Annotated in this window: 38 protein-coding genes (1 of these 38 cut by a window edge); 16 read left to right on the top strand and 22 right to left on the bottom strand. The window is 71.7% G+C overall.

Features of this window, described 5'->3' with window-relative positions; genetic code table 11:
- The first annotated feature begins 223 nt into the window (after window positions 1-223).
- Both AB0Q90_RS17895 and AB0Q90_RS17890 read left to right on the top strand, forming a co-directional pair.
- Window positions 224-2449, top strand: coding sequence for an acetate--CoA ligase family protein (locus AB0Q90_RS17895; RefSeq protein ID WP_363161179.1), 2226 nt, complete (start codon window positions 224-226; stop codon window positions 2447-2449).
- A 34-nt stretch (window positions 2450-2483) separates the two neighbouring features.
- On the top strand, window positions 2484-3305 hold the full coding sequence (locus AB0Q90_RS17890) for an enoyl-CoA hydratase-related protein (protein ID WP_363161180.1): 822 nt from the start codon (window positions 2484-2486) through the stop codon (window positions 3303-3305).
- Here AB0Q90_RS17890 and AB0Q90_RS17885 read toward each other — a convergent pair.
- Window positions 3290-4252, bottom strand: a complete 963-nt coding sequence (locus tag AB0Q90_RS17885; RefSeq protein WP_363161181.1) for a hypothetical protein — start codon at window positions 4250-4252, stop codon at window positions 3290-3292. The genes AB0Q90_RS17890 and AB0Q90_RS17885 overlap by 16 nt on opposite strands.
- Window positions 4253-4333: 81 nt before the next feature.
- On the opposite strand from AB0Q90_RS17885, the gene AB0Q90_RS17880 reads away from it, so the two are divergent.
- Window positions 4334-4918, top strand: coding sequence for a flavin reductase family protein (locus AB0Q90_RS17880; RefSeq protein WP_363161182.1), 585 nt, complete (start codon window positions 4334-4336; stop codon window positions 4916-4918).
- Here AB0Q90_RS17880 and AB0Q90_RS17875 read toward each other — a convergent pair.
- On the bottom strand, window positions 4915-6219 hold the full coding sequence (locus tag AB0Q90_RS17875; RefSeq protein ID WP_363161183.1) for an MFS transporter: 1305 nt from the start codon (window positions 6217-6219) through the stop codon (window positions 4915-4917). The genes AB0Q90_RS17880 and AB0Q90_RS17875 overlap by 4 nt on opposite strands.
- A 71-nt stretch (window positions 6220-6290) precedes the next feature.
- Here AB0Q90_RS17875 and AB0Q90_RS17870 point away from each other — a divergent pair, with 71 nt between their 5' ends.
- The gene (locus tag AB0Q90_RS17870) at window positions 6291-7298 is read left to right on the top strand and encodes a helix-turn-helix domain-containing protein (RefSeq protein WP_363161184.1); all 1008 of its coding nucleotides are present in this window, start codon (window positions 6291-6293) and stop codon (window positions 7296-7298) included.
- Here AB0Q90_RS17870 and AB0Q90_RS17865 read toward each other — a convergent pair.
- The 4 genes from AB0Q90_RS17865 to AB0Q90_RS17850 all read right to left on the bottom strand — a co-directional run bounded on the left by AB0Q90_RS17865 (window position 7286) and on the right by AB0Q90_RS17850 (window position 10899).
- Complete coding sequence (locus tag AB0Q90_RS17865) at window positions 7286-7696, bottom strand: DUF6336 family protein (protein WP_363161185.1); 411 nt, start codon at window positions 7694-7696, stop codon at window positions 7286-7288. The genes AB0Q90_RS17870 and AB0Q90_RS17865 overlap by 13 nt on opposite strands.
- Before the next feature lie 23 nt (window positions 7697-7719).
- Window positions 7720-8769: a Zn-dependent alcohol dehydrogenase gene (locus AB0Q90_RS17860; RefSeq protein ID WP_363161186.1), complete on the bottom strand. Its 1050-nt coding sequence runs from the start codon at window positions 8767-8769 to the stop codon at window positions 7720-7722.
- Window positions 8769-9923, bottom strand: coding sequence for an acyl-CoA dehydrogenase family protein (locus AB0Q90_RS17855; protein WP_363161187.1), 1155 nt, complete (start codon window positions 9921-9923; stop codon window positions 8769-8771). Before AB0Q90_RS17855 ends, AB0Q90_RS17860 begins: the two co-directional genes overlap by 1 nt.
- A gap of 106 nt (window positions 9924-10029) precedes the next feature.
- Window positions 10030-10899: an SDR family oxidoreductase gene (locus AB0Q90_RS17850; protein ID WP_363161188.1), complete on the bottom strand. Its 870-nt coding sequence runs from the start codon at window positions 10897-10899 to the stop codon at window positions 10030-10032.
- Window positions 10900-10984: 85 nt separating this feature from the next.
- Between AB0Q90_RS17850 and AB0Q90_RS17845 the strand changes: the two genes are divergently transcribed.
- Window positions 10985-11911 (top strand): cyclase family protein, encoded by a 927-nt coding sequence (locus AB0Q90_RS17845; RefSeq protein ID WP_363161189.1) that lies wholly within the window; start codon window positions 10985-10987, stop codon window positions 11909-11911.
- 322 nt (window positions 11912-12233) lie between these two features.
- Here the strand turns inward: AB0Q90_RS17845 and AB0Q90_RS17840 are convergent, their stop codons facing one another.
- The 3 genes from AB0Q90_RS17840 to AB0Q90_RS17830 all read right to left on the bottom strand — a co-directional run bounded on the left by AB0Q90_RS17840 (window position 12234) and on the right by AB0Q90_RS17830 (window position 15216).
- Window positions 12234-12716, bottom strand: coding sequence for an ATP-binding protein (locus AB0Q90_RS17840; protein WP_363161425.1), 483 nt, complete (start codon window positions 12714-12716; stop codon window positions 12234-12236).
- Window positions 12717-13232: 516 nt separating this feature from the next.
- The gene (locus AB0Q90_RS17835) at window positions 13233-14096 is read right to left on the bottom strand and encodes an acyl-CoA dehydrogenase family protein (RefSeq protein ID WP_363161190.1); all 864 of its coding nucleotides are present in this window, start codon (window positions 14094-14096) and stop codon (window positions 13233-13235) included.
- A 1-nt stretch (window position 14097) separates the two neighbouring features.
- Window positions 14098-15216, bottom strand: coding sequence for an acyl-CoA dehydrogenase family protein (locus AB0Q90_RS17830; RefSeq protein WP_363161191.1), 1119 nt, complete (start codon window positions 15214-15216; stop codon window positions 14098-14100).
- Window positions 15217-15344: 128 nt separating this feature from the next.
- Here AB0Q90_RS17830 and AB0Q90_RS17825 point away from each other — a divergent pair, with 128 nt between their 5' ends.
- Window positions 15345-16847, top strand: coding sequence for an AMP-binding protein (locus AB0Q90_RS17825; RefSeq protein ID WP_363161192.1), 1503 nt, complete (start codon window positions 15345-15347; stop codon window positions 16845-16847).
- A gap of 11 nt (window positions 16848-16858) precedes the next feature.
- Here AB0Q90_RS17825 and AB0Q90_RS17820 read toward each other — a convergent pair whose 3' ends face one another.
- Both AB0Q90_RS17820 and AB0Q90_RS17815 read right to left on the bottom strand, forming a co-directional pair.
- Window positions 16859-17371 (bottom strand): EF-hand domain-containing protein, encoded by a 513-nt coding sequence (locus AB0Q90_RS17820; protein WP_363161193.1) that lies wholly within the window; start codon window positions 17369-17371, stop codon window positions 16859-16861.
- A gap of 144 nt (window positions 17372-17515) precedes the next feature.
- Window positions 17516-17893 (bottom strand): STAS domain-containing protein, encoded by a 378-nt coding sequence (locus AB0Q90_RS17815; protein WP_363161426.1) that lies wholly within the window; start codon window positions 17891-17893, stop codon window positions 17516-17518.
- A gap of 329 nt (window positions 17894-18222) precedes the next feature.
- On the opposite strand from AB0Q90_RS17815, the gene AB0Q90_RS17810 reads away from it, so the two are divergent.
- On the top strand, window positions 18223-18804 hold the full coding sequence (locus AB0Q90_RS17810; RefSeq protein WP_363161194.1) for a sigma-70 family RNA polymerase sigma factor: 582 nt from the start codon (window positions 18223-18225) through the stop codon (window positions 18802-18804).
- Window positions 18801-20207, top strand: a complete 1407-nt coding sequence (locus tag AB0Q90_RS17805; protein ID WP_363161195.1) for a zf-HC2 domain-containing protein — start codon at window positions 18801-18803, stop codon at window positions 20205-20207. Before AB0Q90_RS17810 ends, AB0Q90_RS17805 begins: the two co-directional genes overlap by 4 nt.
- Window positions 20208-20239: 32 nt before the next feature.
- Here AB0Q90_RS17805 and purU read toward each other — a convergent pair whose 3' ends face one another.
- Both purU and AB0Q90_RS17795 read right to left on the bottom strand, forming a co-directional pair.
- Window positions 20240-21121 carry a formyltetrahydrofolate deformylase gene (purU, locus tag AB0Q90_RS17800; protein WP_363161196.1) on the bottom strand — a complete coding sequence of 294 codons (882 nt, stop codon included), beginning with the start codon at window positions 21119-21121 and terminating at the stop codon, window positions 20240-20242.
- A gap of 46 nt (window positions 21122-21167) precedes the next feature.
- The gene (locus AB0Q90_RS17795; protein ID WP_363161197.1) at window positions 21168-21668 is read right to left on the bottom strand and encodes a hypothetical protein; all 501 of its coding nucleotides are present in this window, start codon (window positions 21666-21668) and stop codon (window positions 21168-21170) included.
- Between the two features lie 117 nt (window positions 21669-21785).
- On the opposite strand from AB0Q90_RS17795, the gene AB0Q90_RS17790 reads away from it, so the two are divergent.
- Window positions 21786-23090, top strand: a complete 1305-nt coding sequence (locus tag AB0Q90_RS17790) for an ABC transporter substrate-binding protein (RefSeq protein WP_363161198.1) — start codon at window positions 21786-21788, stop codon at window positions 23088-23090.
- A gap of 27 nt (window positions 23091-23117) precedes the next feature.
- Here the strand turns inward: AB0Q90_RS17790 and AB0Q90_RS17785 are convergent, their stop codons facing one another.
- Both AB0Q90_RS17785 and AB0Q90_RS17780 read right to left on the bottom strand, forming a co-directional pair.
- Window positions 23118-24806, bottom strand: coding sequence for a hypothetical protein (locus AB0Q90_RS17785; protein WP_363161199.1), 1689 nt, complete (start codon window positions 24804-24806; stop codon window positions 23118-23120).
- Window positions 24807-25007: 201 nt separating this feature from the next.
- Window positions 25008-26393 (bottom strand): transcriptional regulator, encoded by a 1386-nt coding sequence (locus AB0Q90_RS17780; RefSeq protein WP_363161200.1) that lies wholly within the window; start codon window positions 26391-26393, stop codon window positions 25008-25010.
- A 315-nt stretch (window positions 26394-26708) separates the two neighbouring features.
- On the opposite strand from AB0Q90_RS17780, the gene AB0Q90_RS17775 reads away from it, so the two are divergent.
- The 3 genes from AB0Q90_RS17775 to AB0Q90_RS17765 are packed head-to-tail and all read left to right on the top strand — an operon-like array spanning window position 26709 to window position 29783.
- Window positions 26709-27371: a bifunctional DNA primase/polymerase gene (locus AB0Q90_RS17775; RefSeq protein ID WP_363161201.1), complete on the top strand. Its 663-nt coding sequence runs from the start codon at window positions 26709-26711 to the stop codon at window positions 27369-27371.
- A 49-nt stretch (window positions 27372-27420) separates the two neighbouring features.
- Window positions 27421-28191, top strand: a complete 771-nt coding sequence (locus AB0Q90_RS17770) for an ABC transporter ATP-binding protein (RefSeq protein ID WP_363161202.1) — start codon at window positions 27421-27423, stop codon at window positions 28189-28191.
- Window positions 28188-29783 carry a transporter gene (locus tag AB0Q90_RS17765; protein ID WP_363161203.1) on the top strand — a complete coding sequence of 532 codons (1596 nt, stop codon included), beginning with the start codon at window positions 28188-28190 and terminating at the stop codon, window positions 29781-29783. Before AB0Q90_RS17770 ends, AB0Q90_RS17765 begins: the two co-directional genes overlap by 4 nt.
- Before the next feature lie 103 nt (window positions 29784-29886).
- On the opposite strand, the gene AB0Q90_RS17760 is transcribed toward AB0Q90_RS17765, so the two are convergent.
- Both AB0Q90_RS17760 and AB0Q90_RS17755 read right to left on the bottom strand, forming a co-directional pair.
- Window positions 29887-30804, bottom strand: a complete 918-nt coding sequence (locus AB0Q90_RS17760) for an alpha/beta hydrolase (RefSeq protein ID WP_363161204.1) — start codon at window positions 30802-30804, stop codon at window positions 29887-29889.
- 574 nt (window positions 30805-31378) lie between these two features.
- Window positions 31379-32071: a metal-dependent transcriptional regulator gene (locus tag AB0Q90_RS17755; protein ID WP_363161205.1), complete on the bottom strand. Its 693-nt coding sequence runs from the start codon at window positions 32069-32071 to the stop codon at window positions 31379-31381.
- Window positions 32072-32346: 275 nt separating this feature from the next.
- Here AB0Q90_RS17755 and AB0Q90_RS17750 point away from each other — a divergent pair, with 275 nt between their 5' ends.
- The gene (locus AB0Q90_RS17750) at window positions 32347-33102 is read left to right on the top strand and encodes an SIS domain-containing protein (protein WP_363161207.1); all 756 of its coding nucleotides are present in this window, start codon (window positions 32347-32349) and stop codon (window positions 33100-33102) included.
- 17 nt (window positions 33103-33119) lie between these two features.
- Here AB0Q90_RS17750 and AB0Q90_RS17745 read toward each other — a convergent pair whose 3' ends face one another.
- From AB0Q90_RS17745 to AB0Q90_RS17735, 3 genes are all read right to left on the bottom strand, one after another.
- Window positions 33120-34520 carry a PAS domain-containing protein gene (locus AB0Q90_RS17745; protein WP_363161208.1) on the bottom strand — a complete coding sequence of 467 codons (1401 nt, stop codon included), beginning with the start codon at window positions 34518-34520 and terminating at the stop codon, window positions 33120-33122.
- Between the two features lie 126 nt (window positions 34521-34646).
- Window positions 34647-35093: a GNAT family N-acetyltransferase gene (locus AB0Q90_RS17740; RefSeq protein ID WP_363161209.1), complete on the bottom strand. Its 447-nt coding sequence runs from the start codon at window positions 35091-35093 to the stop codon at window positions 34647-34649.
- Window position 35094: 1 nt separating this feature from the next.
- A complete protein-coding gene (locus AB0Q90_RS17735; RefSeq protein WP_363161210.1) occupies window positions 35095-35484 on the bottom strand; it encodes a RidA family protein in 390 nt (129 codons plus the stop codon).
- Window positions 35485-35556: 72 nt separating this feature from the next.
- Between AB0Q90_RS17735 and AB0Q90_RS17730 the strand changes: the two genes are divergently transcribed.
- The gene (locus tag AB0Q90_RS17730; protein WP_363161211.1) at window positions 35557-36546 is read left to right on the top strand and encodes a LysR family transcriptional regulator; all 990 of its coding nucleotides are present in this window, start codon (window positions 35557-35559) and stop codon (window positions 36544-36546) included.
- 410 nt (window positions 36547-36956) lie between these two features.
- The gene (locus AB0Q90_RS17725) at window positions 36957-37985 is read left to right on the top strand and encodes a 2-oxoglutarate and iron-dependent oxygenase domain-containing protein (protein WP_363161212.1); all 1029 of its coding nucleotides are present in this window, start codon (window positions 36957-36959) and stop codon (window positions 37983-37985) included.
- A 16-nt stretch (window positions 37986-38001) separates the two neighbouring features.
- Here the strand turns inward: AB0Q90_RS17725 and AB0Q90_RS17720 are convergent, their stop codons facing one another.
- On the bottom strand, window positions 38002-39102 hold the full coding sequence (locus AB0Q90_RS17720) for a citrate synthase 2 (protein WP_363161214.1): 1101 nt from the start codon (window positions 39100-39102) through the stop codon (window positions 38002-38004).
- 320 nt (window positions 39103-39422) lie between these two features.
- Here AB0Q90_RS17720 and pdxH point away from each other — a divergent pair, with 320 nt between their 5' ends.
- Window positions 39423-40091 carry a pyridoxamine 5'-phosphate oxidase gene (gene pdxH, locus AB0Q90_RS17715; RefSeq protein WP_363161215.1) on the top strand — a complete coding sequence of 223 codons (669 nt, stop codon included), beginning with the start codon at window positions 39423-39425 and terminating at the stop codon, window positions 40089-40091.
- Here pdxH and AB0Q90_RS17710 read toward each other — a convergent pair.
- Window positions 40081-40502, bottom strand: the 3' portion of a protein-coding gene (locus AB0Q90_RS17710) for a TetR/AcrR family transcriptional regulator (protein WP_363161216.1). The gene runs 190 nt beyond the window's last position; only the last 422 of its 612 coding nucleotides appear in the window; the start codon falls outside the window, past its right edge — the gene reads right to left on this strand; it ends in the stop codon at window positions 40081-40083. The two genes, pdxH and AB0Q90_RS17710, sit on opposite strands and share 11 nt — an antisense overlap.

The raw sequence follows: 40502 nt of genomic DNA, 5'->3' as shown, positions 1-40502 counted from the left end.
CCCGGTCGCCGGTCGCCGGTCGCCGGTCGCCGGTCGCCGGTCGCCGGTCGCCGGTCGCCGGTCGCCGGTCGCCGGTCGCCGGTCGCCGGTCGCCGGTCGCCGGAGCTTAGCCGCCTGCCGTCTGTCGCCCAACTTTGCCTGCACAGCCGTTCCTGACGGCGCGTCAGTTCAGTAATCTGACAGTGCGTCAGTTAATCGCTGTCACACAGGAGCGGGCGGACCGATGCTTGGATCAACCCACGGCACCCTCACCACCGACTCCCGCCGGGCCCGGGTCCTCGCCTGCGGTGAGCAGCCCGGGCCCGCCGTCCACGGCCGGCCGGCCGAGGTCGACGATCTCGACGTCAGCGGCCGGCCGCTCTACGCCGGCGTGCCCGACCTGGACCGCTTCTTCCGCCCCGAGTCCGTCGCCGTGATCGGCGCCTCGGACACCGAGGGGCGGCCGAACACCGGCGTCACCCGGCAACTGCTCGCGTGGTCCGAGCGGGTCGGGGCCCGGCTGCACCCGGTGCACCCCAGCCGCCCGGCCGTCTTCGGCATCCCCTGCTCCCCCTCCGTCGCCGACCTGCCCGAGCAGGTCGATCTCGCCGTGCTGCTGGTCGCCGACCCCCTTCCGGTGATCGAGGAACTGGCCGAGGCCAAGGTGAAGTTCGCCGTCGTCTTCGCCTCTGGGTTCGCCGAGACCGGCGAGGCGGGTGCCGCGGCACAGGCCCGGCTCGCCGCCGCCGTCGGTGATTCCGGGATGCGGTTGCTGGGGCCCAACACCAATCTCAACGCCTTCGAGGAGTTCCGCACCGACCTCGACGGCCCGGCCATCGCCCTCATCACCCAGTCCGGCCACCAGGGGCGGCCCGTCTTCGCCCTCCAGGAACTCGGCATCCGCCTCTCCCACTGGGCGCCCACCGGCAACGAGGCCGACCTGGAGACCGCCGACTTCCTCTCCTACTTCGCCGAGCGGCCCGAGGTAGGCGCCATCGCCGCATACGTCGAGGGCCTGAAGGACGGCCGCTCCTTCCTGCTCGCCGCCGACCGGGCGGCCCGGCGCAAGGTGCCGGTCGTCGCGGTGAAGGTGGGCCGCACCGAGACCGGCGCCCGCACGGCCGCCTCCCACACCGGCAAGCTGACCGGCGCGGACGCGGTGGTGGACGCGGCGATGCGGCAGTACGGGGTGATCCGCGTCGACGGCCTGGACGAACTCCAGGACACCGCCACCCTGTTGGCCCGGGCCCGGCCGCCGCGCGCCGACGGGGTCGTCGTCTATTCGATCTCGGGCGGCACCGGCGCCCACTTCGCGGACCTGGCGACCGAGGCGGGGCTGCGACTGCCCGCCCTTTCGGCCGCCAAGCAGGCCGAACTGCACCAGTGGATACCCGAGTACCTCGGCGTGGCCAACCCGGTCGACAACGGCGGCCACCCGGTCGGCGACGAGCGCGGCCGGAAGATCATCGACGCGATCCTCGCCGACCCGGAGGTGGGCGTCCTCGTCTGCCCGGTCACCGGCCCCTTCCCGCCGCTGAGCGACCGGCTCGTGCAGGACCTGGTCGACGCGGCCGAACGGACCGACAAGCTCGTCTGTGTGGTGTGGGGGTCGCCGGTCGGCACCGAGCGGGCCTACCGCGAGGTCCTGCTCGGCTCCTCGCGCGTGGCCACCTTCCGGACCGTCGCGAACTGCATCACCGCCGTCCGCGCCTACCTCGACCACCACCGCTTCGTCACCGGCTACCGCTCCCCCTTCGACCGGGCCCCGCGCCTGCCCTCCCCCTCCTTCCGCAAGGCGCAGGCCCTGATGCGGCCGGGGCAGCAGCTGAGCGAGCACGCGGCGAAGCAGCTGCTGCGGGCGTACGGAATCCGCGTACCGCGCGAGCAGTTGGTGAGCAGTGCCGCGGCGGCCGTACGGGCGGCCGGTCTGGTGGGCTACCCGGTGGTGATGAAGGCGTCCGGGGCGCGGATCGCCCACAAGACCGAGCTGGGGCTGGTGAAGGTCGGCCTCACCTCGGCCAGCCAGGTCCGCGACGCCTACCGGGACCTGACCGACATCGCCCGCTACGAGGACGTGTCCCTGGACGGGGTGCTGGTGTGCCAGATGGTCGAGCGGGGCGTCGAGATGGTCGTGGGCGTGACGCACGACGAGCTCTTCGGGCCGACGGTGACGGTCGGGCTCGGCGGCGTCCTGGTCGAGGTGCTGCACGACACGGCCGTGCGCGTGCCGCCGTTCGGTGAGGAGCAGGCCCGGGACATGCTCGCCGAACTGCGCGGGCGGGCCCTCCTCGACGGGGTCCGGGGGCGGCCTGCGGCGGACACGGACGCGCTCGTCGAGGTCGTGCTGCGGGTGCAGCGCATGGCGCTGGAACTCGGCGACGAGCTGGCGGAGTTCGACATCAACCCGCTGATGGTGCTGGAGCAGGGGCAGGGCGCGGTGGCGCTGGACGCGCTGGCGGTGTGCCGCTGACATGAGCCGGCCGATCGAGAACGCTGAGACGAACATGCCCGATTCCCCCCGTGTGCCCGGAAATTCCGTTGAGTCATTGGTACAGCACGCCACTGACAACCAGGTCCGCCGCATCACGCTCAACCGCCCCGAAGCCCTCAATGCCCTCACCCCTGACCTGCGCGAACGCCTCGTCGAACTGCTTGCCGAGGCCTCCGCGGACCCCGCGGTGAGGGCCGTCGTCCTCACCGGCACCGGCCGCGGTTTCTGTGCGGGTGCGGATCTGCGAGGAGCCGCCACGACCGGCGAACGGATCCCCGGCGATGTCGCCCGCACGCTCCGCCTGGGCGCCCAGCGGCTCGTCTCCGCCGTCCTCGACTGCGAGAAGCCGGTGATCGCTGCCGTGAACGGCACGGCGGCGGGCCTCGGCGCGCATCTGGCGTTCGCCTGCGACCTCGTCCTCGCGGCCGAATCGGCCCGGTTCATCGAGGTGTTCGTACGACGGGGTCTCGTGCCCGACGGCGGCGGGGCGTATCTCCTCCCCCGGCTCGTCGGCCCTCAGCGGGCCAAGGAGCTGATGTTCTTCGGCGACGCCCTCACGGCGGCGGACGCGGAACGGCTCGGGCTGGTCAACCGGGTCGTGCCGGACGAGGAGTTGGCGAAGACGTCCCGGGCCTGGGCCGAGCGCCTCGCCGCCGGTCCGACCCGCGCCCTCGCCCTGACCAAACAGCTCGTCAACGCCTCCCTCGACACCGACCGCGCGACCGCGTTCGCCGCGGAGGCCGCCGCACAGGAGATCAATATGACGACGGCGGACGCGCAGGAGGGTGTGGCGAGCTTCGTGGAGCGCAGGAGTCCCGGTTACCGGGGCCGGTGAGGCGTGAGGATGTGCAGGTCCGCCGCGTCCGGGTCGCCAATCAGGACGAACAGCTCGGGCTCGCGCTCGCTCCCGCCGATCGTCCAGTACGTCTCCTGCCCGCATCCGCCGTCGAGGCGCAGGGCGACGGCGTCGCGGTCCCAGCCGTCGGGCTGCTTTCTCACCAGGGACCAGGTGCCGGTGCCGTCGCACCGGTCGTAGTCCCAGCCTCCGGCCCGGGCGGGCAGCTCGGTCAGTTCGGCTCGCCCGTCGGCAAGCAGCCGCAGCTCGGAGTCGTCGTGGCCGCGCCAGACGCCGGCCAGCTGCCCGGCGGAGAGCACGGGAGGCTCGTACTCCTTGAGCAGCCCGGCGACCGAGGCCAGCACACCGCCCGCCAGGACCAGGAGGAACAGCGCCACGGAGGCCAGTCCCGAGCCCAGCCAGATGCCCCAGAACCGCCACTGGGAACGCTCGCGGACGTAGGCCGCGCCGAGGACGGGAAGGACCCCCAGGGCCGCGAACAGCGGAGCGGTGACGGTGAGCGGCCAGTCCCACAGCGCCGCGATCAGCGCCGCCCAGCCGACGCCGAGCAGCACGCTGCATGCCAGGTGCCAGGCCCAGAAGGGCCCCCGCGCGCGGGCGGAGGCAAGGTGTGCCACAAGCCCGGCCGTCCCGGTGTGGACGACCGCGTGGACAAGGCCGATCACGGGCAGCACCAGCGGTGCGAAGAGGAGGATGCAGACGATGCCGAGCGTGTTGAAGCCGATGCCGTAGTCGTCGCCGGACTGCTCACCGATCCACCAGATCAGCCAGGCCACCGGAAGCTGGCCGGTGAAGACGGCGGCCGCCGCGTTCAGTCCGCGCGCAGGCCGGTTCGGACCGGCCTCGGTTCTGCGGGCCCACGGTCTGTGGTCCCACGGTCTGTGGTCCCACTGTCTGTGGTCCCACTGTCTGTTCTCCCACCCCATCCGCGCAGGCTACGCGGCCCCTTCGGGGCCCTCGCACACCCCTTCCAATCTGACGGTCCGTCAGCTTCAATGGTCGGTGTGATGGGACACGCAGGGATGGCGGCAGCCGCCGTCCGCTACCTCAGACTGGTCGACGCACCCCCCGTAGAGGCGCCGCCGCACCACCGGCTGCGCTGTGTCGGCGAGGACGAGCGGGCGCCGGTCGGACAGGCCGAGTTCCGGCGTGTGCTCGGGAACTTCGCGACGGGCGTCACCGTTGTCACCGCCGAAGGCGGTGACGGGCCCGCCGGTTTCGCCTGCCAGTCCTTCTCCTCCCTCTCCCTCGACCCGCCGCTGGTCGCGTTCATGGTCGGCCGTACGTCGACGACCTGGCCGCGCATCGCCCGCGCGGGCGCCTTCTGCGTCAACGTCCTGGCGGCCCACCAGGGCGAGCTGTGCCGCGGGTTCGCGGTCAGCGGCGGGGACAAGTTCGCCGGGGTCGAGTACGACGCGGCGCCCGTCTCCGGCGCGCCGCGCCTCACGGGCGCCCTGGCCTGGATCGACTGCACGATCCACGCGGTCCACACCGGCGGCGACCACCTCATCGTGGTGGGCCGGGTGGACGCGCTCGGGACCGGCGACGAGGACGGACAGCCCCTGCTGTTCCACAAGGGCCGATTCCTCTAGGCCACCGCGGGAACCACGTCCTCCTGCCTGCGCCGGATCACCAGCGCCATCAGCGCCGCCGCCGCGCACAGCGCACCGGACGCGTACCAGACCATGTCGTAGCTGCCGAAGACGTCCCGTGCGACACCGCCGAGGAAGGCCACCAGCGCGGCGCCGACCTGGTGGGAGGCGAGCACCCAGCCGAAGACGATCGCGCTGTCCTCGCCGTAGTGCTCCCGGCACAGGGCGACGGTGGGCGGGACGGTGGCGACCCAGTCGAGGCCGTAGAAGACGATGAAGAAGAGCATCGGCGGGTGGATGCTCGGCGCGAGCAGCATCGGCAGGAAGAGCAGCGAGATGCCGCGCAGGGCGTAGTACACGGCCAGCAGCCGGCGCGACTCGTAGCGGTCGGTGAACCAGCCGGAGGCGATCGTGCCGACGACGTCGAACACGCCGATGACCGCGAGCAGCGAGGCCGCCATCTGGACCGGCATGTGCTCGTCGTGGGCGGCGGGCACGAAGTGGGTCTGGATCAGGCCGTTGGTGGAGGCCCCGCAGATCGCGAAGGTGCCCGCCAGCAGCCAGAACGGGCCGGTGCGGGCGGCCTTGAACAGGACCGTGACCGCGCGGCGGGCGGCGCCGGTGGCCGGCGGCGGCTTCGGCACGAACTCCGTCGCGCCGTACGGCTTCAGGCCCACGTCGGCCGGGTGGTCGCGCAGCAGCAGCCAGACGAAGGGGACGACGGCGAGGGCCGCGAGGGCCACCGTCACGGCCGCCGGACGCCAGTCGTGCTCCTCGACCATCCAGGACAGCACGGGCAGGAAGATCAGCTGGCCGGAGGCCGAGGCGGCGGTGAGGATGCCGGTGACCAGACCGCGCCGCTCGGTGAACCAGCGGTTGGTGACCGTCGCGGCGAAGGCCAGCGCCATCGAGCCGCTGCCGAGGCCGACCAGCAGGCCCCAGTACAGCATCAGCTGCCAGGCCGCCGTCATCCACACGGTCAGCCCGGAGCCGATCGCGATCACGGTCAGCGCGACGGCGACGACCCGGCGGATGCCGAAACGGTCCATCAGCGCGGCGGCGAACGGGGCGGTGAGCCCGTAGAGCGCGAGGTTGACGGAGACCGCGGCGCCGATCGTGCCGCGTGACCAGCCGAAGTCCTCGTGGAGAGGGTCGATGAGGAGGCCGGGCAGAGAGCGGAAGGCCGCGGCACCGATGATCGTCACGAAGGTGACGGCGGCGACGAACCACGCCCGGTGGATGCGTGATGCTCTGCGGGTGCCCTCGGCAGCGGCTGGTGCGGTCTCGGTTGTCTGGGTCACGACATAGAGCTTCCAGGCCGGGGAGCCTCTGATCGAGTGTCCCAAAAGACAGCGTTCGCTAGGATCGGGCCATGAGCAGTGAGCCGGAGTTCCGCCCCCACCGCGTCGTCGTCCTCGCGCTGGACGGCCTGCTCCCCTTCGAACTGGGCATCCCGCACCGCATCTTCGGCCGCCCCAAGGACGCGCTGAACCGGCATCTGTACGAGGTCGTCACCTGCTCGGTCCGGCCGCCCGGCCCGGTCGAGACGGACGCCGACTTCTCGATCATGGTCGAGCACGGCCCGGAGGCCCTGGCCACCGCGGACACGGTCGTCGTCCCGGCTTCGTACGAGCTGGGACCGGTCTACGAGCAGGGCCTGCTCACCGAGGAGCTTGCCGCCGCGCTCGACCGCATCCGCCCCGGCACCCGTCTCGCCTCCATCTGCACCGGCGTCTACGTGCTGGCCGCCGCCGGCCGGCTCGACGGCCGCCCGGCGACCACGCACTGGGCCGACGCCGAACGCCTCCAGCGGCTCTTCCCGAAGGTCGAGGTCGACGCGGACGTGCTGTTCATCGACGACGGCGACGTACTGACCTCCGCGGGCGTCGCGGCCGGTGTCGACCTGTGCCTGCACATGGTCCGCCGCGACCACGGCACCGCGGTCGCCAACGAAGTGGCCCGCCGTACGGTCGTACCCCCGCACCGCGACGGCGGGCAGGCGCAGTACATCCAGCGCCCGGTGCCCGACCCGCAGCAGGCCTCGACGACCGGCGCCCGCGCCTGGGCCCTGGGCCGTCTGCACGAGCCCCTTCAGCTGCGGGACATGGCCGCGCAGGAGGCCATGTCGGTACGTACCTTCACGCGCCGCTTCCGCGAGGAGGTCGGCGTCAGCCCCGGCCAGTGGCTCACCCAGCAGCGCGTCGAACGCGCCCGGCACCTGCTGGAGTCCACCGACCTCTCGGTGGACCAGGTCGCGGAGAACGCGGGCTTCGGCACCGCCCAGTCGATGCGGCAGCACCTTCAGGCGGCGCTCGGGGTGACGCCCACGGCGTACCGGCGCACGTTCCGCTCCGGCACCGCGGCGGCTCAGTCGCCGTAGAGCCAGCTGTCGTAGGCCGCCTGGTCGACCAGGCCGGCCAGGACGACACCGGCGAGGCCCATGACGATGCAGAGCAGGCCGACGCGCACGAAGGCGGGCGCCATGACCAGCGGCGCTTCGTACTGACCGGTGATGGTGCGCCAGTCGCGGAACCGCCGGATGTCCTTGCGGCACAGCGCCCAGAAGAACAGGCCGACGACGAGGAAGAAGCCGCCGGAGACCAGCGAGAGGCCGCCCAGCACCCCGAAGAACTCCTCCCGGTCGTGGTGGTCGCCGACGAGGAACAGACAGGCGGTGAGCAGCAGGGCGGCCGCCAGCCCGAAGAGCGTGCCGCGCAGCAGGACGTCCCTCAGCCGCAGGCGTGGCGTGATCACTCCGTCTTCGTCCAGGCTTGTCATGGCCGCACCCTAACCTCGGGCCCTCAGAAGGTGAGCACCGCCCGCGCCACCCTCCCCGCCTCCGCGTCCGCCGCCGCCTTCTCGAAGTCCTCGATGGGGTACGTCCGGGTCACCAGCTCGTCCAGCAGCAGCCGCCCCTGCCGGTAGAGGTCGGCGTACAGGGCGATGTCGTGCTGGGGGCGGGAGGAGCCGTAGCGGCAGCCGAGGATGGACTTGTCGAGGAACATGGCGGAGACACGGAAGGACGCCTCGGCGGTGGCCGCGGGTACGCCGAGGAGGATCGCCTGGCCGTGGCGGTCGAGCAGATCGACGGCCTGGCGGACCAGCTCGACGCGGCCGACGCATTCGAAGGCGTGGTCCACGCCCGTGGGCAGGATGTCCTTCACGCCGTCCGTCGAGGTCAGGAAGTCGGTCGCGCCGAAGCGGCGGGCCATCGCCTCCTTCGCCGGGTTGGCGTCGACGGCCACGATCCGCAGGGCGTCCGCGATGCGCGCGCCCTGGATGACGTTGAGGCCGATGCCGCCGGTGCCGATCACCAGCACGCTGTCGCCGCGCTCCACGCGCGCGCGGTTGAGCACCGCCCCCACTCCGGTCAGCACCCCGCAGCCGATGAGCGCGGCGGACGGCAGCGGGACGTCCTTCGGGACGCGTACCGCCTGCACGGCCCTGACCACCGTCCGTTCCGCGAAGACGGAGGTCGACGCGAACTGGTACACCGGCTCCCGGCCCCGGACGAACGGCCGCCCCGGCCGCCCGATCGCCCTGCGGCACATCGTCGGGCGCCCCCGGTCGCAGTCCGCGCAGGCCCCGCAGTTGGCCAGCGTGGACAGGGCGACATGGTCGCCGGGCCCGACATGGGAGACGCCCGCGCCCACCGCCTCCACGACACCGGCGCCCTCGTGGCCCAGCACCACCGGAACGGGGAAAGGTATGGTCCCGTCCACCACTGAAAGATCGCTGTGACACAGCCCGGCCGCCGAGACGGCCACCTGCACCTCCCCGGGTCCCGGTCCCCGCACCTCCAGATCGTCCACGACCCGGACCTGCTTCCCGTCGAACAGCACGCCTCGCATCACACAGCCCCCTTGGGCTCCCTGGGCAGACCGAGCACCCGCTCGGCGATGATCGTGCGCTGGATCTGGTCCGAGCCGCCGTAGATCGTGTCGGCCCGGGAGAACAGGAACAGCTGCTGCGCGGCATCGAGTTCGTACGGCGTCGCAGGCGTCCAGTCCGCCGGCCCGGCCGTCGCCGCCACCCCCCGCACCTGCATCGCCAGCTCTCCGAGCCGCTGATGCCACCCGGCCCACAGCAGCTTGGCGACGCCGGCCGCACCCGGCTCGGCGCCGGAACGCCCCAGCGTGCGCAGGGCGTTCCAGCGCATCGTCCGCAACTCCGCCCACTGGCGGACGAGCCGGTCGCGCAGCACGGGATCGTCCGCCGCACCCGTCTCCACGGCGGTGCGCAGAACTCGTCCCAACTCCGCGGCGAAACCGATCTGCTGGGCCAGCGTGGCGACGCCCCGCTCGAACCCGAGCAGACTCATCGCCACCCCCCAGCCGCCGCCTTCCTCCCCCACGACGTGCTCCACGCGCGCGTGTGCGCCGTCGAAGAACACCTCGTTGAAGTCGCTCGTCCCCGTCATCTGCCGGATGGGCCGCACCTCGATGTGCCCCGGCTGGTCCATGGGCACGAGCAGAAAACTCAGCCCGTGATGCCGCCGCGACCCCGCGTCGGTGCGGGCCAGCACAAAGCACCAGTCCGCCTCGTGCGCGAGCGAGGTCCAGATCTTCTGCCCGGTGACCCGATAGACGCCGGGCGTGTCCCGCACGGCCACCGTCCTGACCCCGGCGAGGTCGGACCCTGCCCCGGGCTCGCTGTACCCCTGGCACCACAGCTCCTCACCGGCGGCGATGGGCGGCAGGAAGCGCGACTTCTGCTCGTCGGTGCCGTGCGCCACGAGCGTGGGCGCGAGCAGGTTCTCCCCGATGTGCCCGGAGCGCGGGGGCGCCGTCGAGCGGGCGTACTCCTCGGCCCAGACGACCTGTTGGGTGAGGGGGACGACCCGGTTGCCGTACCCGTCCTCTCCCCACCCGAGCCCGATCCACCCGGCGGCCCCGAGGGCGCGTTCCCAGGCGCGGCGGTCCTGACGGGAGTCGGCGTGCGCGGAGAGCCAGGCCCGGGCTTCCCGACGGAACGCTTCGTCTTCGGCGGTGAATCCAAAATCCACAGGGGCCTCCTCACAACGCCGGGCAATCGGACCTACCCAGGGGCGCGGGGAACTGCGCGATCAACCCCCACAGACCCGCACCCGCCAAACAACAACCCACCCCGAGCTATTGGGCGTCCGGCCCAAGCAAGGGCATGGGGTCCACCCCAACAGACCCCGGCAGCACCTCGGCAATCCGCTCCGGAGTCCACGCACCGCCGGAGGCATACGCGGCCCGCAACTCCCTCGGCTGCGCCCACACCGCGATCTTCGGCCCCGCGACGGTGTACACCTGCCCGGTGACCCCCCGGGCCCGGTCCGACAGCAGATACACCACCATCGCCGCCACATCCTCCGGCTCCCCGATCTCCGCGAGCTCCACCGGAACCTTCGCCGACATCCGCGTACGGGCCACCGGCGCCACCGCGTTCGCGCTCACCCCGTACTTGTTCAGGCCCAGCGCGGCGCTCCGCACGAGCGAGATGATCCCGCCCTTCGCCGCGCTGTAGTTGGCCTGCGAGTACGACCCCTGGTGGTTCCCGCTGGTGAACCCGATCAGCGTCCCGGAACGCTGCTGACGCATCACCGCGGACGCGGCCCGGAAAACGGTGAACGTCCCCTTCAGATGGGTGGCGACGACCGGATCCCACTCGTCCTCGGTCATGTTGAACAGCATCCGCTCACGCAGGATCCCGGCGACGCACACGACCCCGTCGATCCGCCCGTACGAGGACAGGGCCACGTCCACGACCCGCTGCCCGCCCGCCATCGTGGAGATGTCGTCGGCCACGGCGACGGCCTCGCCCCCGCCCGCCTCGATCTCCTTGACCACGGCCTCGGCGACCTCGCTCGTCGGCGAGGCGCCGTCCACGGACACGCCGTAGTCGTTGACGACGACCCGCGCCCCCTCGGCCGCCGCGGCGAGCGCCACCGCCCGCCCGATGCCCCGTCCCGCGCCGGTCACGGCGACGACCTTGCCTGCCAAGAAGTTCCCCACGCCCGGCCCCTTCCCGCGGTTTCTGACGGACCGTTAGATTTTATGACCCGTCAGATACGCGGAGACAAGCCCCGGGGAGGGACTCATGTCACTGCCGGACGTGTTCCACGAGATCGCCAAGCGCGTGAACAACTGGGGCCGTTGGGGGGCCGACGACGAGATCGGCACCCTGAACCTGATCACCGACGAGGTCGTGCGCGAGGCCGCCGCCTGTGTCCGCACCGGCCGCCGCGTCCCGCTCGCGCTGCCGCTCCAGCAGGACGGCGTGCAGACGGGGATGATCCCGGGGCGGGTCAACCCCCTGCATGTGATGGTGCAGATCAACCAGGAGCTGTTCGGCCCGGGAACCGTCGCGTGCAGCGACGACGCCGTGACGATGGGGCTCCAGGCAGCCACCCACTGGGACGCGCTCACCCATGTCTCGCACTCCGGCCGGCTCTACAACGGCCGTCCCGCTGACTCCGTCACCGCCCACTTGGGCGCCGCGTTCGCGGGCATCGACAAGGCGCGGCACATCGTCTCGCGCGGAGTGCTGCTGGACGTGGCACGCGCGCGTGGCGTGGAGCGGCTCGACGGCGCGCACGCCGTGACGCCCGACGACCTGGAGGCCGCCGAGGAATTCGCGGGCACGCGCGTGCGTGCGGGCGACATCGTGCTCGTACGCACCGGTCAGATGCAGGTCTGTCTCGCCGGGGACAAGCACGGTTACGGCTATCCGTCGCCGGGGTTGTCGATCCGTACGCCGGAGTGGTTCCACGCGCGCGATGTGGCGGCGGTCGCGAACGACACCCTCACGTTTGAGATATTTCCGCCCGAGATCGAGGATTTGTGGCTGCCCGTGCATGCGCTCGATCTGGTGGAGATGGGGATGCTGCAGGGGCAGAACTGGAATCTCGAAGAGTTGTCCACAGCCTGTGGAGAAGAAGGGCGGTACGCATTCCTGCTGTCCGCGATGCCCGAGCCCTTTGTCGGCGCGACGGGAACTCCGGTGGCACCCGTGGCCGTTCTGTGAGGGCAAGCGGCTGGCGGCGCGCAACCGCCCGCCCCGTGCACGGCAGCGCGCACCGCCATCCCACTCCGGCGCACCCGCCCCAGCTCTTCGGGCCCTGAAGAAGCCCACGCCGAATCACGACCCACACTCGTCGAGGGCTCCCGTCACCGAAGCCCTCGTCGTCCCCTCACGGCGAATCGCTGACCACAAGCGTGATCAAACGGACACGAAACGTCAACACCTCGTCGGGGATTCATCACTTAAGTCCTGTTTGCGACCGGCGCACGGTGAAGCATGTCCAGGCGCACCGCACCGCGTCCGGCGCAGGAAAGTGCCCGCGGCCTCAGACCGCCTCGAAGGCCAGCCCCTCGTACGCCGCCACGCCGCCGCCGTAGAGCTCGGCCGGCTCCCGGCGCTGGGCGCAGCGGTCCAGTTCGCACCAGATGCGCTTGCCGGTGCCGTCGGGGCTCCAGCCCCAGCGGTCGGCCAGGCCGTCGACGAGGGCGAGACCCCGGCCGCCGGTCTCCTCGCCGTCGGCGCAGCGCGGCACCGGGGCGCGGCAGCTGGCGTCGGCCACCTCCAGGCGCACGGTGGCCGGTTCGGGCCCGTCCGGCGTCAGCCCGTCCGGCGCCAGCGGCAGGAACAGGCGCAGCACGGCCGGGCAGCCGGTGTGCACGACCGCGTTGGTGACCAGTTCGGAAACGAGCAGTGCGAGCGTCTCGGCGAGCGACTCGTCGGCCCCCACCCCGGTCCCGGCGAGCCGCGAGCGGGCCCACCTCCGGGCGCGCCCCACCTCAGCGGGGTCGGGCCGGATCTCCAGCTGCACTTGAAGCACCTGCACCGCTCACACCATCCGAACCGGCGGACACATAGCCCCGCGTCGCGCGAGGGCCACGATCGTAGCCATTTTTTGCATGACCAGAACAATGGCCGGAGCCAGGATCACGGAACGTGAATCCCTTATGAGAAAGCATGGTTGACGTACAGTCACCCGAACAAGCGCTTCGGGCATATTCCAGCGCGAAGGAGTACCCGTGCGGCATACTGTGCGACGCTCGTGACGGGAAGTCGAACAGGCGGGGAGCTCAGCCTCTCCCACCCCGCGAGAAACGGCGCGCACCGCCGGATCCGGAGCCGCCTCAAGGGCAACTCCGGCATGGCTCGTGCTCGGAACCACTCGCATCCCACACAAGGTACCGGAGCGGTACGCCGACTCCAGACCGTGACGAGTCACACCTAGGACACAACCCGATATCAACGCTCCGTAGTTCCGGTATGCCACAATCCGCGACATCCGCTCCGGACGCTGTGAAGACCCGCAGCCCAGCGACCTTTCCGGCCCTCACGTCACCAGATCCGCCGCGAGCAACTCCTCACTCTCCGCAGTGCCGCCGCCACGCAGGGCGCGCATCCAGGCCCGCTTCAGATGGAGATGCACCGCGCACTCCCAGGTGAAGCCCATGCCGCCGTGCACCTGGAGGCAGTCACGGGCGCCGCGCACGGCGGCCTCGTCGGCGAGGAGCCGGGCCGCGGCGATGTCGGCCGGGTCGGCGGTGACCGAGGCGGCGTAGACGGCGACGCGGGCCGTCTCGGCCCGCACCAGCATCTCGGCGCACAGATGCTTGACGGCCTGGAAGGCACCGACCGGCTGCCCGAACTGTTCGCGGGTCCGGGCGTGTTGCACGGCCAGCTCGCACACGCGCGTGGCCGTGCCGAGCTGCTCCGCGGCGGTGAGGAGGACGGCGACCGGGTCCGCGCGCGCGGGCTCCGGCACCCGGTGCAGCGGCGTCAGCGGGTCCACCGACCGCAGGGGGACCGCCCCGGTGGCGTCCCCGCGGACCACGTCCGCCTCGGCCAGCCACTCCACCAGCGCGCCGTCCACGGCCGCCACGACCACCTCCCCCGTGGCCGCGCCCGGCACGGCGCCCGCCGCCAGGTGCGTGGCCACCAGCGGGCCGGGCAGCAGCGCCCGGCCCGCCTCCTCGAACGCCAACACCGCCTCCGGCAGCCCGAGTCCGACCCCGCCGTCCGCCTCCGGCAGCCGCAGCGCGAAGAATCCGGCCCGGCCCAGCTCGCGCCAGAGCGCCCGGTCGAGGCCCGGCGCCTCGACGGCCGCCCGCAGCGCCCCGTCGTCGAAGCGCCGCGCGAGCAGCTCCCGCGTCCCGTCCCGCAACGCCCGCTGGTCCTCGGTCAGTTGAAAGCGCATGTCACCGCCCCTTCGGCAGTCCGAGGACCCGTTCGGCCACGATGTCGCGCTGGATCTGCGAGGTGCCGGCCGCGATGGTGTACGACAGCGACGACAGCCGGTCGAGGACCCAGGGCCGGTCGAGGTCGAGGGCGTCGGCGCCCAGGACGTCGGCCGCGGCGTCGTAGAGCTCCTGGCGGGCGTGCGAGTACCTCAGTTTGAAAACCGAACCGGAGGCCCCGGGTGCCCCGGCGCTCACGTTCCACTGGGTCAGCCGCCACAGGGCGCGGAACTCGGCGTTGAGCCGGCCGAGCCTGCGGCGCAGTGCCGGGTCGTCCCAGCGGCCGTTCTCACGGGCCCCGGCGGCGAGTTCGCGCAGGACGCGCCGGCAGGCCACCACCTCGCCGACGAAGGCCGTGCCGCGCTCGAAGGACAGCGTCACCAGGGTGACGCGCCAGCCGTCGTTCTCGTCCCCGACCCGGTTCGCCACCGGCACCCGCACCTCGTCGAGGAACACCTCGGCGAACTCGGCGGATCCGGCGAGGGTCCGCAGCGGCCGTACGGTGATGCCCGGCGCGTCCATGGGCAGGGCGAGCCAGGTGATGCCGCGGTGCTTGGGCGCGGTGGGGTCGGTGCGCACCAACAGCTCGCACCAGTCGGCGACTTCGGCGTGCGAGGTCCAGATCTTGGACCCGCTGACCACATAGTCGCCGCCGTCCCTACGCGCGCGCGTGCGCAGCGCCGCGAGGTCGGACCCGGCGCCGGGTTCGCTGAAGCCCTGGCACCAGACCTCCTCCCCGCGCAGGATCGGCGGCAGCCAGCGCTCCCGCTGTTCCGGCGTCCCCTCGGCGGCGATGGTGGGCCCGGCGTGCAGCAGCCCGACGAAGCCCGCGCCCACATAGGGGGCGCCCGCCTTCTCGGTCTCCTCCAGGTAGATCAGCCGGGTGGTCGGGGAGGCGTCCCAGTGGACGTCGGCGTATCCGGCGTCGTGGAGCATGCGCTGCCAGCCGAGGTCGTAGGCGCGCCTGGCGGGCCAGTCCTCGGGGGGCGGCGGGGGCGGCAGCGAAGGGAGCGTCTTGTCGAGCCACTCCCTCAACCGCGCCCGGAACTCCTCCTCTTCGGGCGTGTACGTGAGGTCCATCCGGCCACCTGTCTGACGATCCGTCAGTTTCTCTCGGCAGGCTAGCCCCGCACCCCTGGACCGACAAGGCGCGGAGTCCTACGCTCTGGCCACCATCTGACGATTCGTCAGCAAAGGGGTCCGTCACCGTGAACGACACCGCACACGCCCTGAGCTCCGCCGGCACCCTCTGGGAGCTGCTCGACCGCCGCGCCGGCCTCACCCCGGACCGGCCGGTCCTCCTCCAGGACGACCGCCGCCTGAGTTTCGGCGAGCTACGCGCGCGTGCCGAACGGGTCGCCGCGGGGCTGTACGGCATGGGCGTGCGCCCCGGCACGGTCGTCGCCTGGCAGCTGCCCACCCGCATCGAAACGGCCGTGCTGTCCTTCGCCCTGGCCCGCCTGGGCGCCGTACAGACACCGGTCATCCCCTTCTACCGGGACCGCGAGGTCGGCTTCGCGCTGCGCGAGTCCAAGGCCGAGTACTTCGCCGTACCCGGCGAGTGGCGCGGCTTCGACCACACGGAGATGGGCCACCGGCTCGGCGCGAAGGGGCTCTTCGAGGCCTACGACCGGCTCCCCGACGGCGATCCGGGTGTGCTGCCCGCCCCGCCCGTCGACGGCACCGCCGTCCGCTGGATCTACTGGACCTCCGGCACGACCTCCGACCCCAAGGGCGTGCTGCACACCGACCGCTCCCTCGTCGCGGGCGGCTCCTGCCTCGCCCACGCCCTGCGCCCCACGGCCGCCGACGTCGGCTCGATCGCCTTCCCGTACGCCCATATCGGCGGCCTGGACTACATGGTGATGCTGCTGCTGTACGGATTCCCGGCGGTGATGTTCGAGCAGTTCGCGCTGCCGGAGGCGCTGGCGGGCTACCGCGCGCGCGGGGTGACGGTGGCGGGCGGCTCGACGGCGTTCTACTCGATGTTCCTGGCCGAGCAGCGCAAGGAACCCGGCAGCAAGCTGATCCCGACGCTACGGCTGCTCGCGGGCGGCGGCGCACCGAAGCCGCCGGAGGTCTACCACGCCGTCGTCCGTGAGATGGGCGTGCAGCTGACTCACGGCTACGGCATGACCGAGGTGCCGATGATCACGATGGGCGATCCGGACGACGACCCCGAGTCGCTCGCCACCACCGAGGGGCGGCCGCCGCGGGGGATGGAGATCCGGATCGTGGACGGGGAGGTGCGGCTGCGCGGGGAGGCCGTGTGCCGGGGCTATCTGGACCCGGCGCAGACGGCGGAGGCCTTCGACGAGGAGGGCTTCCTGCGCACCGGCGACCTGGGGCATCTCACCGGCAGCGGGCATCTGGTGCTCACCGGACGCCTCAAGGACGTGATCATCCGCAAGGGCGAGAACGTCTCGGCCAAGGAGATCGAGGACCTGCTGGCCGCCCATCCGGCCGTCGGGGACGTCGCCGTGATCGGCCTGCCGGACGCGGAGCGCGGGGAACGGGTCTGCGCGGTCGTCGAACAGCCCGCCGGGGCCGGGGAGCTGACCCTGGAGGCGGTGACGGCGTATCTGCGCGCGGAAGGGCTGTCGGTGCACAAGCTGCCGGAGCAGCTGGAGGTGGTGGACGCCCTTCCGCGCAACGACACGCTGCGGAAGGTTCTGAAGTACAAGCTGCGCGAGCGCTACTCGGAACGGTGAAGCGGGAAGCGCTATTCGGCAACGGTGAAGTAGCGGGCGAAGGCGGTCACGATCTCCGTCTCGCCGATCCGTCCGTCGCCGTCCTGGTCGAGTGCGGCGGCGGCCCCCTGCGCGACGTCCTCGCGCACCCCGAGGGCCGTCAGCACGCGCGCGGTGTCCGCGACACAGGCCGCTCCGTCACCGTCCGGGTCGGCGACGGCGAGGGCCGCGTGCAGGAAGGGGCGGGCGATCTCCGCGAACCGGTCCGGGTTGTCGCGCAGCCGCTTGACGGCGCCGCCCACGAACTCGTCCCGGGTGATGCGCTGGTCGCCGTCCCGGTCCGCGATGCCGGCCATGCCCTGCCAGAACGCCTCGGCGCCGATGTACAGGGCCTGGCCCTTGTCCGACCGGGCCGCCGTACCGAACTCCGTCAGAACCGCCTTGGCCGCCGCGTTGAAGTCCTCGCGGTCGATGTAGCCGTTGCCGTCCTGGTCGAAGGTGGCGAACCGGGCGGCGATCCTGCGCTCGTACTCGCTGCTGACCATGTCGTTTCGTGCCGCCTTACGTCACGTCGGGGTGCGTCTGGCACGGAGCGTACGACGCCGGCGGCCGGCTGGGAGCGGGAAAGCAGCGCTTGTGCCAAGACCGGGGGAATTTTGGGACAACGACGTGGCAGAGCCGCGGCGGTGCTAAGCGGACAGCGGGCGGGGTTCGGTGACCGCCGAGTCGAGGTCGGGATGGACGTCGAAGAGGCGGCGGACGCCCAGGGCGGCCAGCACCCGGTTGACGTGGGAGCCGTCGGCCGCTCCCCGGGCGGGCAGTATCAGGCGCAGGCTGCCCTGGCAGGAGCGGATGAGGCGGCGGGCGGCGATGAGCACGCCGACGCCGCTGGAGTCGCAGAACAGGACCTCGGAGAGGTCGAGGACGAGGCTGCGGCGACCCTCGGCCACCGCGTCGTGCACCCGCTGACGCAGCGCCGGCGACGTCACCAGGTCCAGCTCGCCCGACACATGGAGCACGGCCCACCCGCCCTGCTCGTGTTCGATCACATTGAACGCCACCACCATGCCCTTCATCCGCCGGAACGCAAACGGAAGCCATTCCTTCGCTTCCTTGCAGCGCGGCTGCCCAGCGGCCGTTCCCTGAAACACCGAAGGGAAAACAACAACCGATCAAAAAGGGCTTGTTTCCGTCATCTTCGATCCTGTTCGATCTGGTTTTGGTTGAGTCTGATCAAGGAGAGTGGGGGTAGGCGACCGGAGTTCCCTTATCACCAGGCACATCTCGGGGGGCGCACATTGCAACAAAGGGGCGTGCGCTGTCAGAGGTGCCGACTACATTCGAGAAGACGGTGGGAGCAGGCTTGACTCGGGCACAGGCACGGTGAGGGGGCCGCATGGCGAAGAAGGACGCACCGCCCCGCTGGGACCGCAAGATGCAGCAGCGGCTCGCACGCGGTGAGGCGGCGGCCCTCGGCGAGCTCTACGACCGCTTCGCCTCCCTGGTCCACGGCCTGGCCCACACCGTCCTGGGCGACGAGCGCGCCGCCGACAACATCACCCGGGACGTCTTCGCGCACGTCTGGGAACACCCCGACACCTACGACCCCAAGCAGGGCCCGCTGCGCTCCTGGGTCGCCACGCTGACCCACCGGCTCGCCGTGCAGCGGCTGCGCGCCACCGAGACCGCCGCGCTGGCCCAGGGCGGCCACGGCACCACCGAGGAACTGGAGCGCAAGGTGCGCCACGCCTCGGTCGCCGCCCGCGCCGACTACATCGTCCAGTCCATGCCCGTACCGCTGCGCGCCGCCCTGGAGCTCGCCTACTTCCAGCGCCGCGACTACCGCCAGACCGCCACAGACCTCGGCGTCACCGAGGACGAGGCCCGCCGCCGCCTCCGCCTCGGCCTGCAGCTGCTGTCCACCGCCCACGACGCGGGCACCCCCGGGAGCCCGCCCGGATACGGGGGTGCGGCGTGAACGAGGCGGGCCGGTTCGAGGCGTACGACGAGCACGAAGGAGAGGGGAACGAGGCTCACGAGGAGCCCAAGGAGCACAACGCGCCTGGTACGGACGACCCGGGCGACGGTGCCGGCACGACCGGATCGGGCGTGACCGGGTCCGGCGGTCCCGGCGGCCCGGACGACGGCGACGGCCCGCGCCCCGACCCCGGCCCGGACCAGCCGCCCCGCATACCGCTTCCCCGCGCCTCCGTCGAGGACACCGGCCGACCCCTGCCCACGCTCCCCGACCCGCCCCGGCCCGCCCCTCTCGTGCTGGAGCACCCCGTCCTGAAGGCGCTGCTCGGCGCCTGGGCACTGGCCGCCTGCTCACCCGAGGAGACCGCCGCCGTCGAGGAGCACCTCGGCGAGTGCGGCTCGTGCGCCGACGAGGCACTGCGGCTGCGCGGGGCCGTGGGCCTGCTGCACCAGGCCGAGACCCTCGACCTCGACCCGGGCCTGCGCACCCGCGTCCTGGAGGGCTGCCTGGAGCGGCGCCCGCCGCGCATCCCGGTCCCCGGCTGGGCGGCGCCCTACGACGCCGAGACCGCGCGCCTCGACGCGCTGCTCCAGGACTTCGGGGACGCCGAGTGGCATGCGCCGGTGCGGCTGCGCTGGTTCGAGACCGACGCGGCGACCAGCCGCCGTACGACGGTCGCCGGAGTCATCGCGCACCTGCTGGCCGTCGACGGACTCGTCGCGATCGCGCTCGGCCTCGACGACCCGCTCGGCGAGGTACCGGCCGAGCACCCCACACCGTCCTCCCGGACCGAGGCGTACTGGCGCGCCTCCCACTTCCCGCCCACCCGCTCGGTGCGGGCGCCCTGGCGGGAGCAGAGCCACGACCTGGTGCGGACGGTGTCCTTCACCGGCGGCGGCGCGGGCCGACTGGCCGTCCCCTACGGCGACTTCGGGCTGCCGCTGCACGACGCGATGCTGGACCGGGCGTTCGAGTGCTGGGTGCATGCCGAGGACATCGCCGACGCCGTGGACTATCCCTACCCGGCGCCCTCCGGACGCCATCTGCACGACATGATCGACCTCGCGGCCCGCATGCTGCCCACCGCGCTGGCCCGGCGCCGGCAGATCGGGCTGGCCTCCCCGGCTCGCGGCCGCCACCTGGGGCTCGCCGGCGAGCCCGGCCGCAGCCTGCGCCTGGAGATCGAGGGCCTGGGCGGCGGCGAGTGGCTGATCCCGCTGGACTCCCCCGGAGCGATGGGCTCCGCCGAGTACGAGGTGGCGCACGTGGCGCTGGACGGGGTGGAGTTCTGCCACCTGGCCGCGGGCCATATTCCTCCGGAGGATGCGGCGGCAGGTCAGGTGGGCGACCGTGAGGCGATCAGGGACGTGCTGTTCTCGGTGGCGTCGTTGAGCCGGATGTAGGGGCAGGGCAGGGGCAGTGCCCCCGCCAACGCCTAGGCGAAGACGACCGTCCGACGCCCGTTCAGCAGGATCCGACGCTCCGCATGCCACTTCACGGCCCGCGCCAGCGCCTGGCACTCCACGTCGCGTCCGATCGCGACCAGCTGGTCCGGCGTCACGTCGTGGGCGACCCGCTCGACCTCCTGCTCGATGATCGGGCCCTCGTCCAGGTCGGCGGTGACGTAGTGCGCCGTGGCGCCGATCAGCTTCACACCGCGCGCGTGCGCCTGGTGGTACGGCTTCGCGCCCTTGAAGCTCGGCAGGAACGAGTGGTGGATGTTGATGATCCGCCCACTGAGCTGCTTGCACAGGTCGTCCGACAGCACCTGCATGTAGCGCGCGAGCACCACCAGCTCGACGTTCTCCTCGCGCACCAGCTCCAGCAGCCGCGCCTCGGCCTGCGCCTTGGTGTCCTTCGTCACCGGGATGTGGTGGAAGGGAATGTTGTACGAGCCCACCAGCTCGGCGAAGTCCGTGTGGTTGGACACCACCGCCGCGATCTCCACCGGCAGCGCCCCGATCCGGGCGCGGAACAGCAGGTCGTTCAGGCAGTGGCCGAACTTGCTGACCATCAGGACGATGCGCATCTTCTCGTCGGCCCGGTTGATCTGCCAGTCCATCTGGAAGGAGTCACCGATCGCCGCGAAGCTCGCGCGCAGCTTGTCCACCGTCAGCGGCGCCTCCGCGGAGAAGTGGACGCGCATGAAGAACAGACCCGTGTCGTGGTCGCCGAACTGCTGGCTGTCCTCGATGTTGCAGCCGGTCATGAACAGATAGCTGGACACGGCGTGCACGATGCCCTGCTTGTCGGGGCAGGCGATCGTGAGGACGTACTGGTCGGAGGAGGCCGCGGCTCGGGTGGGCTGCTCGTTCATGCAGGACAGGGTCCCATATCCGGCGCCGCGGCCGGACCGCCGTCCGTCAGGCGGTCCTCGTCATGATCCGCAGCACCTCAAGCGTCCGCGGCGCCGCGTCCGGGTCGTCCCCGTCGCTCGTCGCCATCCGCACATGCGCGTCCCGGGCCGCCCGTACCGCCTCCGGCCACGCCTGGTGGTCGAGGTAGGCCGAGACGGGCGCGTCCGGCCCGACCTGGTGCATGATCCGCAGCACCCGCAGTACGGCGCTGTCGACGAGCGCCGCCTCCTGCGAGTCCCGGAAGATCGTGCCGACGTACTTCTCGGCGGACCAGTTGTCGAGCCAGGTGTCCTCGACCAGCCGGTACACGGCGTCGGTGACGTCTCCGTATCCGTCGACGCCGGCCAGCCAGACGTCCGTCTGGAACACCGGGTCGGAGAGCATGTGCAGCGCGGAGCGCACATTGCTGCGCCAGCGCCACCACGGCATGTCGTTCAGTGGCATGCCGCCCATGGTGGATGAGCGACGGCCGCGACGGGAAGAGTTCTCCGAACCTTGCACGGTCATCGATCGTACGTTCCCCCTCCGGGGCGCTTCACCGACCCCTGCAATTCACCTTCACGTCACCGATCAATAACCGTAGGTCACTCCCGGGTTAGCGATGTGGCGGAAACGTGTGTGTACATGACCGGCAAGCCACGCGTCCGCAGCACCTTCCTCCTCAGGTTCAACAAGCCCCGCCGGAGCACATGGCTCTCCGTGGGAGCTCTGTTGGCGTCCGCGTCGCTTGCCGCAGGGTGCGGGATCATCCCCGGTGCCACGGGGGGCTCCGGGGATGATCCGATCACCGTCATGACCTGGGCACCGCAGGACACCAACGCCACCAACAAGCCCGGCATGCCCGCCCTCGCACTGGCCTACGCCCGCTGGATCAACGCCAACGGCGGTCTGGGCGGCCGCAAGCTCAGGGTCCTGAACTGCAACGACCACAACGACAGCGTGTCCGCCGCGCGGTGCGCCGAGCGCGCCGTGGACGAGAACGTCGTCGCCGTCGTCGGCTCCTACAGCCAGCACGGCGACTCCTTCTTCCCGACGCTGGAGAGCGCGGGCATCCCCTACATAGGCGGCTACGGCGTCACCAAGGCCGAGTTCACCAGCCCGCTCTCCTATCCCGTCAACGGCGGCCAGCACACCCTGCTGGCCGGCCTGGGCAGTCAGCTCGCCACGAGCTGCGGGCCCGTGGCCCTGGTCCGCCCCGACAGCATCGCGGGCGACGAACTGCCCCCGCTGCTCAACTCCGGCCTGACGGGGGGCGGCCACGCGCGCGCGGACGACCAGCTCGCGGCGGAGGACGCCACCGAGTACTTCAAGCAGGCGAACGAGGCCGTTCAGTACACGACCGCCGACCCGGCGAGCACGGGCTGCGTGGTGCCCGCCCTGGGCGACCGCACCAGCACCTTCATGGACTCCTTCCGGCGCGCCAGCGAGGGGTCCGCCGAGGTGCGGACGGCCACCGTGCTCGGCAGCGTCGACCAGACGGTGATCAACGAGTCCGGCGGCAGGTCGGGGCCCTACGAGGGCGCGTACATCACCGGCTGGTATCCCGTGTCCAGCGACAAGCGCTGGGACGAGATGAAGACGGTGATCAACGAGCAGGCCTTCGGCGACAACCGCATCGACCCCGCGGACGCCGGCGTGCAGACCACATGGATCGCGTACACCGTCCTCAAGGCCGTCGTCGAGTCGCTCGACGGCGAAGTGACCGCCCGCACCGTCCGCCGGGCCCTGGACGACGGGCTGGAGATCGACACGGGCGGGCTCACGCCCAAGCTCAGCTGGCAGTTCCAGGAGACCCTCGCCTCCGTCGGCTTCCCCCAGCTGGTCAACGCCGACGTCACCCTCCAGGTCGTACGGAGGGGCCGGCTGGTGTCGGCCAGGAAGGGCTTCGTCGACGTGACGAAGACCCTCCAGAACGCCGACCTGATCTAGGGGCCGGGGTCCGGGGGACCCCGGAGGCTAGAGCTGGACCGGCTGCCGCTCGGTCAGGCCGTACGTCTTGGCGATCGCGTTCCACAGGCCCGAGGCCTTGGACTTCTCGGTGCTTGCGGTACCGCTGGCCTGGTTGCCGGCCTGGGTCTGGCCGGTGCTGCGGGCCTGGCCCTTCCTGCAGAGCTTGCCCCTGTCCTTGGCCACCTGGTCGGCCCAGGCCGCGTAGTGGGTGTCGGCCGATGCCGACGCCTGCCAGGCCTTGGTCAGGGCGGTGGTCAGCGCGGCGTTGTTCGGCAGCTGGTCCACGGAGAGCGTGGACAGCTTGGTCACCAGGTCGTTGCGCTGCTTGGCCGCGTCCCTGAGGTCCTTGGCCGCCTGGCCGAGGTTGGTGCAGGACTTCACGTCGGCCACGGCGTTGATGACCATGGTCCGGCTGTTGCCGCTGACCGCCAGCAGCTTGTCCAGCTCGACGGCCTGCTGCTCGGCCGGATCGGCGGACGGCGAGGCCGAGGCGGACTCGCTCGCGGGGGCCGCGGCGGCGACGGCCTGGTTGTCGTCGCTCTGATCGTCCCCGCCGCCCCCGCCCAGCAGCGCGCCGGCACCGATGCCGACGACCGCGATGGCCACGCCGACGGCCGCGAACAACGGCACCCGGGAGCCGGTACGGCCGCCCCGGCCGCGGTGCTCCTCGTGGTCGTCGTGCTCGGCTCGGCGCGGGATGAAGGGGGGCTGCTGGGCGCCGTAGGGAGCGTGCGGGTTCGGCCGCGGCTGCTGCGGCTCGAAGCGCGGCATCTGCTGCGTGGACGCGGCCGGGCTCTCGCCGCCCGGCTCCGTGCGGAAGAGGTTGTCGAACTCGGCGGGCGTCTGCCGGTCCTGGCGCTGATCGGCCACCGGCGGGATGTACTGGGTGGCTTCGGCGTCGGGGTGGGCGGGCGGCGGCACGGCCCCGGGCTCCGGCCTGCGCACCCGGCCGAGGATCTGCGTGCTCTCGGCAGGCGTCTCCGGCCGCGCCTCGGGCGGCAGCGCGCCGCCACCGACCGGCGGTATGTACTGCGTGGCCCCGTCGTCCATGGGCGCCCTGCCGACGGGCGGAATGTACCGGGTGGCCTGATCGCCCCCGGCCGTGTCCACGACCGGCGGAATGTACTGGGTGGCCCCGTCGTCGACGGCCCCCGCACCGAACGGCACGGCGGGCGGCAGCGGCCCACCACCCACGGACGGCCCGTGACCGGCAGGCAGACCGCCGCCGGGGGCCCCGTACGCATTGGCACCGGCCGACGGCTGACCACCGGCATGCGCGCCGTACGGATCGGCGCCCGCAGGCGGCAGCGGCGCACCCTGACCACCGCCGTACGCCCCGGCGCCCGACGTCCCGTATCCCTCAGCGGCCCCATACGGCGTGCCGGGGTCGTAGGCCGGAGCCTGTGCGCCCTCCGGGGGGAGGGGCTGGGACGGCGTGCTCCAGGGCTGGGCGGGCGCGGGTGTCCAGCCCTGGCCCTGCGAGGGCAGCTGCTGGTCGGGTCCCCACGAACCGTCCCAGGCCTGGCCGCCGGGCGGCGCGGCCGGGGCGGGCGGCATCTGGTGGCCGGACGGCTGTCCGCCACCGTGTGCGCCTGTCATGCCCGGAAGCAGGGGCTCGCCTCCGTCGGAGGGCAGCACGATGCCTTCGCGCGCGGGTCGCGCCGAGGGCTCCTCGCCCTGTCCACTCTGCGTCACCGGGACTCCTACGAATGGGGGACCTTCGGAATCGTCGGCTCACGCTACCGGGTCATGTCAGCCGCGTGCCACGCAGCTCAGGACGTGACGTATGTCCCTGTGACCGCGGTAACAGAACCGGCCCCCATTCGCGGACCGCCCCCTCACCTCCCCGTCGTCACCTGTGTTTTCCGCCCGTTCACGCTCTCGTACCGCGCCCTTTCACGCCGCCGCCTGAAGATCCAGCCGGGCCCCGAACTCCCTTACCACCGGCTCGTCCCGGTACGGCTCCAGCCGCTGCTGGAAGTCCTCCAGATACTCGGCGCCCCGGTTGGACCGCAGGGTCTCCAGCAGCTCCACGGCCTTCAGCCCCGTGTGGCAGGCCTGCTCGACCTCGCGCTGCTGCACCAGGGCCGTGGCGAGCAGCACATAGCCGATCGCCCGCCGCCGTGCCTTCGTCTCCGGCAGTCCGGCCAGTGACTCCTCCGCGCGCCGGGCGGCCGCCTCGGCCTGTCCCAGGTCGCGATGGCAGTGCGCCAACTCGTCGGCCAGATAGGCCTCGTCGAAGTGCGCGATCCATGCCGGGTCGTCCCCGGAGGACGGGTCCGCGGCCTCCAGTGCGCCCACCGCGCGCCCGGACGCCGCCTGCGCCGCCCGCGCGTCGCCCATCAGCGCGTGCCCACGGGCCTCCGCCGCGTAGAACATCGCCTCCGCGCGCGGGGTGACGCGCCCCCGCGCCCCCTCCTGCGCGGCCCGCGCCAACTGTGCGATCTCCCGCGGGTTTCCGAGCTGGGCGGCCAGGTGGCTCATGGAAGCGGCGAGCACGTATCCGCCGTAGCCGCGGTCGCCCGCCGCCTGAGCGAGCCGCAGGGCCTGGATGTAGTACCGCTGGGCCAGGCCGGGTTGACCGGTGTCGACCGCCATGTAGCCGGCGAGTTCGGTCAGTCGGGCCACCGCGGCGAAGAGTTCGCGTCCGACGGCCTCCCGGTAGGAACCGGCCAGCAGCCCGGAGACGACGCTGTTGAGGTAGTGCACGACGACCGGGCGCACATGCCCGCTGCCGTACTGGTGGTCCAGGTCGACCAGGGCCTGCGTCATCGCCTTCACGGCCGCGACGTCGGACTGGCCCACGCGTGGCCCCGCCGCACGCGCCACCTGCGAGTCGGGGGCGGAGATCAGCCAGTCCCGGCTGGGTTCCACCAGCGCGGACGCGGCGACGGACGAGCCGGACAGGAAGTCCCGGCGCCCCACGTCACTGCGCCACAGCTCACACACCTGCTCGATGGCCCCCAGCACGGTCGGCGAGAACTGGAGTCCGACGCCGGAGGCGAGGTTCTTGCCGTTGGCCATGCCGATCTCGTCGATCGTGACCGTACGGCCGAGTTTGCGGCCCAGCGCCTCCGCGATGATCGCCGGAGCCCGTCCGCGCGGCTGCTGTCCGCGGAGCCAACGGGCCACGGACGTCTTGTCGTAGCGCAGGTCGAGGCCGTGCTCGGCGCCGCACATGTTGACCCGGCGGGCCAGCCCGGCGTTCGAGCAACCCGCTTCCTGGATGAGCGCCTGCAGCCGTTCGTTCGGCTGCCGCGCGACGAGAGGCCTTGCGGCCATGGCGTACCCCCTGTGGCTGCGGTGCCTGCCCATGCACCGAGTTGGCGTGTCTTTCACGGCCGTTTCTCTTCGCTGTGAACGAAAAGTTCCGGCCGCAAAGATCAATGCCCCGCGGACATACCGAAAATGCGAGGCATGCGAGGATTGCCGGGGTAAGAGCCTCTTAGGCAGAAGCCGACCCCATGCGTGGCTACCCACCTTCGGCCGCGGATCCTCCCGCGCGCCCCCACACGTGCATCCATGCGCCCCAGGTGCGGAATCGATGCTCCTCCCCCGCGCGCGCTACAGCCGTAACCCGAGGTGGGCAGGGGAGTTGTGTTCTTCGTGGAAGAGACGATCCCGGGTACCGAAGCCGCTCAGATTCCGAAGCAGCGCGGGGAATCGCTGCTGGAAAACGCCGTGCGCTATGCCGAGGAGCGCCACTGGGACGTGTTCCCCGGCACTTGGCTGGAAGCCTCCGACGGCATGCAGCGCTGCTCGTGCGGCGATGCCGCGTGCGACGCGCCCGGCGCGCATCCGTCGCGCGAGGACTGGGCGACGCAGGCCACAGGCAGTGCGACCGTCGCGCGCCGTCTGTGGTCGAAACAGCCGCTGGCGTCGATCCTGCTGCCCACCGGGCGTACGTTCGACGCGATTTCCGTCCCGGAGACGGCCGGGTTTCTCGCACTGGCCCGCATGGAGCGCATGGAGTTGACGCTCGGTCCCGTGACGTTGACGCCGGATCGCCGGATGCACTTCTTCGTGCTGCCGGGGGCGTGCGCGAAGGTGCCGGATCTGGTGCGGAAGCTCGGCTGGACGCCTTCCTCGCTGGATCTCGTCGCGCTCGGCGAGGGCAGCTATGTGGCTGCGCCGCCTACGCGGTACGGGTCGCGGGGGGCTGTTCAGTGGGCCTGCCGCCCGACTCCGGCCAATCGGTGGCTGCCGGATGCGGAGGAGCTGATCTCGCCGCTTGCTTATGCGTGCGGGCGGGATCGGTAGCGCCCACTCGGAGCCGCATATTCAACACCGCGCCCCTTAGGTTGGCTGCATGACGTCAGCTGTATGCGTGCGTGGGCTTTGGAAGCGGTTCGGGCAACAGATCGCCGTTGCCGGTGTTGATCTCGACCTGCCCGCGGGGAAGTTCATCGGGCTCGTCGGGCCGAACGGGGCCGGGAAGACCACCACGCTGTCGATGGTGACCGGGCTGCTGCGGCCCGACCAGGGGTCGGTCGAGATCGTCGGGCACGACGTGTGGCGCGATCCGGTCGAGGTCAAGGCGCGGATCGGGGTGCTGCCCGAGGGGCTGCGGCTCTTCGAACGGCTGTCGGGGCGCGAACTGCTCGCCTACTCGGGGCGGTTGCGCGGGCTGCCCGGTGCCGAGGTCGACAAGCGGGCCGCGCAGCTCCTCGACGTCCTGGACCTGGCCGGCGCCCAGCACAAGCTCGTCGTCGACTACTCGACTGGCATGCGGAAGAAGATCGGCCTCGCGGCGGCCCTCCTGCACAATCCCGAAGTGCTGTTCCTCGACGAACCGTTCGAGGGCGTCGACCCGGTCTCCGCCCAGACCATCCGCGGGGTGCTGGAGCGCTACACCGCCTCCGGCGCCACCGTCGTCTTCTCCTCCCACGTCATGGAGCTGGTGGAGTCGCTGTGCGACTGGGTGGCCGTCATGGCCGCCGGGCGGATCCGGGCACACGGTCCCCTCGCCGAGGTCCGCGGGGACGCGCCCTCCCTCCAGCAGGCGTTCCTGGAGCTGGTGGGCGCGAACGGGCGCCACACCGGCTCCGACCTCGACTGGCTGGGCGGCGGCGCCCGATGAGCGCTCCCACGATCACCCCCGTCGTCGTACGTCTGAAGCTGTCCCTGCTGCGCAACGGCCTGCGCCAGTCCACCGGCCGGCGTGCCGCCTACGTCGCCTCCGGCGTCGCCGCGCTCCTCTTCGCCGCGTTGCAGCTGATCGGCCTGATCGCGCTGCGCGGCCACGCGCACGCCGAGTCCGTGGTCGTCCTGCTGGTGGCGGTGCTGGCGCTGGGCTGGGCGGTGATGCCGCTGTTCTTCCCCGGCGGGGACGAGACCCTCGACCCGACCCGGCTGGTCATGCTGCCGCTGCGGCCCGGCCCCCTGGTGCGCGCGCTCCTCGCGGCCTCCCTGGTCGGCATCGGCCCGCTGTTCACCCTGTGCCTGCTGACCGGCTCGGTGATCTCGGTCGCGCACGGCGGGACGGCCTACGCGGTGGGCGTCGTCGGTGTCGCCCTGGCGCTGCTGGTGTGCGTGGCGCTCGCGCGGGCCGTCGCCGCCGCCAACATCCGCCTGCTGACCAGCCGCAAGGGCCGTGATCTTGCGGTGCTCAGCGGTCTGGTCATCGCCGTCGGTGCGCAGGTCGTCAACTTCGGGGCGCAGCGGCTCGGTTCGTCCGGGCTCGGGCAACTCGACCCGGCGGCGGACATCCTGCGCTGGGTGCCGCCCGCGTCGGCGATCGGCGCGGTGGACTCGGCGAGCGAGGGATCGTACGGCGTGGCCGCCCTGCAACTCGCGCTGACGGCCGGGGCGTTGGCGGCGCTGCTCGGCATGTGGTCGCGGCATCTCACCCGGCTGATGACCGCGCCCGACGGTTCCACTCTCCAGGCCGTCACCGAGACCGCCGTACGGGAACGCGGTTCGACCGGTCTCGCCCGGCTGCTGCCCGCCGGGCGCACCGGGACGGTGATGGAGCGCAGCCTGCGCTATGTGTGGCGCGACCCCAAGACCAAGGCGGCCTGGGTGACCTCGCTGGCGATCGGCCTGATCGTCCCGCTCTTCAACGCCCTCCAGGGCACCGGCTCGATCTACTTCGCCTGCTTCGCCGCCGGGATGCTCGGCATCCAGATGTACAACCAGTTCGGGCAGGACACCTCCGCGTTCTGGATGGTCGCCATGACCATCTCCTCGCGCCGGGACGCCTATGTGGAGCTGCGCGCCCGGGCACTGGCCCTGCTGGTGATCACCCTGCCGTACGCCACGCTCGTGACCGTCCTGACGACCGCGCTGCTCGGCGACTGGCCGCGGCTGCCCGAGGTGCTCGGCCTGTCCTTCGCACTGCTCGGCGCGATGCTGGCGACCGGCGCCTGGACCTCGGCCCGCTTCCCGTACTCCATCCCGCAGGAGGGCTACAAGAACGTGGCCCCCGGTCAGAGCGGCCTGGCGTTCATGGCCGTCTTCGGCGGGATGATCGCGGCCTCCCTGCTGTGCTCCCCCGTCATCGCGGCAACGATCTGGCTGAACATCTCAGCGGACGGCGACCACTGGACCTGGCTCCTGCTGCCGGCGGGGGCGGGGTACGGGGCGCTGATCACGTGGCTGGGACTGCGGCTGGCGGCACCGAGGACGGCGGAGAGGCTGCCGGAGATTCTGGGGGCTGTGAGCAGGGGCTGAGTGGAAGCGCCCCTTTAGGGGCGCGGGGCTGTATCAATTTGCGGCTCCGCCGCGCGGGCGCGACAAGCCCCCACTACCCGCAGCCGAACAACGACCCACTCGGTCACGAAGACATCCGCACCGCATCAAGAAACGGCTCGATAGCCCCCCGCCAAGCCTCCGGCTGGTCATAGTGCACCAGGTGCCCCGCGTCGGCGACCTCCGCGTACTCCCCCCTGGGAAGGACCCGCACCATCTCCTGCGCCTCGGCCCGCCCCAGCTCCCCGTCCAGCCCCCGCACGACCAGCGCCGGGCACTGGACCTGCGCCAGCTCCTCCCAGTGCGCGTCGTACACCCATGTCTCGCGGGACTTGAGCATCTGCTCCGGCTCGAACACCGGCCGCCACCCGTCCTCGCACTCGTGCATGACCTCGGCGTAGAACTCGCCGCGGGCCGGGTTCGGCCGCTCCACCCAGGGGTCGTCCTCCCCGAACCACTTGCGCACATCGGCGAGGGTGGCGAAGGGGACGGGCCAGGACTTGAACCAGTCGGCCCACTCCCGCTGCGAGGCGGCGCCCAGCGCGGAGGCCCGCATGTCACAGATGATCACGCCCGACACCAGGTCGGGCCGCTTCGCGGCGAGCTGCCAGGCGGTCAGTGCGCCCATGGCGTGGCCGATGAGGACGGCCGGGGCGAGCCCGAGCTGTTCGAGGGCGGCCTCGGCGTCCTCGACGTACGCCTCGCGGGTGAAGGCGGCCTGTGCCGACTTGTCGCTGCGGCCGTGGCCGCGCTGGTCGAGAGCGATGGCGCGGTGGCGTTCGGAGAGCCAGCGGGCGGTGGACGCCCAGTGCGAGGCGCGTCCCATCAGCCCGTGGAGTAACAGGACACCGTGACCCGGCTCGGGGTCGGCGGCCGTCACCGGCCCGCTCGGTCCGGCCTGTTCGGGTACGAGCTTGGCCGGGTCGGTCTTGGGAGGGTCGCCGAACTCCCAGGCGGCAAGGCGTACGCCGCCCGTCCCGGTCACGTCGATGCGCCGCGCCATAGGTCCTGGCACCCCCCTAGCTCCGCTCGGACCGCTCGCGCCCGCTCGTCGAGTCGGCCGGTCCCGAGAACCGCGTCCTGCCGTGCCGTGCAGTTGCCTTCGCTCACCTGGGCCCCGCATCCGTATGCGCCACTTGTGTAGCGCATCTCCCACGTGACCCGTCACTCGCAGAGTATCGAATGAAGGTTCGAGGATTCCGTTTTTGTAATCAACACCCCTCGTTCGAGTGACCCCGCTCAAGGAATGATCGCCGCTGCCGAGGGGAGATCTTCAACGGGAGGCGGACCGCTCGGGGAAAACGGTCCGAAGGGGATGACCCTGGGAGCTCGGGGCTCCGGGTCAGCACAGGGGAGGACAGGCCCCGGCGCCACACGGCGCCGGGGCCCTCCGCACGTCTACGGCACATCCTCCCGACCCCCTCAGGTCATATGCCTCACGCGACAGCCTTGCACGCCAAGCGTGGAAGCGCTGCGATTCGGCGGACTGAATCTTGGAATCGACGAGATCGCCCCGGCCACCCCAACTTCCCCTCAAGCGCCGGGAGTTGCCCGACCGGCGGACCGACCGGGGACGTTCAGCGCTTGGCCACGAACACATGGGAGGCGATGTCCGCCTCCAGCTCGGCCGCCTCGCCGCCGCTGCCCACCAGCACCCCGCCCGCCGACTCCGTCACGCTGACCACCGAGCCGGGCTGCACGCCCGCCCGGCGCAGCGTGTACATCAGCTGGGCGTCCGTCTGGATCGGCTCGCCGATACGGCGTACGACGACCGTCTTGCCCTCCAGGCCCGGGTCCAGCTCGGCCAGCGACACCATGCCCTCGTCGAGGAACGGGTCGGCACCGTCCTTCTCGCCCAGCTCCTCCAGGCCCGGGATCGGGTTGCCGTACGGCGACTCGGTGGGGTGCCGGAGCAGTTCGAGCACGCGCCGCTCCACGGCCTCGCTCATCACGTGCTCCCAGCGGCAGGCCTCGGCGTGCACCTGCTCCCACTCCAGACCGATCACGTCGACGAGGAGACACTCCGCGAGGCGGTGCTTGCGCATCACGCGCGTCGCCAGCCGGCGGCCCTCGTCCGTGAGCTCCAGGTGCCGGTCGCTGGCGACGGCGACCAGGCCGTCCCGCTCCATCCGCGCCACCGTCTGGCTGACCGTCGGTCCGCTCTGGTCGAGGCGCTCGGCGATCCGGGCGCGCATGGGGACCACACCTTCCTCCTCCAGCTCAAGGATGGTGCGGAGATACATCTCCGTGGTGTCGATCAGTCCGGACATACGTGCCCCTTGATGAGATCTGCCGGAAGCGCGACAGCTTCGCGGCGCGTGCGCTGGCCCTGGCTTCAATTCTGACGCATCCCGCTGACAACCGTGCCGCGCCGTTGAAACCACGGCGTTACGCGGCTCGAACCGAGGCGTCCGCGGGCACCGTGCACCCACGCGCGCGCGGGGCGCAACGCCGTATTGACACCGCACTGGTCCAGACCGCACGGTGATCCGCGACACAGACACGACCGCCAGGACAGACACCGCACGGCAAAGGGGCCCCGCGCATGAGCGACCGCAAGCTGGCCGGCCAGTTCTTCGACGCCGCGATCGGCCTGCTGCAACGCGTACGCGACGAAGAGGACGCGAACATCGAGGCGGCCGGGACACTGCTCGCCGAGACCGTCGCCGACGGCGGCCGTCTGTTCGCCTTCGGCGCCGGTCACTCCTCGCTCGCCGCGCAGGACGTCGTATACCGGGCGGGCGGCCTGGCACTGATGAACCTGCTGGTCGTTCCGGGAGTCGTCGGCGTCGACGTGATGCCGGCGACGCTCGGCTCCGCCCTGGAACGGGTCGACGGGCTCGCGAGCGCCGTGCTGGACAGCTCACCGCTGCGCGCGGGCGACGCCCTCGTGATCATCTCGCTCTCCGGGCGCAACGCGCTGCCCGTGGAGATGGCCATGAACGCCCGCGCGCTGGGCGTGAAGGTCATCGGCGTCACGTCGGTGGCGTACGCCTCGGAGACGAAGTCCCGGCACGCCTCCGGCACGTATCTGAAGGACCACTGCGACATCGTCCTCGACTCCAAGATCGCCGTCGGTGACGCGGAGCTCTCCCTCGACACGGTGCCGGCGCCGTTCGCCCCCGCGTCCACGGTCGTCACGACGGCGCTGATGCAGGCCGTCATGGCGACGGTGGCGCGTGCGCTGGCCGAGCGCGGGATCGAACCGCCGTTGCTGCGGTCGGGGAACGTGGACGGGGGGCACGAATGGAACGGGCGGGTGTTCGAGGAGTACGCGGACCGGATCTTCTACCGGCGCTGAACGGCCTGCTGAACGCCCTATAGAGCACTCGCCAGGTCCAGGGCCGCAGCGATCCGCGCCGCCACATCCTCCGCGTACGTCGCGTCGGAGCGCTCGAACGGGGTACGCCCCGCCGCGCGCAGGAACGTCACGACGCCGAGGGTGCGGCCGCGGCTGCGCAGGACCGCGCACAGGGCGTGCACGGAGTCGGACGGCCACTGGCGGGACTCCGCCCAGGAGCGGGCGTGTTCGGCCGGTACGGTCCCCACGCTGGCCCGTACCGAACCGGCCCGCGCCACGCACTGCAGCGCCGGATGCCCCTCCGCGTAACGGGTGGGCAGCCCGGCCGCCCCGGTGGGCAGGCTGGGCCCCGGCGCACCGGACGGCGTGGCGGCGATTCTGACCAGCCGTACCGGCCCCGCCGTGTCCGCGTCGCTCAGCGCGCCGCCCACGACCCGGTCGATCAGCGCGTGATCGGCGAACCCGGCGAGCGCGAAGTCCAGGTGGACGGTGGCCGCCTCGGCCGGGTCGTCGCACTCGGCGGCCGCCCGCGCGGCCCGGTGCAGCTGGTTCGACCGGAACCGCAGCAGCGCCGCCTCCTGCTCGCCCTGCTTGCCCTCCGTCACGTCCTGGAACAGCCAGCCCACGCCCAACGGCACCGGCTCCTCCGCCAGCGGCGAGGCCAGCCGTACGAACCCGCACCGCCAGCAGCGCCGCTGCTCGCCCTCCGGGGTGCGTACGCTCACCCAGATCTCGGCCGGCGCGGGCGGCGCGCCCTCCGCGAGGACGTGCGTCAGCGCGCTCTCCAGCTCCTCGACGCCCTGGGCGAGCAGTTCCCCGAGCGGCCGGCCCAGTACGGACGTACGCCCGATCCCCAGGGCCCGCGCCGCGTGCGCGTTGACGACGGCGGGCCGCAGATCGGCGTCGACCAGGACGACACCCCAGCTCGCGTCCTCGAACAGCGCCTCACTGAGCGCGATGGACCGCTCCAGGTCGATCTGCGCGTGCACCTCGCTGAACGCGCAGTACAGGCCGGCAGGCTTGCCGTCGGGGCCGCGCACGGCCGCGGACTGGGTACGCACGAGCACCCGCCCGCCGTCCTTGGTGAGCAGCGCGAACTCGTGCACCTGCCGCCCGGGGGCCTGCATGGCGGACATCAGCCGCCCCTCGACCTCCTCGGCGTCGGCACGGCGCACCGCCCACCCGGCGAACCCGTGCCGCCCCACCGCCTCGGCCGCGGTCCAGCCCAGGATCCGCTCGGCCTCCCGGTTCCAGTGAGTGACGACCCCGTCAGCGTCGAAGGCACACAGCGCCGCGTCCATCCCGTCGAGCAGCGCGGCAAGCAGGTCGGAGCCACCGTCCGAGCCGTCCGGACCCGCCCGCTCGGGTTCGTCCGGCCCCAGCTCGTCGGTGGTCCCACTACGCCGGGAAGCACTCACCTGGACCCCCTGCCAAGCTACGTCTGGCAATCATTCAACTCGAACGTGACGCAGCACACACCGGGTTCCCACAAGATTGAGAGAATCGTTGTACGCCGGAGATACGGCGGCACGACCGCCCGCACGTCAGGCCGCCCGCCGCAGCGTCAGCCAGACCTCGTTCTCGTCCTCCGGCGCCACATACCGCTCCACCTCGACGAACCCGCGCGCCTCGGCGAACCGCACCCCGTCCGCGTTGACCGCCAGCACGACCGTCTGGATCGCCCGGGCACCCAGCACGCGCGCGTGCGCCACGCCGTGCTCGTACAGGGCCGCCCCGAACCCGCGCCGCCGGTACTCGGGCAGCACGCGCGCGATAACGGTCGCCACCGCCTCGTCACCGACCGGCGGCCGCACGGTCGAGCAGCCGACGAGAACGCCACCGAGATAGGCGTTCTCCAGCCGGTGCCGCCCGCTGCGCTCACGCACCTCGTCGGGACTCAGCTCGTCCGGCGGCACGATCACGTTGTGCACATGCCGCCATTCCTCCAGCATGGCCGCGCCCACCGCCGGCGCAATACGAAGATCAGACACATCAGCCACTTCCCCGCCGCGCGTCCACCTCAATCTCGATCTTCATACGAGGATCCGCGAGCCCGCACACCATCATCGTCGCCGCCGGCCGCACCTCGCCGAACACCCGCTTCAGCACCGGCCAGCACGGCTCGAAGTCCTCCCGCCCGGGCAGCAGATACCGCACCCGCACCACATCACCGAACCCGCACCCCGCCTCCGCCAGCGCGGCCCCGACATTCCGCAGACACTGCTCGGCCTGCTCCACCACGTCCTCGGAGATCGTCATCGTCGCGTAGTCGAACCCGGTCGTCCCCGACACATACACCCGCTCCCCGTCGACCACCGCCCGCGCATACCCGATCCGCTCCTCGAACACCGACCCACTGAGAACCGCACGCCGCTCCGTCATGCGCGAAACGCTAGGTGGGCAGGGCAGATACGTCTAATAGTCACGAACAGCTGACGTGATACCTCTGGAGATATGGAGCCGCGCCCCGAACTCCCCCTCCCCCAACTCCACGCCTTCGTCGTCCTCGCCGAAGAACTCCACTTCGGCCACGCGGCCGCCCGCCTCGGCATCGCCCAGCCACCCCTGAGCCAGCAGATCCGCCGCCTGGAGACCAGGGTCGGCCACCCCCTCTTCACCCGCACCCCGGGCCGTATCGCCCTCACCCCCGCCGGCCGCGAGCTCCTGCCCGCCGCCCGCCACGCCCTCACCGGCCTCTCCGACGCCCTCACCGCCGCCCGCGCGGTCGCCACCGGCCGCACCGGCACCCTGCGCATCGGCTTCGCCGCGTCCCTCGCCCTGACCGTCCTGCCGGACCTGCTGCGCACGTACGGCCAGCGCTTCCCGGACGTCCACCTGGACATCCGCGAGATGACAACGGCTCCCCAACTGACCGCCCTGCACGACGGGACGATCGACGTCGGCCTCCTGCGCGAACCCCCGGCCGACGACCCCGGACTGACCTTCCGCACGGTCCTGACGGAGCCCTTCGTCGCCGTACTCCCCTCGGCCCACCCCTTGACCGCCCACCGCACGGTCCCCCTCCCGGCCCTGGCCGCCTCCCCTTTCGTCCTCCTGCCCCGCGAGGCCGGTCCCGGCCTGCACGACCGCATCACCACCCTGTGCGAGAGCGCCGGCTTCACGCCCCGCGTCGTCCAGCACGCGGTCGAGTGGACGACGGTCTGTGCCCTGGTCGAGGCCGGCCTCGGGGTGTCCCTGGCGCCCGCCGGGATCCGCCGGATCCGCCTGCGGGGGGTGGCCTTCCGGCCGGTGGAGCCGCGCGACGCCCACACGCGCGTGGCCGTCGCCTGGCGCACGCAGGACGAGAACCCGCTGGTGGCGAACCTGCTCGCGACGGCCGCTCGCCCCGATTCCGGGCCGAACGAAAAAACGGTTGATCCGGGGCGGGACCCGTTCCTAGGGTGTGGGGCACACGAGAAGGGAGGTGGTTCGGCAGATGTATGAATACCGGACGCGTGAGGTGACTGCGGGCTAGCGGCCCGACACCCCACCCAGTGCGGTGCCGGACCAGCGCGTGAGAGAAGCGCGCAGCCGGCCCAATCCCAGCAGTCACCCGACCCGCGAGCTCGCCGGTACGTCCGGCCGGCTCCTCCGCCGTCAGGCGGGGGAACCCGAGCTCGCGGGTCGTCTGCGTTCTCGGGGAATGTCCGGAGGCCTCCGGAGGTTCACAGGGCATGCTTTCGCTCGTTCGACGCCGCCACGTGGACTACGTCCGCGTCACGAGCATGGGCTGTCGACGCTCCGTCTGAGCATTCCGGCCCCCCTTTTTTCGCTTCATGCAGCCACCGCTGCCGTTTCTCCTTCACCGCCCACCAAGGCGCACGCTCGTGCCCGTACACCACCGCGGACGCACTATGACGAACATGACGGCGCACCCGTCGTACCAGCAGCTTCCGATCATCGATCTCTCCGCCGCCGACCGGGGTCCCCAGGCCCGTGCGCTGTTGCATGCGCAGTTGCACAGTGCGGCCCATGACGTGGGGTTCTTCCAGCTCGTCGGGCATGGGGTCACCGCCGAGGAGACCGGGCGGCTGTGGTCCGCCATGCGGCGGTTCTTCGCCCTGCCCGAGGCCGAGCGGCTGGCGCTCGACAACGTCAACTCGCCTCATTTCCGCGGCTATACGCGTACCGGTGACGAGCGGACCGGTGGGGCGCGGGACTGGCGGGATCAGCTCGATATCGGTGCCGAGCGGGCCGCGCACATACCCGCTCCCGGTGAGCCCGCCTACTGGTGGCTCGAAGGGCCCAATCAGTGGCCCCATGCCCTTCCCGAGCTGCGTACCGCCGCCCTCGCGTGGATCGAGCGGCTCAGTCAGGTCTCCGCCCGGCTGTTGCACGAGCTGCTCGTCTCCATCGGGGCGCCCGGCGACTTCTACGACCCGGTCTTCGGGGAGCACGCCCATCCGCATCTGAAGCTTGTGCGGTATCCGGGGAACGCCGGGGGCGGCGACAGTCAGGGGGTCGGCGCGCACAAGGACTACGGGTTTCTGACCTTGCTTCTTCAGGATCGGGTCGGGGGGCTTCAGGTGCAGCGGGGGGACGGGCTCTTTCATGACGTGCCGCCCATTGACGGGGCCTTCGTCGTGAATCTCGGGGAGTTGTTGGAAGTGGCCACCAATGGGTATCTCGTTGCCACCAATCACCGGGTTGTGTCGCCCGGTGGTGGCGTCGAGCGGTTCTCCGTGCCCTTCTTCTACAACCCCCGCCTGGACGCGCGCGTGGAGCCTCTTCCGTTCCCGTATGCGGCGGGTGCGCCCGGTGTGACCGACGATCCGGCCAATCCGCTGTTCGCGGAGTACGGCTACAACGAGCTCAAGGGCAAGCTGCGGGCGCATCCGCTGGTGGCGGAGCGGCATCACGCCGGGCTGTTGACTCCGGCGTGAGGCCGCTCCGGCGGACTCAGTGGGCGATGTCCTCGTAACCCTCGATCTCGCGCGGGTTGCGCGAGCCGGGTCCGACGTACCGGGCGGACGGACGCACCAGCCGCCCGGTCCGCTTCTGCTCCAGGATGTGCGCCGACCACCCGGCCGTCCGTGCGCACGTGAACATGGACGTGAACATGTGGGCCGGGACCTCGGCGAAGTCGAGAACGATCGCCGCCCAGAACTCGACGTTGGTCGCGAGCACCCGGTCGGGACGGCGGGCGTGCAGCTCGGCCAGGGCCGCCTTCTCCAGTGCCTCGGCGACCTCGAAGCGCGGCGCGCCGAGCTCCCGGGCCGTACGCCGCAGTACGCGCGCGCGTGGGTCCTCGGCGCGGTACACGCGGTGCCCGAAGCCCATCAGCCGCTCGCCCTTGTCCAGGGCCTGCTTGACGTACGCCTCGGCGTCGCCCAGGCGTTCGATTTCCTCGATCATGTGCAGGACACGGGAGGGGGCGCCGCCGTGCAGCGGTCCGGACATGGCTCCTACGGCGCCGGAGAGCGCCGCCGCCACGTCCGCGCCGGTGGAGGCGATCACGCGCGCGGTGAACGTGGATGCGTTCATGCCGTGCTCCGCGGCGGACGTCCAGTACGCGTCGACGGCGGCCACGTGCTTGGGGTCGGGTTCGCCGCGCCAGCGGATCATGAAGCGTTCGACGACGGACTGCGCCTTGTCGATCTCGCGCTGCGGGACCATGGGCAGGCCCTGGCCGCGGGCGGACTGGGCGACGTAGGACAGGGCCATGACGGCGGCGCGGGCGAGGTCCTCGCGGGCCTGCTCGGCATCGATGTCCAGGAGCGGTTTGAGGCCCCAGACGGGGGCGAGCATGGCGAGCGCGGACTGGACGTCGACGCGGATGTCGCCGGAGTGCACCGGGATGGGGAACGGCTCGGCGGGCGGCAGGCCGGGGTTGAAGGCGCCGTCGACGAGCAGGCCCCAGACGTTGCCGAACGAGACGTGGCCGACGAGGTCCTCGATGTCGACGCCCCGGTACCGGAGTGCGCCGCCCTCCTTGTCGGGTTCGGCGATCTCCGTCTCGAACGCGACGACTCCTTCGAGTCCGGGTACGAAGTCGGACATCAGGCGGCTCCTCGTGATGTGTGCGACAGATGGTGTTGTGGGGGTTCGGCTTTCGGGTGGGACGGACCATGTGTCGTGCGTTTTGTGCGGCAGGGACGGACGCACACCCTGTGGATCCGCGGTCGTGGCTCCGACGAGGACTCGCGGTCCCGGGTGGGTACCCCAGTGATGCCCCGTGCGGCTGGCGGTCACCCAACCGGAACGGCATCAGCACGATATCCCCGAGTGCCACCTTTGGGGAGGGATCGCGGCACTCAGTGCCACTCAGTGATGAAGGACACCATGCCGAACGCGGCCCGTGGATACGGCAAGATGACCGCGTGACCGACCGAGACGCCGTGCCGTTGGATCCCGCCGCGATGCGCAAGCAGTACCGCGCCGAGGGCCTCGCCGAGAACGACCTGGCCGCCACTCCGGTGGAGCAGTTCGCGCGCTGGTTCAAGCAGGCCGCCACGGAGGCCCATCTGTTCGAACCGAACGCCGTGGTGGTCTCCACGGCGGACGCCGACGGCCGGCCCAGTTCCCGCACGGTGCTGCTGAAGGGGTTCGACGAGCAGGGCTTCGTCTTCTACACCAACTACGACTCCCGCAAGGCCCGTGACCTGGGGGAGAACCCGTACGTCTCGCTGCTGTTCCCCTGGCATCCGATGGCCCGGCAGGTCATCGTGCAGGGGATCGCGCGGCGTACCGGCCGGGACGAGACGGCCGCCTACTTCCGTACCCGGCCGCACGGCTCGCAGCTCGGCGCCTGGGCCAGCGAGCAGTCCACGGTGATCCCCACCCGGGCCGACCTGGACGCCTCCTACGCCGAACTCGCGGCCCGCTATCCCGAGGGCGAGCAGGTGCCCGTACCGCCGAACTGGGGCGGTTTCCGGGTGGCTCCGCAGTCGGTGGAGTTCTGGCAGGGGCGGGAGAACCGGCTGCACGACCGGCTGCGGTACGTGGCGCAGGCGGACGGCAGCTGGAAGGTGGAGCGGCTCAGCCCTTGAGGTCGAGCGCGGTGTCGAGGAGCGACGCCCACTGCGCCACCACCCGCTCCCGCCGCCCCCGGTCGTCGGTGAGCAGGTTCGCCAGCCCCAGCCCCCGTGCCATGTCCAGCAGCCCCTGCACGGTCTCACGCACGCCCGGCGCCGATTCGTCGGCGCCCAGCAGGTCCACGGCGATGCGGTGGGTCTCGCGGCCGACGCGGGCCTCCAGTTCGGTGACCCGCGGGCCCAGTTGCTCCTCGTGGGAGGCGGCGACCCACAGGTGCAGGGCGGCCCGGAAGAGGGGGCCGGTGTAGAGGTCGACGAGGGCGGTCACGACCGCCCGGCGGTCCTCGGCGGCGCCTTCGGGGAACAACGCCCGCAGCGCCGTGGAGCGTTCCTCGGCGACGTACTCGACGGCCGCCGTGAACAGGT

Origin of the sequence: Streptomyces sp. NPDC079141 (genome assembly GCF_040686775.1) — a bacterium.
Lineage (GTDB): Bacteria > Actinomycetota > Actinomycetes > Streptomycetales > Streptomycetaceae > Streptomyces.
Note: the sequence above shows the minus strand (reverse complement) of the source record. Positions and strands in the feature narration are given on the sequence as shown.

Bases quoted from the DNA above. Each gene is read 5' to 3' on its own strand.
- AB0Q90_RS17870 (WP_363161184.1), top strand. From the start codon at position 6,291: ATGAGCAGTGAGCCGGAGTTCCGCCCCCACCGCGTCGTCGTCCTCGCG.
- AB0Q90_RS17880 (WP_363161182.1), top strand. From the start codon at position 4,334: ATGGGACACGCAGGGATGGCGGCAGCCGCCGTCCGCTACCTCAGACTG.
- AB0Q90_RS17890 (WP_363161180.1), top strand. From the start codon at position 2,484: ATGCCCGATTCCCCCCGTGTGCCCGGAAATTCCGTTGAGTCATTGGTA.
- AB0Q90_RS17750 (WP_363161207.1), top strand. From the start codon at position 32,347: ATGAGCGACCGCAAGCTGGCCGGCCAGTTCTTCGACGCCGCGATCGGC.
- AB0Q90_RS17895 (WP_363161179.1), top strand. From the start codon at position 224: ATGCTTGGATCAACCCACGGCACCCTCACCACCGACTCCCGCCGGGCC.
- AB0Q90_RS17790 (WP_363161198.1), top strand. From the start codon at position 21,786: ATGACCGGCAAGCCACGCGTCCGCAGCACCTTCCTCCTCAGGTTCAAC.
- AB0Q90_RS17755 (WP_363161205.1), bottom strand. From the start codon at position 32,071: ATGTCCGGACTGATCGACACCACGGAGATGTATCTCCGCACCATCCTT.
- AB0Q90_RS17835 (WP_363161190.1), bottom strand. From the start codon at position 14,096: ATGCGCTTTCAACTGACCGAGGACCAGCGGGCGTTGCGGGACGGGACG.
- AB0Q90_RS17720 (WP_363161214.1), bottom strand. From the start codon at position 39,102: ATGTCCGACTTCGTACCCGGACTCGAAGGAGTCGTCGCGTTCGAGACG.
- purU (WP_363161196.1), bottom strand. From the start codon at position 21,121: ATGAACGAGCAGCCCACCCGAGCCGCGGCCTCCTCCGACCAGTACGTC.
- AB0Q90_RS17815 (WP_363161426.1), bottom strand. From the start codon at position 17,893: ATGGTGGTGGCGTTCAATGTGATCGAACACGAGCAGGGCGGGTGGGCC.
- AB0Q90_RS17860 (WP_363161186.1), bottom strand. From the start codon at position 8,769: ATGCGAGGCGTGCTGTTCGACGGGAAGCAGGTCCGGGTCGTGGACGAT.
- AB0Q90_RS17795 (WP_363161197.1), bottom strand. From the start codon at position 21,668: ATGACCGTGCAAGGTTCGGAGAACTCTTCCCGTCGCGGCCGTCGCTCA.
- AB0Q90_RS17865 (WP_363161185.1), bottom strand. From the start codon at position 7,696: ATGACAAGCCTGGACGAAGACGGAGTGATCACGCCACGCCTGCGGCTG.
- AB0Q90_RS17730 (WP_363161211.1), top strand. From the start codon at position 35,557: ATGGAGCCGCGCCCCGAACTCCCCCTCCCCCAACTCCACGCCTTCGTC.
- AB0Q90_RS17780 (WP_363161200.1), bottom strand. From the start codon at position 26,393: ATGGCCGCAAGGCCTCTCGTCGCGCGGCAGCCGAACGAACGGCTGCAG.
- AB0Q90_RS17725 (WP_363161212.1), top strand. From the start codon at position 36,957: ATGACGAACATGACGGCGCACCCGTCGTACCAGCAGCTTCCGATCATC.
- AB0Q90_RS17760 (WP_363161204.1), bottom strand. From the start codon at position 30,804: ATGGCGCGGCGCATCGACGTGACCGGGACGGGCGGCGTACGCCTTGCC.
- AB0Q90_RS17820 (WP_363161193.1), bottom strand. From the start codon at position 17,371: ATGGTCAGCAGCGAGTACGAGCGCAGGATCGCCGCCCGGTTCGCCACC.
- AB0Q90_RS17810 (WP_363161194.1), top strand. From the start codon at position 18,223: ATGGCGAAGAAGGACGCACCGCCCCGCTGGGACCGCAAGATGCAGCAG.
- AB0Q90_RS17885 (WP_363161181.1), bottom strand. From the start codon at position 4,252: ATGGGGTGGGAGAACAGACAGTGGGACCACAGACAGTGGGACCACAGA.
- AB0Q90_RS17845 (WP_363161189.1), top strand. From the start codon at position 10,985: ATGTCACTGCCGGACGTGTTCCACGAGATCGCCAAGCGCGTGAACAAC.
- AB0Q90_RS17735 (WP_363161210.1), bottom strand. From the start codon at position 35,484: ATGACGGAGCGGCGTGCGGTTCTCAGTGGGTCGGTGTTCGAGGAGCGG.
- AB0Q90_RS17765 (WP_363161203.1), top strand. From the start codon at position 28,188: ATGAGCGCTCCCACGATCACCCCCGTCGTCGTACGTCTGAAGCTGTCC.
- AB0Q90_RS17770 (WP_363161202.1), top strand. From the start codon at position 27,421: ATGACGTCAGCTGTATGCGTGCGTGGGCTTTGGAAGCGGTTCGGGCAA.
- AB0Q90_RS17830 (WP_363161191.1), bottom strand. From the start codon at position 15,216: ATGGACCTCACGTACACGCCCGAAGAGGAGGAGTTCCGGGCGCGGTTG.